The sequence below is a fragment of the Aeromonas sp. 601039 genome (assembly GCF_049174415.1).
In the GTDB taxonomy this organism is placed as follows: Bacteria; Pseudomonadota; Gammaproteobacteria; order Enterobacterales; family Aeromonadaceae; genus Aeromonas; species Aeromonas veronii_A.
This window is the reverse complement of record NZ_JAAKTL010000007.1, coordinates 57,672-115,342: the sequence shown is the minus strand read 5'-3', so window position 1 is coordinate 115,342 and position 57,671 is coordinate 57,672. Positions and strand designations below refer to the sequence as shown.

The following is a 57,671-nucleotide window of genomic DNA, read 5'->3' as shown; positions in this document are numbered from 1 at the left end:
GGGTGGGCCTCGGCAAACAGGATGGCCATGGCATCGTCGATACCCGGGTCGGTATCCAGAATGATTTTATGGGTCATGAGAAATTCCTACGGTGACAAACCCTTCGGCAAAAGGGAGAGTCTACCCGGCTGACGGTCTCGTATCCCGGCATGGGATCACAGACCGGGCCTTTGCTCCCGGCAGCGGGGGCGTTGCTGGCGACAATCTGCATAAAAAAGCGCGGCCCTGTTGCCAGCGCCGCGCCCTTTATCGTTGTTCGTTATCTGCTGTCTGGCACAGATCTGCCTGACTACGACCCTCAGTGCTTGCGATGCCAGCGCGGTGAGGTCGCCTTCTCCCCCCAGGGGGTGATGCAGGGGAGCAGAGCCCCTTCAATCACCATCTCGCTACCCGCCAGCGCCTCGGCGATCTTCTGGTGCAACACCCGCAGTACTTTGCCCTCGTGCTCGGCCAGAGAGTGGCCCGCGGCAAAGAACTCCGGCTGATATTGCAGTGCCAGCTTCTGGGCGAATTCGTAGGTGTTGAAGCAATCCGGCATCCGCTCAACCACATCTTCAAGCCGGGCCAACAAGCTGTTCAGTTCCCTGGTCATAGTGATCTCTCCGTGTAGGTTAATAGCCAAAAACTACCCCTTATTAGATAAGCCACCAACGAGCAAACCACAAAAGTGTGGGGAGACACACAGTTCTCTCTTGCGTCTGGCTTGTGGTGAACGGCAGACAGCTTGCCAGCTTTACATTCCGGTAACAAACAGCTAGATTTAGACCGACTAATCAGTCGGTCATTTTTCATGCGGAGAACAACATGGGTGCGGCGCAGCTTCAACACACTCCTGAGGATATCCTCGCCATCAAATTGTCCCTGCCAGATCAGCTGGCGCGGCTCAAACGGGCGAGTCTGGCTCACCCCATGCCTACCCTGGCCGAGCGCCGGGCGCAGCTGACCAAACTCAAACAGGCGTTGCTCGCCCACAAGGGGCAGCTGTGCAAGGCGCTGGCAGCAGATTATGGCCAGCGCAGCCACTACGACAGCCTGATCGCTGATGTGCTGCCCTGCATCATGCAGATCAACTACACCCAGAAGCGGCTCAAGCGCTGGATGCAGCCTCACCGCCGTCACACCGGCCTGCTGCTGGCCCCCGCCAAAGTAGAGGTGCACTTCCAGCCGCTCGGGGTGGTCGGCATTATCGTGCCGTGGAACTTTCCGGTGATGCTGAGCCTTGGCCCCCTCATCACCGCCATCGCGGCGGGCAACCGGGCGATGCTGAAACTCTCCGAGTTCACCCCTCATACCAACGCCGTGCTGCGCACCATGCTCACCAGCGTGTTTGACGAAAACGAGATCGCCATCATCGAAGGGGATGCCCAGATGGCGGCGGCGTTCAGCTCACTGCCGTTCGATCACCTGCTCTTTACCGGCTCCACCATGGTGGGCAAGCTGGTGATGGCCGCCGCCGCGCCCCAGCTCACCCCCCTCACCCTTGAGCTGGGTGGCAAGAGCCCCTGTCTCATCGCCCCCGACATGCCGGTCGCCACCGCGGTCGAGCGGATGATCTTCGGCAAGAGCCTCAACGCCGGGCAGATCTGCGTCGCCCCCGACTATGTGCTGCTGCCCCGTAGCGAGGTGGATAACTTTATCGCCGCCTATCGCCGCCACTTCAGCAAGCTCTACCCGCAGGGGCTCAACAGTGCGGACTACGGCGCCATCATCAACGACCGCCAGTATCAGCGCCTAGTCAGCTGGCTGGATGAAGCCGAACAGGCGGGAGCCCAGCTCCACCCCTGTGGCAGCCCGGCCCGCGATGATCAGCGTCGCCTGCTGGTGCCCCACCTGCTGACCGGGGTACCAAGTCAGTGTCAGGTGATGCAGCAGGAGATCTTCGGGCCGCTGCTGCCGCTCATCCCCTACGACACCCTGGAGGAGGCGCTCGCTTATGTGGCCGAGCGGCCGCGCCCGCTGGCCCTCTATCTGATGAGCTTCGACCCCGAGCTGCAGGCGCGAGTGACCCGGGAGACCCACTCCGGCGGCATGGCGATCAACGAGAGCCTGTTTCAGGTGGCGGCCGACGATGTGCCGTTTGGCGGCATCGGCGCCTCCGGCATGGGCCACTACCACGGCCACGAGGGGTTTCTTACCTTTTCCAAGGCGAAAACCGTGCTGACCCGCGGCAAGTTCACCACCGGCTCCCTGATCCATCCCCCCTACCACAGCTGGATCCAGAAGCTGATGATGGCCTTCTTCCTGCGCTGATGGAGATGACCATGAACCAGGCTATCCCGCAGCCACAAAACATGACCGACAAGCGCCGCCAGATCCTGGATGCCGCCCTCGCCCTCTGCGCCGAAGATGGCCTGCAGGGGGCCGCCACCGCTCGTATCGCCAAGGCGGCCGGGGTGGCCAACGGCACTCTGTTCCACCACTTTCCGAGCAAGGAGGCGCTGATCCTCGCCCTCTATCAGGATGTAAAGACCCGAATGGGGAGCGCCATCCATGAAGCAGATCCCACCCTGCCGCTGTACGACCAGACCCGCCACTACTGGCAGCTGGCGATGGGGTGGATGCTCGCGCATCCCAATGAGCTCAAATTCGTGCTGGGCTTCTTTCACTCTCCGCTGCTGGCCAGACCGGCCCGCAGCCAGATCCTGAACGATGCCCTGCGCTTTCTGCCTGCCCTGCTGGCAAAGGGGCAGGCCAGCGGCGAGCTGATGCAGGCTCCCGCACCACTGTTGCTGGAGGTGTGTCAGGGCCAGTTCCTCGCCTGCGCATCACTGTTTGTCGATCAACCGGAGCTGGGAGAGGACGACTACTGGCAAGCCAGTGCGTTCGCCCTCTTCTGGTCAGCCATCTCAGGAGCCAATCCCCATGCGCCTTTCCATACCAATATGGACGTTTGAATCTGCGGCAGCCCTTGGCCGCCGCCTCTGGATCACCACTCTGCTCTGGGTGGTGGGTCGTACCCTCTGCCGCGCCGCCCGCACCGATGAGGCGGTACGCCGCGAATTGGCGCCGTTGCCGGACGGGTTGGCAATCCGCCTCGAAGTGGGCGGCATCGGCTACGCCATGAACATGCACAAGCAGGGTGGGCGCTGGTATCCCGGTGCGCCAGCCGCCCCTCATGCCACCATCCATCCGCTGCGGGTACGCTTCAAACACCCCAATATCGCCTTTCGCGCCCTGAGTTTTCGGCTCGGGGTCAATCAGGCATTTGGCGAAAACCGGCTGCTGGTGGAGGGGGATCTGACCGTTGCCATGCATCTGGTGCGGGGGCTTGAGCAGTTGCAGTCCCTGATCCTGCCCGCCTTTATCGCGCGGCCGCTGCTGCGCCACTATCCCGCCCCGACCAACAAACTTGGCCGGGCCTGCAACATCTATCTGGGTCTGGTGACCGGCTAACGCGCAAGGAGCCTTGAAATGAGCCGCTATTACGATTTTTTCTGCCCGGTCAAACTGCTGGCCGGTGAACAGGCGCTGGAGCAACTGGCCAGCGAGCTGGCCAGCCTGGGTGCCCGTCGCCCGCTGCTGCTGACCGACAAGGGGGTCAATGCCACCGGCCTTGCCACCCTGCTGGCCAATGTGCTGGCCGAGGGGGAACTGCCGGTCGCCGCCATCTGGGACGATATCCCGGCCGACTCTTCCACCGCCGTGGTGGAGCGGATCGCCAAACGCTATCGCGAGCTCGACTGCGACAGTCTGGTGGCGCTGGGGGGCGGCTCGGTCATCGACACCGCCAAGGCAGTCAACATTCTCACTTCCATGGGGGGGGAGCATCTGCTCGACTACTCGGGCGCCGGTTGCCTGACCCGTCCCCTCAAGCCGCTGGCGGTGGTGCCCACCACGGCGGGCACAGGATCAGAAGTGACATTGGTTGCAGTAATCAAGGATGAGGCGAGCGGGCGCAAGGTGCCCTTCACCTCCCCCTTCCTGCTGCCCCAGCTGGCGGTGTTAGACCCGCGCCTGACCCAGGGGCTGCCTCTCAATATCACCGCCGCCACTGCCATGGACGCCATGACCCACGCCATCGAGGCCTTTATCGGTACCGCCAAGAACCCGGTGAGCGATGCACTGGCCCTGATGGCAGTGGAGAAGATCGCCAGCGCCCTGCCGCAAATCATCCACGACCCGCAAAACAAACAGCTGCGACTGCAACTGGCGGAAGGCTCAACGCTGGCTGGCATGGCTTTTTCCAACTCCATGGTGGGGCTGGTGCACGCCCTCGGCCACAGTCTGGGAGCCCGCTGCCATCTGCCCCACGGGCTGTGCATGAACCTCTTTTTGCCGACCGTGCTCGACTACAACCGCCCCGAGGTGGATAGCGAGTTGGCCCGGCTGCTGTTGCCGCTGGTGGGGGCAGAGCGCTTTGCTGCCACCCCGGCCCATCAGCGGGCGGAGGCGACCATCACAGCCATTCGCACCCTGCGCGACACCTTGTGGCAAGCGGTCAAGCTGCCGCGCACCATGAGCGAGGCTGGGGTAAGCGATCGCTCGCTACTGACCGAGATCCGCGATCTGGCGGTCAACGACGGTGCCCTGCTGTTCAATCGCAAGGACGCCGACCGTGAGCAGTTACTCACCCTGCTGGAGCGAGCCTGGGTCTGATCCCCCCCCTTTGCCAACACTCTTGTGCTGACACTAACGCGGTGCCCGACTCACCATCGGGCACCTTGATCTACATCGCGATATCGATGCGCCCTCTGTCAAAGGGGGATGATATTGACCACGGGCTCTCATTATCTGTTCTATACCTTGGCTAACAGTTATGTTGTGCCGAGAGACCCAACTTTATGCCAGAGGTGCCCACCATGAGCGACATCATCCATCAGGCCAACCAGCAGCAGTTCATCTGTATGGTGGAGGGTAAAGAGTCGAGACTGCGCTACCGGCGGCTCGATGCCAAGACCATCGACGCCTACAGCACCTTCGTGCCCCCCGAGCTGCGGGTGCAGGGGATTGCCGATCAGCTGGCGCGTGCCTTCTTCAACTGGACTCAGGCGGAGGGGCTCACTATAGTGCCGAGCTGCCGCTACATTGATGTCTGGTTACGCCGCAATGCCAACAACTGAACCTCTGAACTCCACCCTCGAACAGCAATTCCAAGCCAAAACAGAAGCCCTGCTGCGGGCCGATCCGCAGCGGATGGCCTGCCTGCAAGCCGCGGCCGAGCTCAATCTGCCCGACTGGGCGCTGGGAGCAGGCTTTATCCGCAACCTCATCTGGGATCACCTTCACCACAAGGCGGAGCCCACCCCGCTCAACGATATCGACCTTATCTATCTCGACAAAACCGATCCGCAAGGGCTGGCCGAGACGGCGCATGAAGCCTGGCTGGCAAAGCGGCTGCCGGATCAGCAGTGGGAAGTGCGCAATCAGGCCCGCATGCACACGCGGCAGCTGGTAACGCCGTTTGCCAGCAGCCTTGAGGCGCTGAGCCACTGGGTCGAAGTGCCCACCTGCATCGGCGTGCGCCTCACCCGAGATGGCGAGTTCGAGTGGCTTGCCCCCTACGGCTTTACCATCAACTGGTCGCTGCAAGTGAGTGCCAACCCCAGATGTCGTCAGGACAAACAGATTTTTACCCAACGCATCAAGGAGAAACGCTGGCAGGCTATCTGGCCTGACCTTCAGGTAAACTGGCCATAACCTGATTGCAATCTTTCGATAACCTTGGGCACACTAGGGGAAAAGCTGGTTGTAACTCAATGGGTTAAATAATGCGCGACTTCTTCTCTCTCGAACGCTGGCTACCGGGCCTCGCCGCCCTGCTGCATTACCAGCGCGCCTGGTTGATGCCAGATCTTCGCGCCGGACTCTCGGTGGCGGCAGTGGCGCTGCCCGTCGCCATCGCCTATGCCGAGCTTGCCGGGGTAGGTGCCATCGTCGGTCTCTACTCCTGCATCCTGCCCATGCTGGTCTACGCCCTGTTTGGTACCTCCCGCCAGCTGATTGTCGGCCCCGATGCCGCCACCTGTGCGGTCATCGCCGCCGTGGTGACGCCGCTGGCCGCAGGCGACCCAACCCGTCACTGGCAACTGGTGATGACCATGACCGCCATGACCGGCTTCTGGTGCCTGATTGCCAGCCGCTTCAAGCTGGGAGTGCTGGCGGACTTTCTCTCCCGCCCCATCCTGATGGGGCTGCTCAATGGTGTGGCTATCACCATCATGGTGGGCCAGCTCTCCAAGATCTTCGGCTTCACCTTCAGCGAACGTTACCTCATCGAGCGGATCGCCAGCGGGGCTACCTATATTACCCAAACCCATCTGCCGACCCTGGCCATGAGTCTGGTGGCTCTGCTCACCCTGCTGCTGGCCAAGCGCTACAAACCGGCATGGCCCTCCTCCATGGTGGCCATGGTGGTGACCGCTGCGCTGGTGTGGGGCTTTAATCTCGGCCAATTTGATATCGCCACCCTGGGGACGGTGGGCTCCGGCCTGCCCGCGTTCCAGATGCCGGAATTTCCTCCCGGTCTGATGCGGGAGCTGGTACTGCCTGCGCTTAACCTGGCCATGGTGAGCTTCGTCTCCATGATGCTGACCGCTCGCAGCTTTGCAGCCAAAAACGGTTACGAAATCGACGCAGACAAAGAGTTTCGGGCCCTCGGTATGGCGAACCTCGCCTCCGCCGTCTCCCAGGGTTTTGCCATCAGCGGCGCGGATTCACGCACCGCGGTCAACGACGCCAACGGCGGCAAGAGCCAGCTGGTCTCCATCATCGCCGCGGCGGTGATCGCCCTCATCACCTTCTATCTGACGGCGCCGCTCAAATATATTCCCACCGCCGCCCTCGGGGTGGTGCTGGTGATGGCCTCCCTGTCACTCACCGATTTTCGCGGTCTCTGGGCCCTGCGCCACTCCGATCGATCCGCCTTCTGGCTGGCGCTGGTCACCTTTATCAGCGTGCTTACCATGGGGGTAATCCCCGGGATCACCCTCGCCGTGTTGCTGGGCTTATTCCAGTTCCTGCGCAATGTGATGCGCCCCACCGACCAGCTGCTCGGCATGGATGACGAGGGGGTAGTACGTACCCTGGGGGACAACGAACAGGCCAAGGCGATCCCGGGTATTCTGGTCTATCGCTTCAACTCGCCGCTGACCTACTTCAACGCCCCCTATTTCAAGCGCCGGGTAATGGCCCTGCTGGTACAGGATCCCCGAGCCCCCAAGTGTCTGGTGATCGATGCGGTCGCCTGCTTCACCCATCAGGACATCAGCGTGATGAGCATGGTGGGAGAGCTGCACAAAGAGCTGAAACGGCGCGGCATCCATATGGTGATGGCGGGTCGCCACGGCCAGATGACCCACTGGCTAAAGCAGGCGGGCGTGCGGGTGGGCGATGAAGGGATCATCCTCTGCCCCGACATGTATCAGGCGCTGCGCCTGACCCGCTGCTACCGCGAGCCGGTGTTCAAGGATGATGCGGTGGTGGAGAGCACCACTGATGCCATCCGCTCCAACTGGCCGCAGGATGATGCCCTGCCCGACTCGGCGCGCCTCACCCTGCCAAGCGAACAGGAGGCGGGCGCCACGCCTGCCTGATCCCTTGGCCTGCTCCCCTGGCCGGTGCAATCCTGCACAAGGATTGCACCGGCCTTGGCCTTGGTGTTAAATGCGCCCCCAGAGGGCACTCCCCCGTGCCCTCCCAGCTGTTGGACATGCCATGCAATCTCAATCCCACGCAGGCCCGGGCACCCTCTTTGCGCTGACCTGGCCGCTCTTTATCGATCTCGCCCTGCACTTTCTGACCGGTGCCCTCAATACCTTCATGGTAGGTCACGTCTCCTATCAGGGAGTGGCCGCGCTGGCGGTCGGCAATCAGGTGTTCGATCTCGCCATCACATTGTTCAGCTTCGTCAGCATCGGCACCAGCGTGGTGATCACCCAGTATCTGGGGGCCGGCGATCGGGAGAAGAGTCGGGTGGTGATCCACACCGCTATCGGCTTCAACCTGCTGATCGGTCTGGTGGCCGCCATCGGCGTGATGGCGGGGGCCAGCACCATGCTGGCGCTGATGAACCTGCCTGCCAATCTGATGAGCGACGGGACGCTTTACTTGCAGATCATCGGTCTCTGCCTGTTACCGGAAGCGGCAGCCCTCTGTCTGGCGGCGACCCTGCGCGCTCACGGCCACACCCGTCAGGCGATGTATGTGACCCTGATCGTCAACCTCATCACCTTCGTCGGCAACCTGCTGCTGCTCTACGGCTGGTTCGGCCTGCCCCAGCTTGGCGTCGCCGGTGTCGCCATCAGCACAGTTGCCGGGCGTCTGGTGGGCGTGGTGCTGCTGGTGTGGCTGGTAGCCCGCAAAACCGGCATTCGCCTGGTGGTGCGCGATATCGTCCACCCCAGCCGGGAGATGCTGGGCAAGGTGCTCCATATCGGCCTGCCTGCTGCAGGGGAGAATCTCTCCTGGATGCTGCAGTTTATGGTGGTGACAGCCTTTGTCGGACTGCTGGGTGACAAGGCGCTGGCGACCCAATCCTACTTCTTCCAGATCTGCCTGTTTATCCTGCTGTTTGGCCTCTCCATCGGCCTTGGCAACGAGATCATCATCGGCCATCTGGCGGGGGCCAGACAGTTCGATCGCGCCTATCAGCAGCTGCTCAAGAGCCTCAAGCTGGGGCTGGCGGTCACCTGCGTCATCGCCGTGGCGGCGGCCCTCAACGGCCGCACCATCATCAGCCTCTTTACCGATGATGCCGACATCATCACCCAGGTGGCGCAACTGTTTCTTATCAGCCTTATCCTCGAGCCCGGCCGCACCTTCAATCTGGTGGTGATCAACGCCCTGCGGGCCACCGGGGATGCCCGTTTTCCCCTCTACATGGCGTTGCTCTCCATGTGGGGAATTGCCGTGCCACTCTCCTATTTCCTCGGTATCATGCAGGGTTATGGACTGGTCGGTATCTGGCTGGCGCTGGCCTGCGACGAGTGGGTGCGCGGTCTGGCCATGTTCTGGCGCTGGCGCAGTCGTCGCTGGCAAAACAAAATTCTTGTTGAAACAAAAGCGGAATCACAATGAAGAAGATAGGACTCTTGCTGGCTGCCATCCTGCTCAGCCCCCTGGCCATGGCGCAAACTGCCCCTGCCGCTCCCAAGGCTCAAGCCACCCAGACCTGGTATGTGGCCCCCATCGCCATCGATGAAACCAGCGACGCCCAGAAGGCGCTGACCAAGGACTTCATGGCCCAGATGATCAAGACCATCAAGATCAACGAGTACCAGACCGGCAAGGCGGTGGGCAACACCAAAAAGCCCAAGTGGCTGATCCGCACCAAGCTGATCCCCGCCAGCAACGAGCCGCTGGTCGGCAAGAAGCACCCGCAGGGTCTCACCTACGGCAAGGGCAATCCGACCCAGGAGATCGTCGGCGAGCTGTTGATGAACGGCACCCTGGTGGCCCACATCGGCCAGGGCTGGCGCGAGCCTATTGTCCCGGGCACGCCGGTGGCTGACAAACTCTCCATCGCCAACTATCGCTACGCCATCGGTGATCAGGCCAAGTCGGCGGATCTGGAGGAGCTGGCGGCCCAGATTGGCTTTGAGGCGGGCAAGGTGATCCACCGCGATGGCAAGCCGCTGCCCGAGAAGAAAAAGAAAAAAGAGCAGGCGGACGAAGAGAAAGAGTAACGTTGCCTGCATCCATAAGGAGGGGCCAGTCGGCCCCTTTTTGATCCTGCACCCTCACGCCAACACTGCCCCTGTTGTGACTTGTCGCACAGTTTGGCTCACCATTCAGATTGATAAATCACTTATCTTGTTTTGATTCAACAAGTTATAAATATCCCGCCGAATACTCCAAATCATTGCCCCCAAATCCGATCAGGATCACATTTATCCCCGGCACTAAGGGGTAGCTTTGGTCTTACAGGCACAATCAAACGAAACCAAGGAGGCTCCATTACATGTTCCCAGAGTACAGAGAACTTATCTCGAAACTGAAGAGCAGTGATGTCCATTTCCAGAAGAAGTTTGACTTGCACAACGACCTGGATGCGGAGATTAGAAAGTTGGAAAAGCATCACGCCAGCGACTATAGCGCCGAGGTGAGGGATCTGAAAAAACAGAAACTCAAACTGAAAGAGGAGATATACGACATCCTCAAGCAACATCCACAATAGATGCCTCGAAGATAATCCGGATAAGCAATTTATCCCTCAGCCCGGCCCAAGCGCCGGGCTTTTTGTCTCTTAACTCAATTAGTTGATCCACCACACTACCGACAGGAGCGGTTGTTTGTTACATTTTTCATTTCTGATCCAAGGTACAGATGTGATGGTAACATGACCATAGATCGCGTTTTTTATCATCTTTTGCTGCTTTGCATCTTCTCTGGCATTCAGCCACTGCGGGCCCAGGAGCCTGAACTGGAGCTGTGGCACTCCCAGCAAGCCGGTTACGTGATCGACGACGTGATCGCCCGCTTCAATCAGGAGGGGAACCACAGAGTACGGGTCACCCAGATTGAGCCGGGCAAGATCAAGTCGGATCTCCTGCTGGCAGCTCAGGCCAGGGGGCTGCCCGACCTGATGCTAATCCCCTCCGATTTTATCGGCCTCTATCGCCAGATGACCCTCGCTCCCCTCCCGGCCGAGTGGTTTTCCCCCTCATTGATGGCCAGTGCCTTGCGTTATGTCACCCTGGATAGGCAACGCTGGGGCATGCCCATGATGCAGGGCAACCATCTGATGCTGTTTTACAACAAGGCGCTGATCTCGACTCCGGTGACCCAATGGCAGCAACTGACTGCTATCACCCCGGCCCTCAAGGCCAAGGGGGTCTACCCCGTCAGCTGGCCCTATCACGACATGTACTACTTCGCAGCCTTTTTACACACCTTTGGCGGCTCGCCGGTGACCGAAGGGCGCATCACCCTCGACAGCCCGGCCATGGTGCAGGCACTGGAGGCCTACCGCACCGTCGCCAGCGAACAGTGGGTCGATCCCGAGTGCGACTATGACACCGCCCTCGCCCGCTTCAATGAGGGCAAAAGCGCCTACCTCATCAATGGGGACTGGGCCTTCAATGATCTGGTGAAGAATATGGGGGATAAGCTGGGTGTCGCCCTGCTGCCCCGCTGGCAAAGCCATTCCATGCACTCCATGAGCGGCGCCTACGTGATGGGAGCCTCCCGCTGGGCGATGGATGATGAGGATCGGCAACCCGTTATCAAGGCACTGATGGCCTTTATCCAGCGTCAGGATATTCAGCAGTTCATCTATCATCAGGGGGCGTTGCTGCCGGTCAATCAGCAGGCTTTTACCGCCATCAGCCGCCGTCCCACGCCTCAGGAAAAAGTGCTGCTGGAACAGTTCACCCTCAGTACCCCCATGCCCTCCGACAGCGCCATGTCCATCGCCTGGCAAGCGATGGAGAAAGGGTTCGAGCGCTTCAAAGAGGGGATCAGTGCCGCCGACACCGCCCGCTATATGCAGCAGCTGGCCGATCAGCAGTACCGGCAGGTCAAAACACCATGAAACATCGCACCTTTCGGCTCGGCCCGACCCTCATCATCATCCTGTTCACCGTCGCCTTGCTGCCGGCACTGCTGGCCAGCACTGTGCTGCTGATCCGCCAGCACCAGATCATCGCCCAGAGCGAGCAGTCACAGCTGGAGCGGGCCCTCACCAGCATGACCCGCGAGGCCCGCTTTCGCAGCGAGCTGATCGGCACCCAGCTCAATCAGCTCAGCCAGGATCGGGTGCTCCATCAGGCCCTAGACAACTTTCTCTTCTCCAGCCATGCCCGGCTGGCGCTGGCCACCTTTGTCAAATCCAACAGCCTGCTCACCTCGGCCTACCTCATCGATGACAAGGGGTTGGTGGTGGAGTACATCAATGGCCAGGCCTCCCACCTCGAGTCGAGCGACCTGATGCCGCAGGTGATGGCCTGGGGCAAGACCCGCGAGGCGAAACAGGGCAAGCATCTGCTGCTGCCCGTCGATGATCCCGTGCTAGTCGACGACATGGAGCAAAACCGCAGCGGCGGGCTGGCGCTGGTGGCCCCCATCTATCGCAACCACCAGCGCGCTGGGGTGATGCAGACCCCTTCCGGCTTCGTGATGGCCATTCTCCCCTGGCGACAGATGGCCCAGTTGCTGGAGCCCTATCTCAAGGGGAGCGAATATCTGGTGATCTCCCAGGGCGAGAACCGTCTCTACGAAGGGGCTCACCAGAGCGCCAACGCGATGGATGACAGGGAGCCAAGCAAGATGGCGCAGCCCCTGGCTATTGGCTGGCCCCAGCTGGAGCAGGAGATCACCCCCACCATCACCCTCTACAGCTACAGTAATGACAGGGTCAGCGAGCTCAACAAATCCCAACAGCTGCTGACCGTCAGCATCGCCATCATGTTGCTGCTGGTGGCCATCGGCTGCGTCTGGCTCACCCGCTGGCTCACCCGCCCGCTGCGATCGCTGGCCGCGCTGGTGCGCAGCTATGGCAAGGGCAATTACCAGCAACGGCAGGCGCCGCTGCGCTTTGTGGAGTACGACGAGGTGCGCCAGTTGCTGCAGGAGATGGCCAGCACCATCTCGGATCAGGTGCGGGCGCTCTATCAGCAAAATGAACAGCTGCAGCAGGCCAATAGCGAGAAAGAGGCCTTCAACCAGCGGCTGCTCGGCTTCAACGATGAACTGGAGCAAGAGGTTGCCTCGCAAACGACCGCCCTGCGCTCGGCCCTGAGCCGGGAGGAGCGCAGCCGCCATATCCTGCAATCCTGGTTGCAGTTCGGTCTGCATCAGCAGCTGGATATCGATATTGCCGAGCTGGCCAGCTCCGCCCTGCTGCAGCTCTCGCAGCTCTATCCTGGCCACCGCTGGGGACTGGTGATCCGCCGCGATGGCCAGCCTCACTACTCCCTGACCCAGGGGGTCGATGCCCCCTTGCGGGATGCCTTGCAGGAGAAACTGGCTCAACTGATGGATGAGGAGGTCAAACACTCCGAATGCCAGTGGGATGACGCTCTCTGGAAGATCATGACCCTGCCCGGTAGCCAAAGCGGCGTGCTGTTTGGTTATCTGATGGTGAGCGCAGAAGGGCTGGAGTCCGAAGACAGGGCCATCTTGCGGCTGTTTGCCAAGCAGTTGGCGGTGGGCATCGAGGGGCGTCTCTTCACCGACGAGCTGGCGCGGGTCGCCCGCACCGACAACCTCACCGGGCTGCCCAACCGGCAGGCGTTCGAAGAGGCCTTCCATCACTATCAGGCGGTGCTGGCGCGCCATCCCGAACGTCACCTCGCCCTCTTCATGCTCGATCTCAACGGCCTCAAGCGTATCAACGACCAGTATGGGCACGAGGCTGGCGACGCCCTGCTGATCCAGATGGCTCGCCAGCTACGCACCCTCTGCCGTCAGGATGAGAAGATTTTCCGCATCGGCGGCGACGAGTTCGTTCTGCTGGCGGAGGCGGATCACCTCGCCAGCCAGCAGCTGGCAGGCAGGTTGGAGGCAAGCCAGCAGCACGCCATTGTGCAGCATGGGGAGCACAGCTTCCCGCTGCGTTTTGCCATCGGCTGGAGCAGCAGCGACCAGACCCCGCTGGCGGAGCTGAGCCGGGTGGCTGACGACGCCATGTATGCCAATAAGGCGCGCTTCTATCAGGGGCAGCGATAAAAAGCAGAGGCCTCTGGCGTTGGCGAGCCTTTCGCCAACGCCCTGATCAGCTCGCAAAAATGGCGCGCAACGCTAGACGCGGCGCGGACCATGACTAAGATAGGGGCTCTTGATGTCTCGATTTGGAAGGGAGTAGGAAATGGAGTTAGTACTTGGCCCACTGGAAGCCCGCGTCATCGGCTGTCTGATTGAAAAAGAGATCTGCACCCCGGATCAATATCCCCTCTCCCTTAATGCACTGGTCAACGCTTGCAACCAGAAGAGCAACCGCGAGCCGGTGCTGGAGCTCTCCGAGCTCGATATCCGCGCCGTGGTGGACGAGCTGATCCGCAAGCGGCTGGTGGTCAACACTGCAGGCTTCAACGCCCGGGTGCCCCGCTATCAGCACAGATTCTGTAACACCGAATTTGGCGAGCTGAAATTCAGTGCCCAGGAGCTTGGCATCGTCTGCGAACTGCTGCTGCGCGGCCCGCAAACCCCGGGGGAGCTGCGCTCCCGTACCAACCGCCTCTGCAGCTTCGATGATGTCACCGAGGTGGATGCGGTGCTGACCCAGCTCATCGAGCGTGGCCCCTACGTGGTCAAGCTGCCGCGCGAGCCAGGCAAGCGCGAATCCCGCTACGCCCACCTGTTCAGCGGCGAAGTGGATATTCAGGCGATGATGGATGCAGCCCCCGCCACGGCCTATGCCTCCCCTGCCGCCGACCGCCTGAGCGAGCTGGAGCTGGAGGTGAACGAGCTCAAGAGCCGTCTCGCCGCCATGGAAGCGCGGCTGGCTGCGCTGGATGGTCAGGGCTGATCGCCTTTACCATCGCCAATCTCTATCAGGGAGCCGGGGCTGATGTCCCCGGCTCCCTGCGTTTTTTTATCGTGAGGAAGTGCCCGTGATCACCCTGATTAAAGAGTCTGACCACCAGAAGATGCCCTGGAAAAACCAGCAGGGCACTACCAGCCAGATCCTCATCTCCCCCAAGGGGAGCAGCCTTGCCAAACTCGACTTTGACTATCGACTGAGCTCGGCCCCCATCAAGAGCGCGGGCCCCTTCTCCCCCTTTCCTGGCTATCAGCGCATTTTGCTGCCGGTGAGCGGGGCTGGCTTTGTGCTCAACGGCCACCCCTACGCCACCTTCGAGGCGGCGCACTTTAGCGGCGATGAGGAGACCCACTGCGAGTTGCTGAAAAAAGAGGTGACCGATCTGGGGCTTATCTACAATCCGGATCGCATCAGCGCCAACGTGCGGGTACTGAACCTCCCCTTCCCGCTGACCCTTACCCTCGAGCCAGAGAAGACCTACCTCTGTCACCTGCTGAGCGGCCAGCTGGCCGTGCAGGGCAAAGAGGTGGCCATCAACGAGACGCTGGTGGTGGCCGGGGAAGAGAGCATTCACTTCGAATGCCAGAAGAAGACCGCCATCGCCTTCTTTACCCTGCAGGCCAAATAGCGCAAAAGTCGTCGGTGTGCAGTCATGCCACGCCACACACAAACAGCAGAGATGAAAAAGCCGGGAAATCCCGGCTTTTCTATTGAGGCAACCGGCTCGATGCCGGTCAGCGCCTTAGTTGACCTTGAAGGAGCCCTTCATCATGGCGAAGTGGCCGGGGAAGGAGCAGAAGAAGGTGAGATCCTTGCCCGCCAGACCGTCGGTCTTGAAGGTGACGCTGCTGCTCTCGCCACCGCCGATCAGCTTGGTATGCGCCAGCACGCGGGGATCATCCTTGGGCAGATAGCCGTTCTCGGCCCCGGCGCTCATCCCCGCCGTCGCCACAGTCTGATAGTCTGCGGTGCTGGACAGCACCCAGTTATGGCCCATGGCGGTCACAGGCAGCTTGCCGGTATGGTTCAGAGTGACCGTCACCTCTTTGCAGGTGGCCGGAACGCTCATCTCTTTGAGGTTGTACTGCATGGCATCATTGCCTTCGATGACCAGTGCACACTCATCCGCCAGAACCGGGGCAGCCAGAGTACTCAGAAACAGCAGGGTAATCGCCTTTTTCATCATCTTCTCCTTTGATTGGCAATGGATGGCAACGACTTGGCGGATGCGGTGAACGCTTCGCAAAGATGCCGTCTAAATCGACCTTCATTTTACTCAATTGTTTTCAATCGGCGATGGGTTTTGGCCAAAGCTGCGGGCTAGGTCACCAGACGGTGCTCTACTCGCCACTATCTCCCTCACGGATGGACGATACGACCCGCTCCAGCCACAGGTTCAAAAATGTTTAATTTTTTCTGCCCTTTTCCCTCCGATTGCCCCCATCAGGGCTCGCCCGGCGGGCGCCCCTTGGCTAAGCTAGCGCCCCGATATGAACCTTCTCCAGATGAGAGCGCCGGATGATTGCGATAACCCCCGTGGCGGCCCTGCGCGGCCTGCTGCTGACCCTGCTGCTGGCGCTGGCCGGCTGCCAGCCCACCCCGCCTGCCCAGACCCGTATTCAGGGCAAGACCATGGGTACCTACTATGTGGTGACCCTGAGCGATAGCTACCCCGGAGGGGAGCCCGCCCTCAAAAGCGACGTAGAGAGCCTGCTGGCCCGGATGAACAAGGAGATCTCCACCTACGATCCGGGCTCGCTCATCTCCCGTTTCAATCAGGGGCCCGCCAATACCCCGTTTGCCATCCCGCCCGCCATGGCCATCATAGTCCAGCAGGGGATTGATGCCGGTAAGCTGACCAACGGCAAGCTGGATGTGACCGTGGGGCCTCTGGTCAATCTGTGGGGCTTTGGCCCGGACAAACGGCCGGTCAAGCGGCCCGATGAGGCAGCCATCGCCGCCGCCCGCCACAAGGTGGGCATCGACAAGCTGACCCTGACCCCGCAAGGGGATCACTTCCTGCTCGAAAAAACGATCCCGGATCTCTATCTCGACCTCTCCACTCTCGGCGAAGGGGCGGCATCGGATGAAATAGCCACCCTGCTCGAGGGCAAGGGGGTACACAACTACCTGATCGAAGTGGCCGGTGCGGTGCGCAGCAAGGGCAACAACAGCAAGGGCTCGCCATGGAAAGTGGCCATCGTCGAACCCTCCGATCAGCCGGGGGCGTTTTCCGATATCGTCATCCCCAACGGTATGGCGCTCAGCACCGCAGGCAGCTATCGCAACTACTACGAGCTGGATGGCCAGCGTTACTCCCATATCATCGATCCTGCCACCGGCCAGCCGGTCACCCACAAGCTGGTCTCCGCCAGCGTGATCACCCCGACCGCGCTTGAGGCTGACGCCCTCGATACCGCGCTGATGGTGATGGGGCCCGAAGCGGGTATGGCATTTGCCAAACAGCACAAGCTGGCGGTCTATCTCATCATCAAGACCGAACAGGGGTTCAAGGCCAAGTACACGCCCCAATTCGCCCACTATCTGGCGAAGCAACCGACAGAAAAGCACTGATAAACAGAAGGCCCCGATAACGGGGCCTTCTCATTACGGTTGATGATGAACTTGTCACGGGCTATTCGATGGTCACCCGGTGAGGGGCTGGCGTTTCCACCTGCTTGGGCAGTTGCAACGTGAGGATACCGTTCTCGAACCTGGCGCTGACCTTGTCCAGCGCCACCTCGACCGGCAACTCCAGAGTGCGTGAAACACTGCCAAAATAGCGTTCACTGCGCAGTGTTCGCTCATCCTTGTTCTGGCTGTCAAACTGGCGGATCTCCGCTTTCAGCGTCACCTGTTTACCATGGATATCCACATGGATGTCCTCTTTGGCAACCCCCGGCAACTCGGCTTGCAGCACATAGTTGCCATCACTCTCCTTCAAATCCAGCCTGATCTGGCTCGGCAAGGGGTCCCCGTGCAAGGGGCGAATATAGAAGCCGGACGCCATATCGCGAAACAGGTCATCGAACAGACTGGTACGGCTTGGTAGCAAACTCATCTCTGATCCCTCCGTGATTCATGGACTGACAGAGGCAGGCCCTGATACCTGCCTGATGGGGCCTATATGTGACCGGGGCTTGTCGTTGCCCCCTCTATCAGTCTAAAAAGTGTGCCGCGTGCTGCCACCCCATCTGAGCTTTATTTGATATGGATCAACCACATCGCCCTGGCCACCAGGCACAGAGCGTGACATGGAAACTGGAAGTTGCGTGACAAAAGCACATTGATTGCCACTTGACACGCTTTGGTGGCACACTTTCTCCCATCAACCCGTAGCGCCTCGACCCAGAACAATGCAGACACCGGAAAACGCGTCAGAAAAGAAGAGCCCTGCCAAGCCACAACGCATTCTGATGGTCAATGAGCAGCGCTCGTTTCAGGTGATGATGAAGGCGATGCTGATCAATCTGGGTATCAGCAACATCACCTACTCCAATACCGCCGAGGATGCACGGCGTCGCTGCCAGAAGGGCAGCTTCGACATCTATCTCATTGATTACGATCTGGGGGTCGGCGAAAATGGCCGCCAGTTGCTGGAGAGTCTGCGCGACCAGAGCCTGATCCCGCCCCAGAGCGTGGTGATCATGGTGAGCAGCGACAGCTCCCGCGCCATGGTACTGAGCGCACTGGAAGCCGAGCCCGACGAATACCTGATGAAGCCCTTCTCTCAGGAGCAGTTCTCGTTTCGCTTGAAGCGTGCCCTCGCCCGGCGCAACGCCCTGGCCAGCGTCTTTACCGCGCTGGCTGATGACAATCTGGCAGCGCTCATTACCGCCTGTGCCGAGCGGGCCGATGCGGTGCCCCGTTTTGCCAACTACTGCCGCTGCCTGCAGGCCGATACCCACCTCAAACTGGGTCAGGCGCAAGAGGCACGCGCCCTGATGCGCCAGCTGCTGGCCGGGCAGGAGAACAGCTGGGCCCGCCTGACGCTGGGCAAGGCGTGCAACACCCTGGGGCTCCACGAAGAGGCGGTCAGCCATCTGCAGGCGACCCTCAAAAATACCCCGCTGATGGTGGAGGCTCACCTCTGGCTGGCAGAATCCCTGCTGGCCCTTGGCAATGACGAGCAGGCGCAGCAGGAGCTCAGACGGGCGGTGGATATTTCCCCCCAGTCGGTGCAACTCTCCCGTCGGCTGGCGGAGGTGTGCCTGCAGCGTCACGACTACGCCCAGGCCAAGGATGTGCTGATGTCGCTGATCGACCTGTCGCGCAACTCCATCCACCGCACGCCCCATTATCTGGGGGCCTATATCCAGACCCTGACCCTCTACGCCCTCAACAGCAACGACAGCTACCACATCGCCAACCTGCAAAAGCTGGTCAATTCTGCCCTGTCGCGCATCCGCGATTCGCTGATGATGTCGGAGTTCAACTACCCGGTGTTCGAGCAGATCTGTCAGGCCCGGGTGCAGATTGCGCTGGGGGAGCTGCTCAAGGGCAAGAAGATGCTCTATCGCGCCAATCAGAACTGGCTCGATGAACCGGCCACCATGCCCCCCGCCCTGCTTGGTGAGACCATCCTCGCCCTCTATCAGCTCGGCGAGTTCGAATATGCCGAAAGCCTGCAAGGGCTGCTGGCGGAGGACGAAGATCGGCTGCTCACCACCTGCATTCAGGCAACCCGGGATGACAAGACGGTGCTGGAGCGGCGTCAGCGCTACCAGCAGCTCAACGATCTGGGGATCAAGGCCTATCAGAGCGGCGAGCTGGAGCAGGCTCTCGGCCATTTTCGCGAGGCCCTGCGCCGCGCCCCCGCCAATACCGGTGCCGCTCTCAACAAGATCCAGGTGCTGCTGCAACTGATGCAGAAAAACCGCAAGAGCCCGGAGTTTGGTGCCGAGTGCAAAGACACCCTGGACGTGCTCGACGGCATCCCCCTCAACCCGGCCCAGCAGGAGCGTTTTCGCAAGCTGCGTCAGGAGTTCAACCAGTTCAGCTAAGACGCCGCCACGCCCCCTTTTCCCCGCCTATGCTGAAACCAGTTCGGCAATGCGAGGGAAACGAAGATGGCGATGTGTCGTTATCTGGTGGCCGATGGCCGCCACTGCAGTGAAGAGGCTGGCGAGCACGATCTCTGCCACTGGCATGATCCCCACCATACCCATCAGGAAGCCCACACCGCCGAGGCGCTTGAACAGTACGTTCGCGCAGGCGGACTCTGCCACGGCCTGCAGCTGTCACGGGCCAATCTGGCGGGCCTCAATCTGGTCAACAAGGAGTCCGATCAGGGATTTTTGCTGGAGCAGTGCAACCTCTATCGCGCCAACCTGCGCGGTGGTCACCTCTACGGCCTGCGCATGAAGGGCGGCAGCCTGATGAAAGCCGATCTCAGTGATGCCAACCTCCAGTGCGCCACCCTCGATGACGTCAACCTGCTCGGCATCCGCTGGCACAACACCCGGCTCGACAACATGCAGACCGGCAAACGGGTGATGCAGGATCGCAAGGGGCGCCGCGAACGGGATCCCAAACAGGCGCGCATCTGGTTCAAGGAGGCGGAAGAGACCTACCGGGATCTGCGCAAAGCCTCCGAGGCACAGGGGATCTTCACCATGTCCGGCAACTATATCCAGCAGGAGCTCACCATGCGCCGCCTGCAACTGCCGTTCTGGTCGACCCAGCGTTTTACCTCCTGGGTGGTCGATCTCTTCTGCGGCTATGGCGAGGCCCCGATGCGGGTGGTGCTCTTCTCGTTGCTACTCATCTTTATCTGCAGCATTTTTTACTTCTTCTGCGGACTGCATTTTCAGGGCGAGCACCTCATCTACCAACCCGGTGCCCCGCTCGAGCAAAATGCCATCTTCCTGCTCGAATGCCTCTACTACAGCGTGGTCACCTTCACCACGTTGGGGTACGGTGACTTCACTCCGGTCGGCCTCTCCAGGATCTTCGCCGCCTTTGAAGCCTTTACCGGCAGCTTTACGCTGGCGCTGTTTGTGGTGGTATTCGTCAAAAAGATGACCCGCTGACACCTCTGCCCACCCCGCGGTGCCTGCCACTGATGCAGGCCCGCGGCCAAACTTGCATCCACCGCCGATTCCTAGTCCAATAGCCACTTATAAAAATGACATGAGCATCCCGGACATGAAGATCATCTCTTTCAATATCAACGGCCTGCGCGCCCGTCTGCACCAGCTGCAAGCCATCATCGACAAGCACCAGCCCGATGTGATCGGCCTGCAGGAGATCAAGGTGCACGATGAAGCCTTCCCGCTGGCCGATGTGGAGGCCATGGGCTATCACGTGGAGTTTCATGGCCAGAAGGCCCACTACGGGGTCGCCATCATGAGCAAGCAGAAGCCGGTCAAGGTGGAGAAAGGCTTCCCCACCGACGATGAAGAGGCCCAGCGCAGGATGATCATGACCACCTTCGAGCGCGAAGACGGATCTCTCATCAAGGTGATGAACGGCTACTTCCCGCAGGGTGAAAGTCAGGATCACGAGACCAAGTTCCCGGCCAAGCAGAAGTTCTACGAGGATCTGCAGCACTACCTCGAGACCAACCACACCCCGGACGACCAGCTGGTGCTGATCGGGGATATGAATATCTCCCCCACCGATCTCGACATCGGTATCGGCGAAGCGAACCGCAAGCGCTGGCTGCGGGATGGCAAGTGCTCCTTCCTGCCCATCGAGCGCGAATGGATGGAGCGGCTGAAAGGGTTCGGTCTCACCGACACCTTCCGCGCCGCCAACCCTACCGAGTGCGAGCGTTTCTCCTGGTTTGACTACCGATCCAAGGGCTTTGACGAGAATCGCGGCCTGCGCATCGACCTCATCATGGCCTCCGACGCCCTCAAGGACAGCGTGACCGAGACAGGTATCGACTATGAACTGCGCGGCATCGAGAAACCCTCCGACCACGCTCCCATCTGGGCCTGCTTCGCCTGATTGAGTGCGGGCGAGGGCTCCTCTCGCCCGCTACAATTATCCCCCTTTTTCCTCCTGACTATTGTCATCGCACGCACTATCCTGTCGGCAATCTAGTTCTCATATGATACTCTTTACTCCATTTTCCAGCAGCAGAACGGCTTCTGTTGTGAAGAACAGAGAGAACTTTTTCGATCAAGCAGCTTGGGTTCAATGTTCATGCTCTATGATTGAAAAACTTCAATAATCCAATGAGTTAATTTGTAATCATGAAGTTAATCACGTCAGCCGAAAAAAAAGGTGTGCATGATGGCCGCAATCTGGCCAACAGGAGTGAAATGATGATGGAGCCAAACACCAGAGCAGGATTATTCAAACAGGGGATGCTCGCTCTGACGCTGGCCGGTGCACTGGCCGGCTGTGGCGGGGAAACAAACCAGACGGTGCAAACCATGCCGGCCGTGCCCGTGGTAGTCAACGAGGCGACCCTGACCGATGTGCCGCTCACCACCGAGATGGTGGGCGAAACCGCCGGTTTTCGCGAGATCGATGTCCGCTCCCGGGTCAGTGGCATCCTGCTCAAGCGCACTTATGTAGAAGGCCAACCGGTTACCGCCGGCCAGCAACTGTTCCTGATCGACCCCGAGCCCTACAAGGTGGCGCTGGAGCAGGCCAAAGGCACCCTGGCCCAGGAGCAGGCCAGACTCAACAAGGCTCGCGCCGATCGGGATCGCATCATTCCCCTCTTCAAGCGCCAGGTGGTAAGCCGCAAGGACTATGACGACACCATCGCCAACTATGAAGCGGCCATCGCCAGCCATCAGGCCGCTCAGGCCAAGGTGAAGGAGGCCGAGCTCAACCTCAGCTATACCAAGGTCACTGCCCCCATCAACGGCATGGCGAGCAAGAGCTCCCAGTCCGAGGGGAGCCTTATCTCCACCAGTGGCGACAACGGCCTGCTCACTACCATCACCCAGTTTGATCCGCTCTACGTCAACTTCTCCTACTCGGAGCAGGATCGCCTAGATTTCGAGAACTCGGTCAAGAGAGGGACCATTGAAGCCAAGGACGCCACCAACTGGCGCACCCATATCCGCCTGGCCGATGGTTCTGTCTACCCACAAGCGGGCAAGCTCAACTTCTCCGACAACCGGGTCGATCCCCAGACCGGCACCATCCGTGCCCGCGCCATCTTCGATAACAAGGACGGCGTGCTGCTGCCCGGCCAGTTTGTCCGTATGACCATCGATCTGGGCACCCGCAAGAATGCCATAGTGGTGCCGCCCCGCGCTATCGTCCAGTCCCAGGCTGACCGCATGGTGATGGTGGTCGATGCCGACAACAAGGTGATCCCCCGTCCGGTCAAACTGGGCCCGGTGGTCTCCGAGGGGGTGCTGATCGACAGCGGCCTCAATGCCGGTGACCGTTACATCGTCGAAGGCTTGATGAAGGCTCGCCCCGGCAGCGTGGTGAAACCTGTCTCTGCCGACGAGATGAAAGCCATCACCGCCAAGATGGTCAGCCACTCAGCGGCCAAGTAAGGAGCTCGTATGTTTTCCAGGTTTTTTATCGAGCGTCCCATCTTCGCCAGCGTGATTTCCATCATTATCGTGCTGGGCGGATTGGCGGCAATGCGCTCGCTTCCCATCGAGCAGTACCCCCAGATCACCCCGCCGGTGGTCTCGGTGACCGCTTTCTATCCGGGGGCCACTCCGGAGGTGATCTCCCAGACTGTCGCCGCACCGCTCGAGCAGCAGATCAACGGCGTCGAGCGGATGATCTATATGCAATCGGGTTCGGCCTCCAACGGCCAGATGAACCTCAACGTCTACTTCGAGATCGGCACAGATCCGGATCAGGCCACCATCAACGTCAACAACCGGGTATCGGCCGCCATGGCCCAGCTGCCGGAAGAGGTGAAAAAGCAGGGGGTAACGGTCAAGAAGAAATCGACCTCCATCCTGCAGGTGGTCACCCTCCAGTCGCCGAACGGCTCGTTTGATACCACCTATCTGTCAAACTATGCCCTGCTCAACATCATCGACGAGCTCAAGCGGATTCCCGGCATCGGTGATACCACTCTGTTTGGCGGTACCGACTATGCGATGCGCATCTGGTTGCGGCCGGATCGACTGGCCCAGCTCGAACTCACCCCGAGTGATGTGATTAGCGCCATCCGCGAGCAGAACACCCAGTTTGCGGCAGGCAAGATCGGCGCTCAGCCCACCTCGACCCCCATCGACTTCACCTACACGGTGCAGACCAAGGGTCGCCTTGAAGATGTGAAAGAGTTCCAGAACATCATAGTTCGCTCCATGCCCGATGGCTCCAAGATCCGGGTCCGCGATGTCGCCCGGGTCGAGCTGGGGGGCAAGGATTATGATCTGGTGGCCCGCGCCAACGGCAAACCGGCCATCGGTATCGCTACCTATCTGCAGCCCGGTGCCAACGCCGTAGCAGTCGCCGATGCGGTGCACACCACCATGGAGCGGCTCAAGGAGCGCTTTCCGCAGGATATCGAGTACCAGATCCCCTACGACACCACAGAGTTTGTGAAGATCTCCATCGAAGAGGTGGTACACACCCTGTTCGAGGCGATCGTGCTGGTGTTCGTGGTAGTCTACCTGTTCCTGCAGAACTTCCGCGCCACCCTGATCCCCTGTATCGCAGTGCCAGTGTCGCTCATCGGGACCTTCGCCGGCATGCTGGTGCTCGGTTTCTCCATCAACCTGCTGACCCTGTTCGGCATGGTGCTCGCCATCGGTATCGTGGTGGATGACGCCATCGTGGTGCTCGAGAACGTCGAGCGGATCATGAGCGAGAAGAAATGTTCGCCCAAAGAGGCTGCCATCCTCGCCATGCAGGAGGTCTCAGGTCCGGTGGTCGCCATCGTGCTGGTGCTTTGCGCCGTGTTCCTGCCGGTCGCCTTTATGGGTGGCATGACTGGGGTGATGTACAAGCAGTTCGCCATCACGGTCGCGGTCTCGGTGGCCATCTCCGGTCTGGTGGCTCTGACTCTCTCTCCGGCCTTGTGCGCCGTGTTGCTGAAAGAGGGACATCACAAACCGGCCCGTTTCTTCGTCTGGTTCAACGATAAATTTGACCAGCTGACCCGCGGCTATGTACGGGGTGTGGCCTTCCTGAACCGTCGGGTGGGGGTCGCTTTTGCCATCATCGCCGTACTGCTGCTCTCCATCTACGGTCTCTTCCTGAAAGTGCCGGGCGAGCTGGTACCGAACGAAGATCAGGGCTACCTCATCTCCGCCGTCATGCTGCCGGATGCCGCCGCCATGAGCCGGACACAGGCAGTGGCGGATCAGTTCGACAAGCTCGCCATGGCCAATCCCAATGTGAAGGATGTGATCACTTTCTCGGGCTTCGACATCCTCTCCAACGCCATCATCAGCAACAGCGGTCTCACCTTCATTACCCTGAAGGACTGGAGCGAGCGCAAGGGGACAGGCCAGGACTCCTTCGAGCTGGCCAAAACTCTGCAGGGGATGAGCCTGATGGGGCTGGCTGACGGCTTTGTTGCCTCCTTCAACCCGCCCCCCATCCAGGGAATGTCCACCACCGGCGGACTGGAAGGCTACCTGCAAAACCGGGGTTCCGGCAGTGCCCAGGAGTTTTCGGGCGAAGTACAGCGCTTCCTCGCCGCCGCCAAGGAGCGCCCCGAGTTTGCCAGTGTCACAACCACATTCCGTGCCAATGTGCCGCAGGTCTATCTCGACCTGGATCGCGAGAAAGCCAAGGCGCTGGGGCTGCCGATCAATGCGGTGTTCGACACCATGCAGGCCACCTTCGGTCAGGTCTATGTCAACGACTTCAACCAGTTTGGCCGAACCTACCGGGTACAGTTGCAGTCCGAAGCGGACTACCGCGCCAAGAAGAGCGATATCCGCAACGTCTACGTGCGCTCCAACACCGGCGAGATGATCCCGCTCAGCAGCCTGGTGACGGTCCGTGATGCCACTGGCCCCGAGCTGGTAGAGCGTTTCAACATCTTCCAGGCCGCCAAGATCATGGCACAGCCGGCACCCGGCTACAGTTCGGGTCAAGCCATCGCCGCACTGGAAGAGGTGGCCAACAGTACCCTTGGCAACGATGCCAAGCTGGAGTGGACCGGTTCCGCCTATCAGGAGAAGGCCTCTGCCGGTAGCGCAGGCATGGCGTTCGGCTTCGGTATTGTGATGATCTTCCTCATCCTGGCAGCCCAGTACGAACGCTGGAGCCTGCCGTTTGCGGTGATCACAGCCGTACCGTTCGCCCTGTTCGGCGCCCTGCTGGCCACCTGGCTGGTAGGACTCACCAACAACGTCTACTTCCAGATCGGGCTGGTGACCCTGGTGGGTCTTGCCGCCAAGAACGCCATACTGATTGTGGAGTTCGCGGTGATGAAGCACGAAGAGGGGATGAGCCTCATCGAGTCGGCACTGGAGGCGGCGCGCCTGCGTTTCCGTCCCATCGTGATGACCTCGCTGGCCTTCATCCTCGGCTGTGTGCCGCTGGTCACCTCCAGCGGCGCTGGTGCCGCAAGCCGTCACGCTCTCGGCTGGCCGGTGATCGGCGGCATGCTGGCGGCCACCTTTATCGCCATCTTCTTTATCCCGCTCTTCTTCCGCCTCATCATGAAAGGGTCGGAAAAGCGCGCCAAGCCGTAACGCTCTCCACGGGCGTTCCACCGATAACAAACTACCCCCGCCCGTGCGGGGGTATTTTTTTGTCTGCGGTGTGCTTCAATGACACACATCGAGACTTTTTTGCACAGGATCCGGATATGCTGGCTCAGCTCTGGCTCGCGACGACCTTGACGACCACTACCCTCTCCGCCTGTGGTCATCACGATTATCCCCCCTGGAACTGGCTGAGCGATGGCAAGATCATCGGCGTTTGTGCCGAAGTAGTCAGTACCCTCTATCAACGGTTGGGTTTCAATGTGGATCTCTCCTATGTGGGCCCCTGGGCCCGCTGTCAGCAGAAAGTGGCGAAAGGAGAGGTCGACATCAATATCTGTGCGCTGCGCAACGAAGAGAGAGCACACTACTCCCGCTTTACCCGAACGCCCATGGCCATCAATGACATGGCGGTGTTCGTGCGCCAACCCGGCAGCCGCTTGCTGCAGCGACGGGAGGATCTGACCGGACTGCGGGGAGCCATGATGATAGGCGTCAGCCTTGGCAGCGAAATGGATGATTTTTTGCAAGCAAATACCCGCATCTACAGGGTCAACTCCCTCAAGCAGGTATTTGGCCTGCTGGCCAGTGACCGGGTCGACTTCGTTCCCTATGGCCGCTCTTCCGGTCGCCTGTTTTTGAGCGAAAATTACCCGAGCAGCGGAATGGTTGATCTGCAGTGGCCACTGCAGCGCGGTGAGCTCTATATTTCTGTTTCACTACAATCTCCCCATCTTGGCACCCTCGAACAGCTGGAACCCATGCTGCAAGCGCCGGGCATGAGGCAGTGGATAGATCAGCTGCTGGAGAAATACAGCGACATCTATCTGCAACAACAGCGCCAGCCCTCGCCTTGACCTTCTCCCAGAAGCAAGGTTTAGAGTCTGGATACCAGATCCTGAAGGATGACCGGATTGTCACTCACCCAGCTTGCGACAAGATTGCCCTCTGCCCTGCTAGCCCGGCTATTGCTGGCGCTGCTGCTCGTGTGCAATCTGACTCTCTGCATCAGCTGGCATGGTTCTCCCCTCTCCTCCAAGCCGACCCCAAACAACACTCAGTCGATGGTGATGTTCGATTCATCCATGGCGATGGCGGATGGCGAGAGCTCTCATGCGATGCCCGCAATGTCTCACCCGAGCGATACCATGGCCCTCTCCTGCCATCAGGGAGACGAGGGGTCGGCCATGGGCGATGAGTGCCAGATGCAGACCGGCGTCAATGCCCTCTCCTTCGGCGCGATAGCTCTGCTGGGTGTATTGGTCGCCCTGCTGATCTTCCCCCTGCTACTTGGCAGTAACTTCGCAACTGCACTGCTTGATAACTGGTTGCGGGATCCCTTCCTGCGATCACGCGGTACCCATCCCCCCTCCTGGCCGCGCCGACACCTGATGTTGTCGGTGCTGCGACACTAGAAAGATCTTCTCTTGCGGCAGCGGCAAGCCTCGGCTTGCCCGTCTCCTGCCGCCTTGCCTGACCCTGTGCCCCGGCCAAACCGGCCCGCTCACTGGGAGCCGTGCGCGCTGATACAGCTGCGCCCCGTTTGCCGCCAATCCCTTAGGTGATGCCTTGTCCATCTCCGATCCGGCGGCCTGCACAAGAGAAGAGATATGATGTCACTTGTCCCTGTTACCGGCCTTATCGCCGCCAAGAACTTTGCCACCCTGCCACTAAGTGGGGGTGTGCGATGAGCCAGAAACTGCTGGTATCAGCCCTGCTGCTGGCCCTCGGCGCCGGTGGCGGCTACTGGGCTGCCAAACAGACCACTGCTAGCACAGTGGCCAAGGAGAAGACGCCGCTCTACTGGGTCAACCCCATGGATCCGCGCGACAAGCGCAATGCCCCGGCCAAGGACAACATGGGGATGGACTTTATCCCCGTCTATGAGGAAAAACAGGGCGGCTCACCGGGCACTGTCACCATCAGCCCCGAGATCCAGCAGAACCTGGGGGTGCGGCTTGCCAAGGTGGAGAAGCTCCCTATCCACCAGCAGATCGAGACGGTGGGCTACGTCGGCTATGACGAGGACAAGCTGGAGGCGGTCAACGCCCGCATGGCGGGCTGGATCCGCACCCTCGCCATCAAGAGCGAAGGGCAGCAGGTGAGCAAGGGGAGCCTTATTTACGAGCTCTACGCCCCGGATCTGGTCAACGCCCAGCACGAATACCTGCTGGCCCTCAACACTGCCAACCCGCTGCTGCTGCGCGCCGCCGAAGGCAAGCTCAAGTCCCTGCAGGTACCGGCAGATCAGATAGCGGCCCTCAAGCGCACCCGTCAGGTGCAGGAGACGGTGCGTTTCTATGCCCCCAGCAGCGGTTATGTCTCCGAGCTGAAGGTGCGAGAAGGCCAGTATGTGGAGCCTGCCGCGGCCCTCTTTAACATCAGCACCCTCAAGCAGGTGTGGGTGAGTGCAGAGGTGTTCGAGCGCCAGGCCGCCCAGCTGAAGGTGGGGGATCCGGTCACCATGACCCTCGACTATGCCCCCGGCCGCAGTTGGCAAGGTAAGGTGGATTACCTCTACCCGACTCTGGATGCCACCACCCGTACCCTCAAGGTACGGCTGCGCTTCGCCAACCCGGACGAGTTTTTGAAACCCAATATGTTCGCCAAGGTGACCATTCAGGCGGGCAAGGGAGAGCCGCAATTGGTGGTGCCGAGCGAAGCGGTGATCCGCACCGGCAGTCAGGACCGGCTGGTGCTGGCGCTGGGGGATGGCAGCTTCAAGTCGGTGGCCGTCACTCTGGGCCCCCAGTTTGGCGACAAGGTGGCCATCAAGGCTGGGGTAGAGGCGGGGGATAACATCGTCAGCTCTGCCCAGTTCCTGCTCGACTCCGAGTCGGCCATCGATTCGGACTTCCAGCGCATGACGGCGGTGCGCCCTGCCCAGGTGTGGACTCAGGGCGAGGTTGAAAGCATCGATCTGGCCAAACGTACCCTGATGGTCTCCCACCAGCCCATCCCCGAGTGGCAGTGGCCCGCCATGGAGATGGAGTTCACCGTCGCCGACGGGGTCGATATCAGCAAGCTGGTCGAGGGGCAGACCCTGCACCTGCAGGTAATGCAGGAGGGGGATGAGTACCGCATCACCAACATCCATCAGCAGCAAACGCCGGCAAGCGGTGACACCGCCAAGCCTGCGGCAGATGAGATGGAGAAGATGGAAGACATGGACCATAGCCAGCATCAGATGGCGATGCCCGAGGTGGAGAAGAAATCATGATCCCTTCCATCATTCGCTGCCTGACAGGCAACCGCTCTCCGCTCTCTGCACCCAATGAGCAAGGAGCCCAACCATGATCCCCTCGATTATTCGCTGGTCCGTGGGCAACCGCTTTCTGGTGCTGCTATTGACCCTCATGCTCACCGCCTGGGGGCTCTGGTCGGTCAAACAGACCCCGGTGGACGCCCTGCCGGATCTCTCCGACGTGCAGGTGATCATCAAGACCTCCTATCCGGGCCAGGCGCCTCAAGTGGTGGAGGATCAGGTGACCTACCCGCTCACCACCGCCATGCTGGCGGTGCCGGGGGCCACCACGGTGCGCGGCTACTCCTTCTTCGGCGACTCCTTCGTCTATGTGCTGTTTGACGACAACACCGACCTCTACTGGGCCCGTGCCCGGGTGCTGGAGTATTTGAGTCAGGTCGCCCCCAACCTGCCCGCCTCCGCTCGACCCCAGCTCGGCCCAGATGCCACCGGGGTGGGCTGGGTCTATCAGTACGCACTGGTGGACAGAACCGGCAAGCATGACCTCAGCCAGCTCACCTCGCTGCAGAACTGGTTCCTCAAGTACGAGTTGCAGACGGTGGACGGGGTCTCCGAGGTCGCCACCGTCGGCGGCATGGTGCGCCAGTATCAGGTGCGGGTCGATCCGGACAAGCTGCGCGCCTACGGCATCCCGCTCTCCCTTATCGAGACAGCCATCAAGCAGGGCAATCAGGAGACCGGCGCCTCCGTCATCGAGATGGCAGAAGCGGAGTACATGGTGCGATCCAACGGCTATCTGAAAAGCGTGGAGGATCTGAAGCAGATCCCGCTCGGTACCAATGTGCGCGGCGCCCCGCTGCTGCTGGGCGATGTGGCTGATGTGGTCACCGGGCCCCAGAGCCGGCGCGGCCTGGCCGAGCTCAATGGCGAAGGGGAAGTGGTGGGCGGCATTATCGTCATGCGCTATGGCGAGAATGCCCAGCACACCATCGACGGGGTCAAGGCGCGGCTCGCCCAGCTCAAAAGCAGCCTGCCGGAAGGAGTAGAGATCGTCACCGTCTACGATCGCTCCGACCTTATCCAGCGCGCCATCGACAACCTCTCCGGCAAGCTGGTAGAGGAGTTCGCGGTGGTGGTGCTGGTCTGCCTCGCCTTCCTGTTCCACCTGCGCTCGTCGCTGGTGGTGGTCATCTCCTTGCCCATCGCCATCCTGACCGCCTTTATCGTGATGCACCTGCAGGGGATCAACGCCAACATCATGTCGTTGGGGGGCATCGCCATCGCCATCGGCGCCATGGTGGATGGCGCCATCGTGATGATCGAGAACGTCCACAAACACATGGAGCGGGAGGCGCTCACCGATAAGAACCGCTGGCGCATCATCACCGAGGCAAGCATAGAGGTGGGGCCCGCCATCTTCTTCTCCCTGCTCATCATCACCATCAGCTTCCTGCCGGTGTTCGCGCTGGAGGCGCAGGAGGGGCGGATGTTCCACCCGCTCGCCTACACCAAGACCTATGCCATGGCGGCGGCGGCCGGGCTCGCCATCACGCTCGTGCCGGTGATCATGGGCTACTTTATCCGTGGCAAGGTGCTGGCGGAGCAGGCCAACCCGCTCAACCGCTGGCTGAGCCTGGGCTATGTGCCACTGCTCAAAGCCGTCTTGGCTCGTCCGAAAACCACCCTGGCCATCGCCGCCGTGGTGACGGTGGCGGGCTTCTGGCCGCTCAAGTACCTGGGCTCCGAGTTCATTCCGCCGCTGGACGAGGGGGACATCATGTATATGCCCACCACCGCAGCCAATATCTCGGTGGGCAAGGCGCGGGAGATTTTGCAGCAGACCGACAAGCTCATTCGTACCGTACCCGAGGTGCAGAACGTGTTCGGCAAGGCGGGGCGCGCCGAAACCGCCACCGACCCTGCCGATCTGGTGATGATGGAGACCAGCATCCAGCTCAAGCCCCGGGATCAGTGGCGCCCCGGCATGACCCCGGAGAAGCTGAAAGAGGAGCTCGACTCCCTCATCCGCTTCCCCGGCCTCACCAACGCCTGGGTGCCCCCCATCAAGACCCGCATCGACATGCTTGCCACCGGTATCAAGACCCCGGTCGGCATCAAGATAGCGGGGCCGGATCTCAAGGTGATCCAGCAACTCGGCCAACAGCTCGAACAGATCGTTGGCAAGGTGGAGGGCGCCTCATCGGTCTACGCCGAGCGGGTGGCGGGTGGCCGCTACGTCAAGGTGGATATCGACCGGCTCAAAGCGGCCCGCTATGGCCTCAACATCGCCGATGTACAGGCGGTGCTCGCCACCGCAGTGGGCGGCATGGAGGTGGGCCAAACCATCGAGGGGCGCGAACGCTATCCCATCAACCTGCGCTACCCCCAGAGCTATCGCGATTCTGTAGCCAGCTTGGAGCTGCTGCCGGTGGTCACTCCAAGTGGCGCTCGCATCGCGCTGGCGGATGTAGCCCGGGTCTACATCAGCGATGAAGCCCCCATGCTGCGCAGTGAAAACGCGCGGCTCAACGGCTGGGTCTACGTCGATATTCGCGGCCGCGATATCGGCTCCTTCGTCGATGAGGCCAAAGCCGAGGTGGGCAAGCAGCTGGTGCTGCCGGCGGGCTACGCCCTCACCTGGTCTGGCCAATACGAGTACATGGAACGGGCCAAGGCGCGCCTCGCCTACGTGGTGCCGCTGACGGTCGCCATTATCGTGCTGCTGCTCTATCTGGCGTTTCGCCGCGTTCAGGAGGTGCTGCTCATTCTCACCACCTTGCCGCTGGCGGTGGTGGGGGGGATCTGGACCCTCTGGCTGCTCGACTTCAACCTCTCGGTGGCGGTCGGGGTGGGCTTTATCGCTCTGGCGGGGGTGGCGGTAGAGACCGGCGTCTTGATGCTGGTCTACCTCAACCATGCCTGGGATGACCTGGTGGCCAGTGGCAAGCCGGACAAGGCGGGTCTGCACCGGGCGGTGATCCACGGCGCCGCCCTGCGCCTACGCCCCAAGATGATGACGGTGGTCACCATCATCGCTGGCCTCTTGCCCATCATGTGGAGCCACGGCACCGGATCCGAGGTGATGCAGCGCATCGCCGCCCCCATGATCGGCGGCATGGTGAGCGCGCTGGTGCTGACCCTCTTGGTGCTGCCCGCCGCCTACTACCTGTGGCGCAGTCGCAGCCTTGGCAAGAGCGCGTACCCGCAATCCGAATAACCCGATTTCACGATCCATATTGACTGAACGATAAGGAAACCATCATGAACTACAAAACGCTGACCCTGCTGCTTGGCCTTGCCACCCAGACCAACCTGCAAGCCGAAGAGATGATGCACCATGAAGGGCACGATATGAGTCAGACGGGTGAGATGAGCGAACAGGCCGCAATGGTGATGACCAAGGGGGTCATTACCCGCCTCGATGAGGGGCGCGGCAAAGTCGGCATCAAGCACGAGGCGATCGAGAACCTCAAGATGCCCCCCATGACCATGGTCTTTCGAGTAGCTAACCCGGCCCAGCTCCAGGATCTGAAGGTGGGGGATGCGGTGCGTTTTCACGCCGAGAACCCGGACGGCAAGCTAACCGTAACCGCTATCCAGAAACAGTAATCAGAGTCATTTCAAAAAAAAACGGCGGGATCATCCCGCCGTTTTCTGTTATTGCACCATCCGCCGAGCGGTCTCCTCAGCCGTTCGGATAGGCTTGGGCTATGTTGGCCTGCGCCACCCCCATCAACTGAACCGAGATATCCTGCAGCACATAGAGGTCGCGGCGACGGGTCCAGGGTTGATCGGATTGCTCGTCGTACCAGACGGGCAGTTCGATCCCCTCCGGGGCATGGCTCGCCACCTTGCGGGCACGGCAGGTGATGATGCAGCGCTTGACGTGGTCGCGGTGACCGATAACGGCCGCCGTGCCAAGGGCGGCGGCATCTCCGCCGGCATAATCCCTGACAATGGCCTCCACCACGCCGTCCGTGCTGAGGTAGACCAGCTTGCCTTCATTATCCCAGTAAGGCTCGATGGAGATGACATCCCGGGCTGGAATGTCCGGATAGCGGGCCGAGTCGAGGAAGCGGGCAATCTCCCATTGCACGTACATGGGCACCGGCTTTTGCCGATAGAGGGCCGCACAGCAGGCAGCCAGAGCCTCGTTCATGGGGCCGGGCTCGGCCAGTTCATCCGGGTTGCCCGAGGCGTTGGGGCGGTTGCCGAAGGCAAAGGCGATGACGCAGTGGGCCTGGTCGATGGCGACCCGGGACGGGGTCATGTTGAAGCAGGCCTCCTCGATGAAGGGGGCCAGCTGGCGGGCCGTCTGCTCGTCATGCAGCTCGGCGCTCAGCCGGTCGGTCAGGGTGGTGCGAAAATCCGCCGCACTCCCCTGGCTGTCATTGCTGCTGTTGCAGCCGGTGAGGGTGGCGACCAGGGGGGTACTCAACAGCCCCAGGGTGACTCTACGTCGACTCTCGTTCATTTAGATTCCTCTTTGGTAGCAAGCACTTAACGGGAACAAGCAGCAATTAACCCTTGACCCAATAAACGCTCATACCATACGGAAAAACGGGGGCGACAAAAGCCATACCGCGAGGCTCGTACCCAGAACGTGCAGCAATTCACACATTAATCAATAAACGAAAGCACTCTTTTGCGAATGAGCCAATAAAAGAAATTAACATCCACATTAATGAACCACTGATAGATAGATACTCTATCTGTGGTTCATTCGCACAGATTTCATCCCTCAGATAACGCGCTCGTTCAGCTGCGGGTTGCCAGCAACTGCTCCACATCCTCGATCACCTTAAGGGCCGCCTGCGGGCCGCCGCTGGAGGTCCAGAGCGACCCGTCCACGGCGCCAAAGCGCTTGGCCTTGATCACCGGCAGCTGCTGGAACGCCGGGGTCTGCTCCGCCTGACGCATGGCATCCACCGCATCACCGCTGGCGCTCAGGGTACCGACCACCAGCCAGTCAGCATCCAGCAGGTTGAGGGACTCCAGACTCAGCGCCGGTGAGTGGGGCGCGCCAGTACCCTGCTGCTTGCTTGGGCGTACCAGCCCCATCGACTCCACTACGCTGCTGGCAAAGGTGCCCTGATACATAAAGCTCGGCCCCTTGGGGTTCCAGCGCACTATGCTGATGCTCTCCCCCTGATGCTTGGCCAGCTTGCTGCGGGCCTGAGTCAGCCGCTCGGCATACTGCAGCAAGAAAGTATCCCCTTGCTGGTCGCGGTTGAGGGTGTGGGCGGTGCGGCGGAAGCTATCCTGCCACGGCTCACCCCACTTGCTGGTCACCACGGTCGGCGCGATCTCCCCCAGCAAGGTCAGCAGCTCGGGACGGGTCTGGCCGGTCAGGATAAGGTCGGGCTCCAGCGCAATCAGCGACTCCAGATTGGGGCTGTCGAGATCGCCGATCACCTGGATCCCCATGCCCGCCTTGTTCAGCAAATAGCGGGGCAAGGTGGGTTGACCACGGCCATTGACGGCGCCGATGGGGGTCAGCCCCAGAGTCAGGGTGCTGTCGAGTTCGAGCTCGCTCAGCACCACCACCCGCGTTGGCTGGACTGGCACCTGCACCTTCTGGCCAAACGCATCAGTCACTTCACGCATCTCCTGCGCCTGAACCAGCGGCGCGGCCAGCATCAGGATGGCTGCTGCCAGGGCGGCAAAACGCTTCATCATCTCACTCCTTCTCGTTGCACGGCCCGGATAATCGGCCGCGTGAATATACTCGGCGGGCCCACAGAGCAGGCCCATATGACTCAACTCGCCGAACGCAGGGTGCGGCCATGTTCGTGGCGACGGGGCACGATAATGGGCGCCCCGTCGCCGGGGGCATGCAGAATGTCGACACTGGTCTGGTAGAGCTGATCGATCAGGGATTTGGTCACCACCTCCCGGGCTGGGCCCATGGCGGCAATGGTCCCCTCGCCGATGGCGATCAGCTCGTCACAGTAGCGGGCCGCCATCGCCAGATCGTGGATCACCAGCAGCACGGTTTTGCCCTCGGCGGTGATGCGATGGATCGCCTCCATCACCTCGGTCTGGTGACCGATATCGAGGGCACTGGTGGGCTCGTCGAGCAACACCATGTCGCTGTCCTGCGCCAGGATCATCGCCAGCCACGCCCGCTGTGCCTGCCCGCCGGAGAGGGACGCTGCGCTCTGCTGCCAGATGCTTTCAAGCTGCATCCGCTCGCAGGCAATACGCACCATGCGGGCATCCTCCTCACCCCACTGATTGAACCAGCCCTGATGAGGGTGGCGGCCATACTGCACCAGCTGCTCCACCAGAATGCCGGCAGGCAGGGTCGGCCGCTGGGGCAGATAGGCGAGCTCCCGCGCCAGCCCCTTCATGGGGTAGCTGGCAAGCGGTTTGCCTTTGAGCAGGATCTCGCCTCGTTGGGCTTTCATCTGGCCGGATAGCAGCTTGAGCAGGGTCGATTTGCCGCAGCCGTTGGGGCCGACGATCCCCACCAGTTTGCCCCTCGGCACGCTGAAGGAGATGTCCCGCAAAATGGGGGTCTGCTGATAGGCGAAATGGAGGCGATTTACGGTGAGCGTCATCAGTCAGCCCTCTGGCGATCGTTAACGAGAAGAAACAGCAGCAACAAGCCGCCGAGAATGCGGGTCATGATGCCGGTCGCCACCTCGTGGGGGCTGGCCAGCACCCGGACCAGGGTATCGCTGGCAAGCAGCAACAGGGCGCCGCTGAGTGCAGCCAGCCAGAGCGGCACCACCCGGTCTTTTACCAGCCAGGAGGCAAGAATGGGGGCCGCCATGGCGATAAAGACCACGGGGCCGCCGATGGCGGTGCCGAGCGCCGCCACCAGAATGGCCTGGGCCAGAATGCCCAATTGCACCCGATCGCCGTTGACGCCAAGCCCTCTGGCCATCTCGGGGCCAAAGCGCAGCACCGCCAGCGAGCGGGAGAGATAGACGATCCACGGGCAGAGCAGCAGCAACAGGATGGCGATGGGGGTGATGGTGCTGTAACCCACGGCGATAAAGCTGCCCATATTCCACAAATAGAGGGAGCTCAGGTGCAGCAGGGCCTGAGTGGACATCACAAACTGGCCGAGCGCCTCGAACAGCTCGGAGAGGCCGATACCGATCACCACGAACAGATAGCCCTGCTCACCCGGTTTGCGGCAGAGGGCATAGAGCACCAGCGCCGCGAAGATGGCGCCGATGGGGGCCGCCCACCAGGGCCAGCTGCCCACGGTCAGATAGAGGGAGAAGATGATGATGGCCAGAGAGGCGCCGTTGTTGACCCCCACCATGTCGGGTGTGGCCAGCCGGTTGCGCACCAGCGTCTGCACCAGACAGCCTGAGAGCCCCATTGCAGCCCCCGCCACCACCACCCCAAGGATGCGCGGCAGCCGGATCTTGAACAGGGTGAGCTGCTCAAGCCGCGTCCCCTCCCCCATCAGGGTGTTGACCACCCCGGCAAAGCCGAGCTTGCCGCCGCCAACGCTCAGGGCCAGCAGAGCCAGGGCCAGCAACGCCACGGCCAGCAGAGCCAGCCCGCGCCAGCTTGGCAGATGGAGCAGCAAAGAGCGGTTGCCGGCCCGCAGGCAGAGCATATCGGTAGGTGTACGCATCAACCCCTCACTTGACGGTCAGCAGGGTACGAAAGCCCCCGCGATGAACAATGGCGATCAGCACAGGTGCGCCAATCAGGGCCAGAATAACCCCGTTGGGCAGCTCGAACGGCTGGATCAGCCAGCGCGCCAGAATGTCTGCCAACAGCAGAAACAGCATGCCGAACAGGGCGGAGAAACAGACCTGCACCGACAGCTTCACCGGCTCCACCAATCGGCCACAGTAGGCGGCCAGAAAGCCGACAAAGCCGATAGGGCCGGCGATGGCGATGGCACTGGCGGTAAACAGGGTGGCGGCCAGCAGCACGCCAATCCGCACCCGGTTGGGGCGGATCCCCAGCGCCTGGGCCTGACTGTCCCCCATCTGCATCAGGGTTAGCTGGCGACAGAGCAGCAGGGTGATGACAAACGCCGCCAACACGAAGGGCAGCACGGCAATGATGGCATCGAGATTGGCCGCCGACAGGGAGCCGAGGTTCCAGAAGCGGTACTGTTCCAGCACCATCTTGTTGGAGAGCAGCAGAAAGCTGGAGAGACCGCCGAAGGTGGCGGAGAGCGCCACCCCGACCAGAATGAGCTTCAGCGGGTTGGAGCGGCCAATCATCATGCCAAGCCCCAGCACAATCACGTTGCCGAGCAGCGCACCGAGTCCGGCCCAGAGCAGATAGCCGTAGGCGGACTCCACCCCGAACCAGGTGAGCCCCACCACCAGCGCAAAGACGGCCCCGGCGTTGACGCCGAGCAGGCCGGGCTCCGCCAGCGGATTGCGGGTCGCGCTCTGCAACAAGGAGGCAGCCAGAGATAAAGAGGCGCCGACCACCATGGCACAGAGGGTGCGCGGCAGTCGCAAGGTATTGAGCACCATGGCGAGCTTCTGGTCGCCAGCCCAGCGGGCATCCCCCATCAGGTAGCCGAGCACCTCGCGAGCACCATAGACACCCGCACCGGTGGCGAGCGAAAGAGAAAGCAGTACGAACAGGAGGAACAATCCCAGCCAGAACAGCGAGGTCTGGTCTCTAAACACCCTTTAACTCCTTATGATTGCAATGCCATCTTGTTGACACAAAAGCCGTCATCCGAGGTGATACCGTGGCAACAACGGAAGCCCGCCAGGGCGGGCTCCCGCTCAGCCATTACAGCTTGTAGGCCACACCGGCATAGACAGTGCGCCCGTCGAGGATCTGATCGGCCTCGGTGGCAACCCAGTCACGCTTGGTATTGGTCAGGTTGTTGAGCCCGAACTTCAGATCCAGTGCCCGAGTGGCGTTCCAGACTGCCCCGATATCCAGGGTGTGGAATCCGGCGGTGGTCTCATAGGTGGTGCCGCTCATGCGCGGAACCGGAAGGATCTGGCTGCCGGTGTAGTTCCAGCCGAGCTGGGTACTCAGGCTCTCGATGACCTGCCACTCCAGCTTGGCGTTGACGGTATGCTCCGGCGTCCGATAGAGATCCTTGCCGCTGGTCTTGTCCTCCCCGTCGATCAGGGTGACGTTGCTGGAGAGGGTCAGGGCATCGGTGATATCAAACCAGCCGCTCAGCTCCACCCCCTTGATGCGGGCCTTGCTGACGTTCTGATAGGTCATCACCGCCGGACGCCAGGTGGAGGTCCATGCCTCGCTCTGGATCTTGTCCTTGATATCGTTGTGGAAGACGGTAACCCCGGCGCCCCAGAACGAACCATCATAGGCGGTGCCCAGCTCGTAGCTGACGGCGGTTTCCGGCTTCAGATCCGGGTTGCCCACCACGGCGCAGCGACCGCGACAGGCGGCTACGGCATAATCCGGGTTGGACTGGGCAATGGTCGGCGCCTTGAATGCCTTGCCAATGCCGCCCTTGACCACCCAGTTGTCAGTCAGGCTGTAGAGGGCATAACCGCGGGGGCTGAACTCGGTGCCATAGGTCTCGTGGTGATCGACTCGGCCACTCAGGGTCAACGCCAGATCGCCAAAGCCAAACTCATCCTGCAGATAGAGCGCGCTCTGGTTGACGCTGACATCGCCCCCCTTGAGGTTGACATTATGCTTGAGTTCGGTGATGCGGTACTCGGCACCGCTGGTCAGCAGGTGGCTGCCCAGATTGCCGCTCAGCTGGCCATCAAAGGTGTGGTTGGTCTGGCTCACATCGCCGCTGGTCTTGCTCAGCGCCGTCATCAGTTCGGAGTCATCAAAGAGATCAACCTGCTCGAAGGCATAGCCGACCCGGCTGTCGAACTGATCCCAACGGCCGACATGGGTGGCATTGAGCCCCAGTCGCTCCATCTGCTGGATATTGCGCGGCGTCTGGCCGTAGTTGTTCCAGTGGGCCTCCCGATCGTCTTTGGCGTAGTTCATCCCCACATCCAGATCCTGACGATCGTCGATCAGCCATTTGACGTTGGAGAGGATCCCCAGCTTTTCACGCTGCTCGATGGCATCGGCCTTGGGGTTGATGCTCTGCTCGCTCTGCCAGGCGTCCCGGTGGTTCCCTTCTACCACCAGGTTGGCCAGCAGCTTGTTGTCGATCAGTGCCCCGCCCACATAGGCACTCGCCTTGTTGATATCCCCGCCGTGACCGTCGGTGGGGTCGCTGAAGGTATAGGTGGCCGCCGCTTCGGTCTTCTCCCCGGGTTGGCGCAAGATGACATTGACCACCCCACCCAGCGCATCTGCGCCGTAGAGGGAGGAGATGGGGCCACGGATCACTTCGATACGCTCGATGGCCGCCATGGGGATGGCGGAGAGATCGAAATCATTGCCATAACCGGAGGTAAGAGCATCGCGGGAGCTGATACGCCGCCCATTGACCAGCAACAGGGTGTAATCCCCCTCCAGCCCGCGCAACTTGATCTCGCTGCGGCCGTAGCTGGTCGCAGGGCTGATATTGACCCCCGGCAACTGTTTCAGAGCGCCGGTGAGGTCATTGACATTGAGCTTGTCGAGCTCGGCCCGAGTCACCACAGAGACGCTGGCCGGGGCGGTCAGCTCGCTGTGCCGGGTTTTACTCGCCGTCACCACCATAGTTTCATGAACGGTGACAGGCGCAGTCCCTTGGGCCAGAACTGGCAGGGCAAAAAGGGACAACACCAGCGGATGCACTGCAAATCGTCGGGATGATGTACGCATCATCAACACTCCACATAAAACAACCAAGGCCAACACCACCGACATCCCTGTCTGACCTCGCCAGACCCGGTGCAAAGTGATGGAGTTCATTGGCATGAACAGTCGTCCATGCCCCATCACCCCGAACATCAGTGCATTACGGCAGGCCCTGCGTTGTGCTATGCCACTCGCAGCCATCAATAACAAAAGCGCCGTACCGACTGACATCGGGACGGCGCAATACTAAATGCAAATCATTTTTATTTGCAAGAGTGAATCAGGTATTCTTTCGCATCCGCTTAATTATCCATCACATCGTGGCGAGTCTGGTGATAGGCCTCTTCACTCTTGCCCCGGCGCCAGTACGGCACGGCGTAGAGCGACTGGCGATCCACCTCGAGCACAGACCGAAAATGGCGGCGCAGCGGCAGCACCAGCGCCTCTTCCCCACCCAGCCAGAAGAAGCCACCATCGCGCACCAGCGGCAGAGCAATCACATGCTCCAGCAGGCCGCTGGACTCGGGCTCGCCGACAAACCAGTGACAGCGCACCCCGACCGGCAGCGTCAAAGGCTGAGCATCGGCCTGATCCGGCACCAGAATCGCAATTTCCCCTCTGGCATCGGCAGGCATCACCTCGCACATCGCCATGATGGCGGGCAAGGCGGTGAGATCCCCTACCAGACAGTAGTGATCGGCCGGTTGCAGCATAGGGTTGGGACCACCCGGCCCGGAGAGGATTACCTTCTCTCCCGGCTTGGCATGGGTAGCAAAGGCGCTGGCGGGCCCGCCGTCACCGTGCAGCACGAAGTCGATATCAATTTCCTGCTCATCACGGCGAAACGCGCGGATGGTGTAGGTGCGGATCACCGGCTTGTCAGCCGGGTCACTCCAGCGCGGGCCGCTCGGGGTCATTGCAGGCAGCACCGGCTCTACCTGATGGGGCTGGGCCAGCATCACCTTGATATGGGCCCCACCGCAGGTGAAGGGATAGTCAGCCAGTTCGCTGCCACCAAAGGTGATACGACACAAATGGGGGGTGATCTGGGTAATGGCTTTGACAGTCAGCAGACGGGGACGATTGGGAGGCAGAGATGGGGACACAATGAGGCTCCTCGTTGAGTGTGTTGCCTATGCTACACACAAATGGGAATCACTATCAAATGCGATTATTTCTCGTCTATCCGGCTCAAACATCACTAATCACTACCATCAGCCCCCGAACAGAGAAACGGGCTTATGCACGCTAGTCCCATGATTGGACGAAGAAAGCAGCCGGACAACAACACTGTCACGCAGGGTTCCATTTGCCTATTTCGACCATAGTTTTTCGAGATCAAATTTTATTTCTCAATAAGTTTCCTATCCTTAGTGAAGCAGTTAATGTAAGCACAGGATGCCAAACAGGATTGTATGATGGATGACCAGATCCTGATTATTGATGATGACGAGCTCTCCCTCCCCGACGCGCAGCAAGCAGGCTGGAGGGTGATGATTGTTGACGATGAACCGGAAGTGCATCGCATCACCAAGATCACTTTAAACAAATTCGAGTTTGACAATCGTCCCATCGAGTTTCTGCATGCCTATTCGGCAGCAGAGGCAAAAAAATTGCTGGCCACCACCCCGGATGTTGCACTGCTGCTGCTGGACGTGGTGATGGAGGTCGATCACGCCGGTCTTGATGTCGTCAAATATGTCCGTGAAGAGCTGCAAAACAAGATGGTACGAATCGTGCTGCGTACCGGCCAACCCGGCCAAGCGCCGGAAGATGACGTGGTGACCAACTACGACATCAACGACTACAAGGATAAAACCGAGCTCACCTCCCAGAAGCTGCGCACCCTGCTGCGTGCCAGCCTGCGCTCCTATCGGGATATCCGCACCCTGGAAAGCAACCGGCAAGGGCTGGAAAAAGTCATCGAAGCCTCCAAGGGGATCTTTGAGAAACGGGCGCTGCGTCAGTTTGTCGAAGGCGCCCAAGAGCAGCTGAGCGCCCTGCTCCATCTGGGAGAGACCCAGATTTACGATGTAAAACAATATGCCTACGAAGTGAAGGATCAACTGCTGGAGCCCCTGCTGCCAGGTCATCCCCCGGTGCGGTTGACAGAGGCACCCGAGATACTGCGTCAGGCCATGACCCGGGGCTGCAATATCTACAACACCAACCAGATGGTGCTCTACTGCCAAAACCCGCGCCACCACCTGTTGTTTCATATCGAGACCACTCGCCAGCTCAGTCAGATCGATACCAGCCTGCTGACCCTGTTTACCGAAAACATCATAGTGGCACTTGAAAATATCCGGCTCAACGAGGTGATCGCCGACAACCAGCGGGAGATCATCTATCGCATCGGCGAACTGGTCGAAACCCGCTCCAAGGAGTCAGGGTTACACGTCAAACGGGTCGCGCTCTACACCGAGCTTTTCTGCCATCTGCTGGGGATGAGCGAAGAGCAGAGCGAGCTGGTTAAACGGGCCTCACCACTGCACGACATTGGCAAGGTGGGTATTCCCGATGCCATTTTGCACAAACCTGGCAAGCTGACCCCGGAAGAGTGGGAGATCATGAAAACTCATGCCCAACTCGGTCAGGATATGCTCTCCGGCAGCGATCTGGCGTTGTTCCAGATTGGCGCCACCATAGCAGGCAATCACCATGAGAAGTGGAATGGCAGCGGTTATCCCCGCGGTTTGAAGGGGGCCGATATCCCACTGGAAGGACGGATCGTGGCACTGGCCGATGTGTTCGATGCCTTGGGTTCGGATCGCTGCTACAAGAAAGCGTGGCCGCTGGACAAGGTGCTGGCCCTGATTGAAGAGGAGAAGGGGCAGCATTTCGACCCCCAGCTGGTCGAGCTGATGATGGCCAATCTGGACAAGTTCCTCGAAATCCGCGAGCAGAACAAGGATGTCTATATTGGCGATCACTGATTGCTGCCAATCCCTTATCCTAAGGGTTCGAGCTAAAAAACCGCCCTGCTTATCGAGGGCGGTTTCTTCTCTCTGGTGTATCGTTTTTCCCGAGTCTGGGCTACTGCTCTGGCAAATTGAGATCCAGCTTGGCTGCCGGTTGGCCGTTTTGTTGATTTTCAGCCTGAGCTGCTGCTAGCGCACGTTTAAAAGCACGCCGTTTTTGCATCACCACAAAACCTGCGCCTCCCAGCAACACCAGTAGTACCCCACCCCCAACCAGAACCCAAAGTAGCCACCCCATTCCCTCTTCAGGCTGCTCTTCGGTAGACTCGGCGCTGGAGGCCTGAGCGGCTGCTGATGCCACCTCTGCGGGAGGCGGAGGGGGCGGAAAGATATTGAAGGTTTTCACTGGCAACTCGATCTTCAGCTCGCGCCCCAGACGAGTGGTGCCATAAAGGGTCGCTTTCACCTCATGCTGACCGACCTCCTTGATGGCAGAGAGATCGATATCAAGCTTGGGCTCACTGGCCGTCTCGCTAAACTCGTAGAGGCCACCCACATTGCTGGTGACACTCCCCTTGATCGCGACAGAGGCCGGATCCAGTTCATCACGATCGATCAGCAGCGACAATTTGGCGCCCAGCTCTTCCGAAGGGGGTGTCAGGTTATAGCTGAACGGATAAGGATAGAGCAGCACATCCTGATAGCGGGCTCGGACAAACACCTGATTACCTGTGCTGAACATGGCGCGGTATTTGCCGGCGGGAATATCCTGTAGTGTCACTTCCGCCGTCATGATGCCGTCACCCGGCACTTCGTCCAGCCCCTTGCCATCATCGCGATAGTGGCCAAGTACTTGATCCAGCACGACCTCTTTCTTATCGGCATCGCTGAACGATTGCAGCTTGACGGTCATGCCAAGGTCAGAGAGATAGTATTTATCTTTCGGCGGCTGACCATTGATCAGCAACCACGCCTTGAGCTTGACCACCTCCCCCTGATAGAGCTGCATCGGCAGGGCGGCGATATCGAGCCGGATATCGGAGAGAATGCGCACCCGGTTGTCGGGATCTACCTCGCCAATCGCCTGCCAGGGGCCCGGCATGGGATTGCGCAGGGTAATGAGATCGTGCTCCGGCAGCGCCAGCCAACCCACATCTGCGGGTTTGACCTTGCCTACGTAAAGCTTGCTGCCATCGGGGCGAACCAGGATCACGGACGGGGTACCCGGCTTGCGCTTGATGATGAAGGTTATCTCCTTAACCCCATAATCGATGCGAAAGCGGTTATCCAGCAGCGGAATATCGGAAGGGGCAAATACCTCGGTCGCCGTCGCCCCCAGCGAGAGCAATAGCAGCAGACCTGCACACCACTTGCTCATTGCCGCCACAGACAACTTCCTCCCTTTTTCTGTACCAGATCCAGTCTCGCTTCGTGCAGGGCCTGAACCTCGGCAGTGGCACGCACCACCTTGAGGGCGGGTCGGTTGCTCTCCAACCGGCGAATGCTGGTGTCCTGATTGCTTTCGTTTTCGTTGCTCTCGGTAGCCAGATTGAGTTTGGTCTGGCCGCCGGTCATCAGCAGGTAGACGTCCGCCAGGATCTCCGCATCGAGCAGAGCCCCGTGCAGGGTACGGTGGGAGTTGTCGATACCGTAACGATCGCACAGCACATCCAGGTTGTTGCGCTTGCCGGGGAAGAGATCCCGCGCCATCGCCAGGGTATCTGTGATGGTGCAGATATCCGCCGTCTTGAAGTTGAGTCCGAGCTTGCTGAACTCGTAGTCCATGAAGCTCACGTCAAACGGCGCGTTGTGAGCGATCAGTTCGGCGCCGCGGATGAACTCGAGGAATTCGTCGGCAATCTGGCTGAACGACGGTTTGTCACGCAGAAACTCGTCGGTGATACCGTGCACCTGGATCGCTTCCGGGTCGACCAGACGATCAGGCTTGATATAGACGTGATAGTGGTTACCGGTCAGCTTGCGGTTGATCACCTCCACACAGCCGATTTCGATAATGCGGTGCCCCAGATAGACAGGGCCGCCCGCCGTATTCATACCTGTGGTTTCAGTATCCAGAATGATCTGGCGATTCAGTTGGGGTGTGTTCATGATCCAATCTATGTCAAACTTCGGCTTTACTTACTCGCTAGTTTACCCCAAGCCTCATGTTAAAACAGATTGATTGCTCATGTTAAAACAGATTGATGTCTATACCGACGGCTCCTGCCTCGGCAATCCGGGCCCGGGTGGTTACGGGGCCGTGATGGTCTACGGCAAGCACCGCAAAGAGATTTCCGCCGGATTCAAGTTGACCACCAATAACCGGATGGAGCTGATGGCCGCCATCATGGGGCTGCGCACCCTCAACGAACCGTGCAAGGTGCGCCTCACCACCGACAGCCAGTATGTCCGTCAGGGGATCACCCAGTGGATCATCGGCTGGAAGAAGAAAGGGTGGATGACCGCCAACCGGCAACCGGTCAAGAACGTCGATCTCTGGAAGGAGCTGGATGCGGAAGTGGGTCGCCACCAGATTGAGTGGCTCTGGGTGAAGGGTCACTCCGGCCACCCGGAGAACGAACGGTGCGACGAGCTGGCCAGAGAGGCCGCCTGCGGCAAGGAGCTGGCCGAAGATACCGGCTACCAGCCCTGACGGGCCATTCCCGGTGTGGCGAGGGACTTTGGCAGTTGCCAGCGCCGCCGCACCGGGATCAGTGGAAAGCGCCGTTTACGGGCCGCAATCACGTATACCGATGCAAATGCCCTGCAATAATCCCGCCCGATACTCTCTCGCCACCAACTGTGCCAACTCTGTTTTCCCATAAACGAATAACCAAAGCGCTCGTCGAACATCACCTCGCATCCCAATAGATGCAACCAGTCCGTCACCCGCCCCGGGGTGAACATCCGTGCCGACCAGGGCATTCTGCGCCGCAAGAACGGCACACAGTGACCGATCCCGACCAGACTCATGGGGTTATAGCCACTGATGATCAGCCAGCCATCGTCGGTCAACACTCTTTCGGCTTCGCGCAACACTTGGTGGGGATCGGCGGAGAAATCGAGGCAGTGAGCCAGTAGGCAGGCATCGACGCTACCGGTCCGCACCGGCAGATCGAGGGGATCGCCATACATGTCGAGCAACCGCCCGCCGGGGGCGACTCCGATCTGGTGACGAATGGAAGAGCGTTTGCAGGAGAGTTCCGCGCTCAGGGCGCCAATTTTCAGCAGATGATACCCAAACAGATTGGGACACCAGTTGTCGAGCCGATCCTGGATCTCGGCCGCCACCCAGTCCCCCATAGGCAATGCAGACCAGCTGGTCGGGATCTCGATTTGTTGTTCGGTACGTGCCACCTGCATAATAGGGCTCAACTCGGGGTTTCGAACGCCATCCTGTTATATAAGATACCCTCCCTAAAGAGAAGCAGACTCATGTATCCAGTGATCACAGTTCCAGCCTTTAATGACAACTACATCTGGTTGATCCGCCACGAAAATCACTGCCTGGTGGTCGATCCGGGCGATGCCGCACCCGTGCTGGAGCGGCTCGAGGCATTGGGGCTGGTGCTCGATGCCATCCTGCTGACCCATCACCATCACGACCATGTCGGGGGTGTCACCGACCTGCTTGCCCACTTCCCCCACGCCCGGCTCTATGGCCCCAAACTTGACCCGATGCCGGATCACCACGGTCAGTGGCTGGAAGATGGCGATCAGATCAACTGGCACGGCCTCGCCCTCGAAGTGATCCATGTGCCCGGGCACACTCGCGGCCACATCGCCTACCACGGCAACGGCATGCTCTTTTGTGGCGATACCCTCTTCTCGGCCGGTTGTGGCCGCCTGTTTGAAGGGACGCCGGAGCAGATGTACCACTCGCTGCAACGACTCGCCGCCCTGCCCGATGAGACACTCATTTATTGTGCCCACGAGTACACCCTCTCCAACCTGCGTTTTGCCTATGCGGTCGAGCCGGACAACCCGGCGATCCGCCGCCAGATCGGGCTGATCAGCAAACTGCGGCAACAAGGGCTGCCAAGCCTGCCAACCCGGCTGGGTGACGAACGCACTTTCAACATTTTTCTGCGATGCGAACAGGATTCAGTGAAATTTTCTGCTGAAAAACATGGGCTAAAATGCGTGGAAAATCCGGTAGATACCTTCACCATCTTGCGTCAGTGGAAGGACGTTTTTTGAACAAACCTTGATCAGGGGGCCATTGCCCCTTATGATGCGGGCTGTTTTTCCCAAAAATGACCGGAACGAGATGAAGGTACGAACGGCCTTATTGGCAGCGCTGTTGCTCAGCGGCTGCCAAAACCTGAGCCATCAGGATGACCGGGCGCTAACGGCAATCGAGCCGATCAAGTCCCCCCAGGTCAAGAAAAAAGCGCATAAAAAACACTCTTCCCATTTCCTGTTTGGCGATGAACAACTGGATGAAATGGAAGAGACGGACAATCTGTGGGTGCGTATCAGCGATGATATGCAACTGGAAACTCCGGACAACCCGCGCATCCGCCAGCAACGTGAGTGGCTGTTGCGCAATGATAAGCATCTGGCGACCATTGCCAGCCGGGCTGAACCCTACCTCTATCTGATGGTAGAGGAGATTGAACGGCGTGAGCTGCCAATGGAGCTTATTACTGTCCCGATGATCGAGAGCATGTTTGATCCTCATGCCCGATCCCGCAGCAATGCCGTCGGACTCTGGCAGTTTGTGCCAGCGACAGGCAGAAACTTCGGTCTGCGCCACGACAACTGGTATGATGGACGGCGCGATGTGCTGGCCTCCACCAATGCGGCGCTCGACTATCTGGAGTACCTGAACCGCTTCTTTGACGGTGACTGGCTGCAAACGCTGGCCGCCTACAATGCCGGTGAAGGCCGGGTGCGCAACGCCATCCAGCGTAATCAGCGCGCAGGCAAGCCGACCGACTACTGGTCGCTCGATCTGCCCCGGGAAACCCGGATGTATGTGCCCAAGATCCTCGCCATGGCTGACATGATCAGCAATGCGGACAAGTACAATATCCAGTTGCCGGTGCTCGCCAACGAGCCGAAGCTGCGTGTGGTTGAGACTGGCAGCCAGATCGATCTGAATGTGGCCGCCCAACTGGCCGGTCTGCGCACGTCACAGCTCAAGGAGGTCAATCCGGCCCTGAGCCGTGGCGTGATGTCGCCCCGTGGCCCTTACCGCCTGCTGGTACCGGTGGAGTATGCCGATACCCTGGAGCTGGCACTAGCTGATCTGCCCAAGAGCGAGCGTATTCGTACCCGCTCCTATCAGGTCACCAGTGGCGATACTCTGTCGCGCATCGCCCAGAATCACGGCGTCAGCGTGAGCGAGCTGAAACTGGCCAACAATCTGCGCAGCAACAACCTGCGTCGCGGTCAACAACTGGTGATCCCGACCCATGGTCAGGTCAGCAGCAAGGCCAGCTCCGCCAGCAAACCGCAGCAGCTGGCAAGCCGTGGCAGCAGCCAGAAGGCCAAGGTCAGTTACAAGGTGCGCTCGGGTGACAACCTGTGGAGCATCAGCCAGGCGCACGGTGTCTCCCACGAAGAGCTCGCCAAGTGGAATGGTCTGAATGCCAAGTCGGCGCTCAAGCCAGGCATGAAGCTGGTGGTCTATCCCAAGCAAGGGAAGAAGAGCGACAAATCGATGGTGTATCAGGTTCGTCGTGGCGACTCCATCTCCTCCATCGCGGCTCGCTTCCAGGTGGCCATCAACGATGTGATGCGCTGGAACCAGCTGGATAAAGGGGATTACCTCAAGCCCGGTCAGGAGCTGACTCTGTTTGTGAAGAACAACACCTAAGCCTCACCGCTTGAACCCGATAAAAAACGGGGCTAGTCATCTGACTGGCCCCGTTTTTTATTACTGCGGCTAACCGCTGCTGTGTCTGAGCCGCCGACTAAAACAATGGCTTGGCGCCACCTGCGGATGCATCACCGCTCTGCAGGCAAAACTATCACCGCTATTCCCAGAGCCTTGTCGGCACCACCATCAGCACGGTGCGCTGACCGATCGCCACGTTGGCATTGGGGAAGACCACCGCCTCACGCGGCTTCTCGACCGTGTAGCGCAGCTCACCATCCTCGGCCAACACGAACCCTTGCGGAAATTCGGTGAAGTTGTCCACATCGCTGGCGAATAGAAAGCGAAACTGCTCCGATTTTTTGGTGATCACCCGATCGATGGCAAACAGGGTGAAATCGTCCGCCCGCCACGGCTCCAGTGCCACTTCATCCTGAGTGACCAGCTCCTGCAGTGCCTGCCGGGTTTCGATAAAGCGGGTCATATCGTTCTCACCAAATGGCCGTACCTTGCCCAGCTCCACCGTAAAGGCATGGGCCCCATGCTGGCGGGAGCTGTAGTAGCTGAAGGTCGTGGTCGGGCTGGCGGAGAGCAGAATGGTGCGCACCCCGCAGGCGCCGAGGAACTGCACCTGCTCGCGGCAGTGGGGCCGCTCGTGGGGAAAGGGGTAGACGGCAAACTTCTCGTGGCGCGAACCGCGAATGGCGGTGTGCAGATCGTAGTGGTAACGGGGACGAGCCGGATCGGCAAAGAAGCGGCTAACATACTGCTCGAGGCGCATGGCACGGATCCGCTCCCGATTGCAGAGCCCCTCCCCCTTGCTGTGGGCGCCAGAGAAGAGCCGGTTCATGTTCTCCTCCACTTCTCGCAGCCCCAGATTCATCGCCGCCGGATTGCCAAACAGGAACAGCACCCGATGGCGGGCGCTCAGCTCGCCTGAGAGCAGACGGCTCAGCAGCTGGTTGCAGATCTCGATGGGGGCAGTCTCGTTGCCGTGGATACCGCAGGAGAGGACGATATCCTTGCGTCCTCCCGGCTGATCGCCCGCGCCACGGGCAGGCTCCAGACAGAGCACGCCCGTATCCCAGACGCTGACCCGCGCACCATCGGGCAGGGCAAATTCAAAGGGCTCAAGCTGCCACTCATGGCTGCGGGTCAAGGCCAAAAAATCGTGCTGGGGAATCATCCGTCTCACCCTCTCGCTCTGGAATACTATGGCCGGATTATACGCAAGGCATCGTGGCTTAAAATCATTTTTTAAACAAATTCAAACATTAACGATACAAATGTGATAACAATCGAACGATGACAGCAATGACAGTAGCGATGTGGAATAAAGAGGAGAGGAAAAAGGATCAACAAATAACAGGGGGAAAACGGGGGGAGATAAAACAGACAATAACAGACCTGGCAGTTGGTCCCCACAGGGGCAGAACAGCAAACGACTCAGCAGAAAAACAAGGCATCCATGCCCGGTAGATCAACCACGCCAGAACGGCTTGGTGGTCTCTTGATAACGGTCAGCTTCGTTCAGGCCGATGTCTTTGAGCAGGTACTCGGGCAGCTCGGAGAGCTGGCGACGGCTGCGGCTGCGCTCCAGCCAGGTCAGAACGGTCATTTTAACGCGAGCAACCAGATTCAATTGGCTGGAATGCTGGTAACCGGTTTCGGTATAAGCCATGTTGGCCATGATGTGGCTCCTCTGAATATTTGTTTACGCACTGGGCTTTATTTGATGCGCAAAGCTTAGTCAGGGAACAGGGCCGACTCAATTGACGAATTTTGATACGTTACATTAGTAAATCTAATGTCTAAAAACGGCAGGATTTAATTTTAACGCTTTGATTTTAAACAAATAATTATTTTAACAGTTGGCCAGCAGAGTCGCACAGCATATTGTGCTGCATGGCACCCATCTATATATGCATTTTACTGCTTTACATATGCAGGGATGGACAAGGTGTGAACAGCTGGCAACAGCGGAGCTACACGTGATTGTTAATTTAATGATCTTGTGGTGATCTTTATTTAACACTCTGAAACATAAATAAAACCATTACCACATCCCCATTCAGAGGCGCACATTGCCCCCTCCTCAAAGTGCCTCTTGGCACTCCAACCGCATGCTGGTATGTTTATTTATACAGTAGTTTTGCTACCCGCAGCAATGTCATACCTGATGTCGTCAACAGCGGGTCAGACCACAGGATCATCGATGGATACCTTTACCCCTACCGCCGCCCTGCGTCAACAGATGGCCGCCATTGAAACCTCTCTCAACCAGCTGGCCGATCTGCTTGGCCAGCTCGAGCTGCAGGAGGCCCATGTCTATCCCCTCCCCCCGGTGGCGCAGGGGGAAGAGCACGACCCGATCGAGCAAATTGAGGTGGGCTATCTCAACGGTGAAGCCGCACTGGCGGCCACCCTCGCCGCTTATCGGGACCACAGCGCCCGCCCCGGCTGCTCCACCAAGGCGACTCACCGGCTGCCCGGCTGGTTGCGCTTTCCTGCCGCCGCCGCCCCGCAGCTCCAGCCGCTGGTTGAGGAGATCAACCAGCGCAAGCTTGATTTCAAGGGGCTGGTGCAACAGGCGGGGGGACGGGATGAGAAGTTCGAGCTGGTACATACCGCCCTGCCCGGCGTGATCACCCTGCAGGTCTACCGCAAGCTGACCCTGTTGGCGGGGGATCTGCAATCCCTCGGCTTTACCTGGGCTGACAAGCAGACCATCAATCGCCTCACCCGCGAACAGGTGCTGGAGATGCTGGAGCGCAGCCGCCGCTACATACCGGCCCTCTCCAACAACGAGGAGTGGAGCAAGATGGTGGATCAGGAGGTGTACGACATTCGCCGCCTACCTGCCGATGCCGAGCTGCGGATCCGCCGCCCGGTCAAGACCCACCCGATGATCAATCTGCTCTGGCTGGAGCGCACCCCGCGCAAGCAGCAGATCAAGGCGAGCCTGCCGCTCTTGCTCTGCTCGGATACCCCGCCTGCGGTCAGCCATCTGGGCAACTATCCCCCCAAGAGCCGGCAGGCGCGGCGGGATCGCAAGATTGGCGGTGAGCCCATCATCGAGCGGCTGCACCTCTATCTCTATCAGGGGTGACTGGATCAGGGATAGCTGGATCTGGGATAACCGGGCCGCCTTTCCGCGATAAACGAGTATCCCGCATCTGCATCCCAAATAAGAAAAGGGAGAACATCTCTGGATGTTCTCCCTTTTCTGTATCGATAGGCGGTATGAAAGGTAGCGTCGTCAATCAGCCCATCAGCAGGGCCCGCAGGCTCTCCACATCCAGCCCGCGCACCTCGGACTGGCCGCTCAGCAGGCCATCGGCCAACGCCCGCTTCTCGTCGTGCAGGGCGACGATCTTCTCCTCCACCGTCTGCTCACACACCAGCCGGTACACGGTCACCGGCTGGGTCTGGCCCATCCGGTGCGCCCGATCGCTCGCCTGATCTTCCACCGCCGGGTTCCACCAGGGATCGAGGTGCAGCACGGTATCGGCCTGGGTGAGGTTGAGGCCGGTCCCCCCTGCCTTGAGGCTGATGAGGAACAGCGGCACTTCCTCATGACGAAAACGCAGGATGGAGTCCTGACGGGACTTGGCAGAGCAGCCGCCATCCAGATAGCAGTAATCCCAGGATTTCTGCTCGATGCGGGCCCGCAACAGACTCAGCAGATCGACGAACTGGCTGAACACCAGCACCCGATGACCGCCGTCGATCGCCTCTTCCAGCAGGGCCATCGCCTCGTCCAACTTGCTGCTGGTTTGCGACCACTCTGGCATCACCAGCTCCGGCGAGCAGCAGAGGCGGCGCAGCCGGGTCAGGCCACTCAGCACATGCATCAGGGCGCGGCCATCGGCGCTTTGCACCTGCTGCACCACTTCCCGCCGAGTCGCCTCGTAGAGCTGGCGCTCTTCGGGGGAGAGGCTGATGTGGTGAATGATCTCGGTCTTGTCCGGCAGCTCGGTCAGCACCTGCTGCTTGAGGCGGCGCAGGATAAAGGGGCTGATCACCGCCCGCAGCAGCGCCATGTGCTGGGGATCCTTGACCGCCTTGCCAAAGCGACGCTTGAACTCGCCAAGGCTGCCGAGCAGCCCCGGGTTGATAAAGGTGAAGAGGCTCCACAACTCCCCCAGATGGTTCTCGATGGGGGTGCCGGAGAGGGCGAGGCGAAAATCCCCTTCCAGCTGGAACAACAACTTGGCGCGCTGGGTACCGGCGTTTTTGATCTGCTGCGCCTCATCAAGCACCATGCTGGACCATCGGCGGGACTTGAGCGCCTCCGCCAGACTGCCGAGCATACCGTAGTTGATGATGATCACCTGCCCCGCTTTGGCATCGCGAATAATGCGCTCGCGCTCGGCGGGATTGTCAAAGATCACCACCTCCAGCTCGGGGGCGAAACGGGCCACCTCCTCCTGCCAGTTGGTGACTACCGACTTGGGCACCACTACCAGCGCAGGGCCAAGGTGCTGGCGCATACGCAGCACGATAAGCGCCTGCAGCGTCTTGCCAAGACCCATGTCATCGGCCAGACAGGCGCCAAAACCGTGATGGGCCAGGGTCGCCATCCAGCGCACCCCCTCCTTCTGGTAATCCCGCAGCGCGGTGAGCAGCTCCGGCGGGCAGGATACCTCCTGCTGCCACTCCTGCTGCAGAGATTGCCATGCCGCATCCCCCTCGGTGGTGATGACCGAGAGCAGACGGGTCAGCGGATAGGCCAGCTTGTGGTTGATCCGCTGCTCGTCGTCGAGCATGGCCCCCAGCATGGTGAGCCGCTCCACCAGCTTGTCGCTCAGCATCAGGCTGGTCTTCTCGTCGAGCTGGACGGTGCGCTGACCCGGGGTCAGCTGACGCAGGATCAGGCGCAAATCGAGGATCTGGTGCTCATCGAGGGCCAGCGCCCCTTCGACCTGGAACCAGTCCTGCCGCCGCTCAATGCGCAGGCTTAGTGCCGCTTCATCAAGGCTCTTGAGGCGGGCGCTGTCCTGATGCCAGTGAATGACCACACCGGCATCCACCAGCTCCGGCAGGGCATTGACCAATGCCAGTGCCTGCTCTCCTTCAAGGCGCCACTCGCTGCCGGGCAGATCGATGGGAAGCTGATTGCGCAGCAGTTGGGCCTGCCCCTTCTCGGCGGCGAGATCGCGCTGCCAATAGTGGTTACCCTTGATCCCTTGACGGATGATGCTCTCCCCCTTGCCCAGAGGCTGGGGAGGCAACTCGTCAAAACGAGTCACCAGCTTGACCGCCAGCTGGCCATCCTGCCAATCGATCTGCACCGAAGGAATGCCCGGCCAGGGGGCCAGTTCGGCATTGCCGTGCAATCCCTCAACCTGGCTGTGCCAAGGCAGATCGGCGATCCCGTCCAGAGTGCGCTGCAACTCGCTCATCCCCTCGGCGGGCAGCAGCGGGATGGATTCGAGCGCTGGCAAGCGGTCGAGCAGCGGCTGCGGGGTGAGGATGAGCTGCCACAGATCCTGCGCCAGCGGCATGATATGGGCCCCGCGGGCGGCTGCATCTGGGATCAGCAAGGCACTCATCCCCTCTTCGGTCGCGATAATCTGCAGCAGCGGCGCCGTGATGGCGAGCTGCAGCTTCTGCCCCTTGGCGTTGAACAGGCGGGGGTGATCGGCCAGCGGCGCCCAGACATCCCGGGGCAAGCGTCCCATCACCCGCGGCAGGGTGCGCACCACTGCCCAGTCGTGCTCATCGAGCAGTGCCGCATACTGGGTGGAGAGCAGGGTGGGATCGACCCGGCGGCCCGCCGTCCACTCCCCCTTGGTGCTGAGTTTCTGGATCTTGCACTCCAGCTCGGGGCCATCGGCGTGAAGCAGCCACACCAGCCGCTCCTGCGGCTTGCGCACACCGCTGGCACGTCCCAGCCCCTGCAGCCAGTTGAGCCAGCTGGCGGAGGCTGCCCCCTTCTCCTCGCCGCCTTCCTCTTCTGACTCTTCGTCTTCGGCCTCGCTGTTGCGCAGCTGGCAGAGTGGCGCCCCTTTGGCCCCCTCTCCCAGCAGCAGGCGCAGCAGATCCTGACAAAACGCCATCAGCCGATGATGGGGTTCGGCGTCAAGCAGGTGGGAGAGATCCCACTTGTGCAGCATGGCCACCTGCGCGCTCTGGGCGCCGTGACGGGCCAGCGCGCAGAGATCGAGCCAGAGATAGCCCCAGTGCAGCTCCTCCACCGGCAGTTGCAGGGTATCGAACAGCCCGACCGCCTGCCCATGCCGCTCACCGGCCCACTGGCTGAGCAGATCGGCCAGCAGCGGAAATTGTCCGCCAAGGCTGCGCTGCCACTTCTTGCGCTGCTCGCTGGCAATGACGGGGTCTGCCTGCTGCAACCAGCCAAGCCAGAGCAAAGCACTGAAGGCACGCGGCCACTGCCCCTCATGACCCTCGGCCTGCCACTGGCCCAGTGCGGTGAGCAACCGCTCACCCAGCGGGCCACACTCCCCCTGCGAGGCAACCGCCTGCAGGGCAGGCCACAACAGGCTGGAATCGGTGCTTTCGCCATCCCCACAGAGCCAGCGCCACTCCGCCTCAAACGCCTTACCTTGCGCCTGCACCTCGGGGGCACAGCGCACTAGCGCATTGGCCAGCGGCCAGCGCTCTTCATAAGGGGCATCGAGCAGCAGCTGCAGCGAGAAGTGCTCCAGCAACAGTTGCTGCCAGGCGGGGCTGGAACCCGCCAGCAGCAGATGGGCATCTGCGGTATCGAGCAGTGTGAGCAGATCACCGGGAGAGAAGAAAGCCGGGATCTCGCCCGCCTTGCCCCTGCAAAGCTCGCGCACCAGCCCGTGAACCAGATCCTGGCCGGTCACCGAGGAGACCCGGCCCCAGTCAGGGGCAGCACAAAGCCCAGCCCGCACCCCCAGGATCAGCGCCAGCGTCCCCTCTGCAGTCAGGCTCCACTGCTGCTCCCCGCGCAATCTGACAAGGCCGGCGTCATGGAGCCGGGTCAGGTGGCTGGCGAGCTCATGGCCCGCCCCCAGCGTATCTTGTAACAGACGGGTACTGGCGACACGCTGCAGTTGCAAGGCACTGAGCAGCAGATAACTATCCGAGGAGAGGGTGGAGGCAGACATCAAGACTCACGGGCAGATGCAAAAGCGGAATTTTAACGGGAAAGCGTCAGCCACTCGACCCTTTACCGTGAAATAACTCAAAAAAAAAACGGCCATCCGTGATGACCGTCGAAAGTAACGAAGGAAATAGCCGGATCATCCGGTTACCTCCCACAGCGGGAAAATCGGGAGCGCTAGCCCCTAATTCGTGGAGCCAATGCTAGAGGTTGGCGCCCGAAAAAGCTTTGAAGCGGATCACAGTTGAAAAGGATTTCTGAAAACGGTTTCAATTTTTGACGACCTAAAGAGATGATCTTGCACCAAATGAACCATCTCCAACCCGGCCTTCCTCGTCGCGGCATGGATCCCATATACCCATTTCCATTCAGGGCTCGAGGGGGCTGTTGGCCCTGACCGCCGGAATGCGCGGGGCATTATCGGCGATTGGCAGCTGAACGACTCCCCCCTTGTCCGGAGCATTGGCAGACTGATCTGGCCAGCACGCTCGGTACTCGGCCAGCTACGAGGGCAAACGTGGCGACTCACCGGTTGCAAGAAACGGGGCTTCATCCGACCGGCTTGCCCGGGCTGTCATTGATCGATAGGATGTGCCCCATTCCAAGAGGGCAGGAGCAACATGATTTTGCGACAACGCGTGGCGACAAGACTCCTGCTGCTGGTCTGCATTCTGCTGCTCAATTGTGCACTCCAGCCGCTGACCAGGCTGGCTCAGCTGGAGATAGCCGCTGGCTGCCATATGCTGACCGTCCCATCCTCCGCCATCGATGTCGATGTCGATGAGGATGGCCGCGCAGCAACGCCGCAACCCGGCAGTTGCCAGCTCAACGGCAAGTGGCTCAGTGCCGCCAGCGTGCAATGCGCCGAACAGCTCTTCTTTGCCATCGCATTCCTGATCGCCCTGCTGGCACCACTGTCCCGTTGCTCGCCCCCCCTCCCCCCACCCAGAAATATCTCTCCGCCAGAACGGCGGCTTCATCTCACCCTTTGTGTCTGGCGAGAATGAGTCAGTCGCGGCTTAAACCACCCTGACTTTCATTTTCAAGAGACAACACCATGTCAAACATCTTCAAGACTGCCCTCTTGCTGGGCAGCCTGCTGTGGCAATCCATCGGATTGGCCAGCGATACCGGCTGGCTCACCAGCCCCCGCAACGATCACGCACAAATCCGGCTGCAAGCAGATAGCCGGGATCCGGCACAGCCCCGGGTGCTGCTCAGTCTGACACTCGAGTCCGGCTGGAAAACCTATTGGCAAAACCCGGGTGAAGGGGGAATTGCCCCTGAAATTCTCTGGGATGACCCCAAACTCACTCAACAATGGCACTGGCCAGTGCCAGAGCGATTCGCGGTCAGCGGCATGTCGACCCAGGGGTATCAGCAGGCCGTAACCTTTCCCATAAGCCTTGGCCATGGCAACCGCAAGGCGCTGACCGGCACGTTACGCCTTTCAACCTGCAGTAACGTCTGCATCCTGACCGACTACCCTTTTGCCCTTGCTCTGGATGGTACGGCACCGGACGGATTCGACCTTGCCTATGCACAGGCGATGAGCAAGCTGCCACAAGCCATGCCCAAGAGCGCCAACCTCCAGGCTGGCTACCAGCAAAACCGGCTACAGCTGAGCGCTAAGCAGCAAGAGGGGTGGCGGGCTCCGCAGATTTTCCTCCAGCAGCTGGAGGGGATCGAGTTTGGCGAGCCCAGCCTAGAGGTGCAGGGCAATACCCTGATTGCCCGCATTCCGGTCAGCGATGGCTGGCAAGGGGATGCACCAGATATCCGTCATCAGCAACTGGGCGTGGTACTGGTCAACGGTGACGAAGCCTGGCAGAGCCAGGTCACCATAGGTGATCCCCTGCCACTACCCGCTGGTGGCCACTCGCTGCGCTGGATCCTGGGGGCTGCACTGCTTGGGGGGCTTAT

49 protein-coding genes (2 of these 49 cut by a window edge) are annotated in these 57,671 nt (G+C 60.3%); 32 read left to right on the top strand and 17 right to left on the bottom strand.

What is annotated here, in order from left to right:
- Both G5195_RS08415 and G5195_RS08410 read right to left on the bottom strand, forming a co-directional pair.
- A protein-coding gene (locus tag G5195_RS08415; protein WP_421208688.1) for a nucleoside hydrolase crosses the window boundary here: on the bottom strand, positions 1 to 77 show its beginning. 892 nt of this gene lie to the left of the window's left edge; only the first 77 of its 969 coding nucleotides appear in the window; it begins with the start codon at positions 75 to 77; its stop codon lies beyond the left edge, outside the window.
- A 221-nt stretch (positions 78 to 298) separates the two neighbouring features.
- Entirely contained in the window at positions 299 to 592 is a 294-nt protein-coding gene (locus G5195_RS08410; protein WP_069555456.1) for a hypothetical protein, read from the bottom strand.
- Positions 593 to 804: 212 nt separating this feature from the next.
- Here G5195_RS08410 and G5195_RS08405 point away from each other — a divergent pair, with 212 nt between their 5' ends.
- The 14 genes from G5195_RS08405 to G5195_RS08340 all read left to right on the top strand — a co-directional run bounded on the left by G5195_RS08405 (position 805) and on the right by G5195_RS08340 (position 15,047).
- Positions 805 to 2,250, top strand: coding sequence for a coniferyl aldehyde dehydrogenase (locus G5195_RS08405; protein ID WP_042056461.1), 1,446 nt, complete (start codon positions 805 to 807; stop codon positions 2,248 to 2,250).
- 11 nt (positions 2,251 to 2,261) lie between these two features.
- A complete protein-coding gene (locus tag G5195_RS08400) occupies positions 2,262 to 2,894 on the top strand; it encodes a TetR/AcrR family transcriptional regulator (protein WP_236292405.1) in 633 nt (210 codons plus the stop codon).
- Positions 2,863 to 3,393, top strand: a complete 531-nt coding sequence (locus G5195_RS08395; protein WP_421236025.1) for a hypothetical protein — start codon at positions 2,863 to 2,865, stop codon at positions 3,391 to 3,393. The genes G5195_RS08400 and G5195_RS08395 overlap by 32 nt, the downstream gene beginning before the upstream one ends.
- A gap of 18 nt (positions 3,394 to 3,411) precedes the next feature.
- Complete coding sequence (locus G5195_RS08390) at positions 3,412 to 4,596, top strand: iron-containing alcohol dehydrogenase (protein WP_421236024.1); 1,185 nt, start codon at positions 3,412 to 3,414, stop codon at positions 4,594 to 4,596.
- Positions 4,597 to 4,799: 203 nt separating this feature from the next.
- On the top strand, positions 4,800 to 5,060 hold the full coding sequence (locus G5195_RS08385; RefSeq protein ID WP_005337747.1) for a GNAT family N-acetyltransferase: 261 nt from the start codon (positions 4,800 to 4,802) through the stop codon (positions 5,058 to 5,060).
- Complete coding sequence (locus tag G5195_RS08380) at positions 5,047 to 5,637, top strand: nucleotidyltransferase family protein (RefSeq protein WP_204419265.1); 591 nt, start codon at positions 5,047 to 5,049, stop codon at positions 5,635 to 5,637. The genes G5195_RS08385 and G5195_RS08380 overlap by 14 nt, the downstream gene beginning before the upstream one ends.
- A 71-nt stretch (positions 5,638 to 5,708) precedes the next feature.
- Positions 5,709 to 7,532, top strand: a complete 1,824-nt coding sequence (locus G5195_RS08375; protein WP_204419266.1) for a SulP family inorganic anion transporter — start codon at positions 5,709 to 5,711, stop codon at positions 7,530 to 7,532.
- 121 nt (positions 7,533 to 7,653) lie between these two features.
- Positions 7,654 to 9,015: an MATE family efflux transporter gene (locus G5195_RS08370; protein ID WP_005361670.1), complete on the top strand. Its 1,362-nt coding sequence runs from the start codon at positions 7,654 to 7,656 to the stop codon at positions 9,013 to 9,015.
- A complete protein-coding gene (locus G5195_RS08365) occupies positions 9,012 to 9,623 on the top strand; it encodes a hypothetical protein (protein WP_005337761.1) in 612 nt (203 codons plus the stop codon). Before G5195_RS08370 ends, G5195_RS08365 begins: the two co-directional genes overlap by 4 nt.
- 275 nt (positions 9,624 to 9,898) lie before the next feature.
- On the top strand, positions 9,899 to 10,114 hold the full coding sequence (locus G5195_RS08360) for a YdcH family protein (protein WP_005337763.1): 216 nt from the start codon (positions 9,899 to 9,901) through the stop codon (positions 10,112 to 10,114).
- Between the two features lie 162 nt (positions 10,115 to 10,276).
- Positions 10,277 to 11,470, top strand: a complete 1,194-nt coding sequence (locus tag G5195_RS08355; protein WP_421236023.1) for a sugar ABC transporter substrate-binding protein — start codon at positions 10,277 to 10,279, stop codon at positions 11,468 to 11,470.
- Positions 11,467 to 13,605, top strand: a complete 2,139-nt coding sequence (locus G5195_RS08350; RefSeq protein ID WP_421236022.1) for a diguanylate cyclase domain-containing protein — start codon at positions 11,467 to 11,469, stop codon at positions 13,603 to 13,605. The genes G5195_RS08355 and G5195_RS08350 overlap by 4 nt, the downstream gene beginning before the upstream one ends.
- Before the next feature lie 139 nt (positions 13,606 to 13,744).
- Complete coding sequence (locus G5195_RS08345) at positions 13,745 to 14,404, top strand: YceH family protein (RefSeq protein WP_040067914.1); 660 nt, start codon at positions 13,745 to 13,747, stop codon at positions 14,402 to 14,404.
- Between the two features lie 85 nt (positions 14,405 to 14,489).
- On the top strand, positions 14,490 to 15,047 hold the full coding sequence (locus G5195_RS08340) for a HutD family protein (protein WP_204477431.1): 558 nt from the start codon (positions 14,490 to 14,492) through the stop codon (positions 15,045 to 15,047).
- 114 nt (positions 15,048 to 15,161) lie between these two features.
- Here G5195_RS08340 and azu read toward each other — a convergent pair whose 3' ends face one another.
- On the bottom strand, positions 15,162 to 15,602 hold the full coding sequence (gene azu, locus G5195_RS08335) for an azurin (RefSeq protein ID WP_227343020.1): 441 nt from the start codon (positions 15,600 to 15,602) through the stop codon (positions 15,162 to 15,164).
- A gap of 335 nt (positions 15,603 to 15,937) precedes the next feature.
- On the opposite strand from azu, the gene G5195_RS08330 reads away from it, so the two are divergent.
- Positions 15,938 to 16,993 carry an FAD:protein FMN transferase gene (locus G5195_RS08330; protein WP_227342336.1) on the top strand — a complete coding sequence of 352 codons (1,056 nt, stop codon included), beginning with the start codon at positions 15,938 to 15,940 and terminating at the stop codon, positions 16,991 to 16,993.
- A gap of 61 nt (positions 16,994 to 17,054) precedes the next feature.
- Here the strand turns inward: G5195_RS08330 and G5195_RS08325 are convergent, their stop codons facing one another.
- Positions 17,055 to 17,480: an Hsp20/alpha crystallin family protein gene (locus G5195_RS08325; protein WP_103250619.1), complete on the bottom strand. Its 426-nt coding sequence runs from the start codon at positions 17,478 to 17,480 to the stop codon at positions 17,055 to 17,057.
- 295 nt (positions 17,481 to 17,775) lie between these two features.
- On the opposite strand from G5195_RS08325, the gene G5195_RS08320 reads away from it, so the two are divergent.
- The 10 genes from G5195_RS08320 (at position 17,776) to G5195_RS08275 (ending at position 32,839) form a co-directional block, all read left to right on the top strand.
- Positions 17,776 to 19,422: a tetratricopeptide repeat protein gene (locus G5195_RS08320; RefSeq protein WP_421236021.1), complete on the top strand. Its 1,647-nt coding sequence runs from the start codon at positions 17,776 to 17,778 to the stop codon at positions 19,420 to 19,422.
- A gap of 66 nt (positions 19,423 to 19,488) precedes the next feature.
- Positions 19,489 to 20,451: an ion channel gene (locus tag G5195_RS08315; protein ID WP_005353221.1), complete on the top strand. Its 963-nt coding sequence runs from the start codon at positions 19,489 to 19,491 to the stop codon at positions 20,449 to 20,451.
- A gap of 115 nt (positions 20,452 to 20,566) precedes the next feature.
- The gene (gene xthA / locus G5195_RS08310) at positions 20,567 to 21,373 is read left to right on the top strand and encodes an exodeoxyribonuclease III (protein ID WP_421221404.1); all 807 of its coding nucleotides are present in this window, start codon (positions 20,567 to 20,569) and stop codon (positions 21,371 to 21,373) included.
- Positions 21,374 to 21,735: 362 nt separating this feature from the next.
- A complete protein-coding gene (locus G5195_RS08305) occupies positions 21,736 to 22,893 on the top strand; it encodes an efflux RND transporter periplasmic adaptor subunit (RefSeq protein WP_421221426.1) in 1,158 nt (385 codons plus the stop codon).
- Between the two features lie 9 nt (positions 22,894 to 22,902).
- The gene (locus G5195_RS08300) at positions 22,903 to 26,013 is read left to right on the top strand and encodes an efflux RND transporter permease subunit (protein WP_421171806.1); all 3,111 of its coding nucleotides are present in this window, start codon (positions 22,903 to 22,905) and stop codon (positions 26,011 to 26,013) included.
- Between the two features lie 116 nt (positions 26,014 to 26,129).
- Positions 26,130 to 26,882 (top strand): substrate-binding periplasmic protein, encoded by a 753-nt coding sequence (locus G5195_RS08295; RefSeq protein WP_058055876.1) that lies wholly within the window; start codon positions 26,130 to 26,132, stop codon positions 26,880 to 26,882.
- A gap of 57 nt (positions 26,883 to 26,939) precedes the next feature.
- Entirely contained in the window at positions 26,940 to 27,440 is a 501-nt protein-coding gene (locus G5195_RS08290; RefSeq protein ID WP_421171804.1) for a hypothetical protein, read from the top strand.
- A gap of 272 nt (positions 27,441 to 27,712) precedes the next feature.
- Positions 27,713 to 29,245: an efflux RND transporter periplasmic adaptor subunit gene (locus G5195_RS08285; RefSeq protein ID WP_421221403.1), complete on the top strand. Its 1,533-nt coding sequence runs from the start codon at positions 27,713 to 27,715 to the stop codon at positions 29,243 to 29,245.
- Between the two features lie 73 nt (positions 29,246 to 29,318).
- Positions 29,319 to 32,447, top strand: coding sequence for an efflux RND transporter permease subunit (locus G5195_RS08280; RefSeq protein ID WP_421221402.1), 3,129 nt, complete (start codon positions 29,319 to 29,321; stop codon positions 32,445 to 32,447).
- Between the two features lie 44 nt (positions 32,448 to 32,491).
- The gene (locus tag G5195_RS08275) at positions 32,492 to 32,839 is read left to right on the top strand and encodes a copper-binding protein (protein ID WP_421221401.1); all 348 of its coding nucleotides are present in this window, start codon (positions 32,492 to 32,494) and stop codon (positions 32,837 to 32,839) included.
- Between the two features lie 76 nt (positions 32,840 to 32,915).
- On the opposite strand, the gene G5195_RS08270 is transcribed toward G5195_RS08275, so the two are convergent.
- The 7 genes from G5195_RS08270 to G5195_RS08240 form a co-directional block, all read right to left on the bottom strand.
- Positions 32,916 to 33,704, bottom strand: a complete 789-nt coding sequence (locus G5195_RS08270) for a hypothetical protein (protein WP_227342325.1) — start codon at positions 33,702 to 33,704, stop codon at positions 32,916 to 32,918.
- 284 nt (positions 33,705 to 33,988) lie between these two features.
- Complete coding sequence (locus tag G5195_RS08265) at positions 33,989 to 34,906, bottom strand: iron-siderophore ABC transporter substrate-binding protein (RefSeq protein ID WP_058058834.1); 918 nt, start codon at positions 34,904 to 34,906, stop codon at positions 33,989 to 33,991.
- An 83-nt stretch (positions 34,907 to 34,989) separates the two neighbouring features.
- Complete coding sequence (locus tag G5195_RS08260; protein WP_064341870.1) at positions 34,990 to 35,793, bottom strand: ABC transporter ATP-binding protein; 804 nt, start codon at positions 35,791 to 35,793, stop codon at positions 34,990 to 34,992.
- Positions 35,793 to 36,830: a FecCD family ABC transporter permease gene (locus tag G5195_RS08255; protein WP_421221400.1), complete on the bottom strand. Its 1,038-nt coding sequence runs from the start codon at positions 36,828 to 36,830 to the stop codon at positions 35,793 to 35,795. Before G5195_RS08255 ends, G5195_RS08260 begins: the two co-directional genes overlap by 1 nt.
- A 7-nt stretch (positions 36,831 to 36,837) precedes the next feature.
- Positions 36,838 to 37,854, bottom strand: a complete 1,017-nt coding sequence (locus G5195_RS08250) for a FecCD family ABC transporter permease (RefSeq protein ID WP_421221399.1) — start codon at positions 37,852 to 37,854, stop codon at positions 36,838 to 36,840.
- Between the two features lie 109 nt (positions 37,855 to 37,963).
- Positions 37,964 to 39,931, bottom strand: coding sequence for a TonB-dependent receptor domain-containing protein (locus G5195_RS08245; protein WP_216954330.1), 1,968 nt, complete (start codon positions 39,929 to 39,931; stop codon positions 37,964 to 37,966).
- Between the two features lie 278 nt (positions 39,932 to 40,209).
- Positions 40,210 to 41,013: a siderophore-interacting protein gene (locus tag G5195_RS08240; RefSeq protein WP_064341868.1), complete on the bottom strand. Its 804-nt coding sequence runs from the start codon at positions 41,011 to 41,013 to the stop codon at positions 40,210 to 40,212.
- A 312-nt stretch (positions 41,014 to 41,325) separates the two neighbouring features.
- On the opposite strand from G5195_RS08240, the gene G5195_RS08235 reads away from it, so the two are divergent.
- Complete coding sequence (locus tag G5195_RS08235) at positions 41,326 to 42,843, top strand: HD domain-containing phosphohydrolase (RefSeq protein WP_216954328.1); 1,518 nt, start codon at positions 41,326 to 41,328, stop codon at positions 42,841 to 42,843.
- Positions 42,844 to 42,943: 100 nt separating this feature from the next.
- Here G5195_RS08235 and G5195_RS08230 read toward each other — a convergent pair whose 3' ends face one another.
- Both G5195_RS08230 and dnaQ read right to left on the bottom strand, forming a co-directional pair.
- Positions 42,944 to 44,206: a TIGR03503 family protein gene (locus tag G5195_RS08230; RefSeq protein WP_227342321.1), complete on the bottom strand. Its 1,263-nt coding sequence runs from the start codon at positions 44,204 to 44,206 to the stop codon at positions 42,944 to 42,946.
- Entirely contained in the window at positions 44,203 to 44,937 is a 735-nt protein-coding gene (gene dnaQ, locus G5195_RS08225) for a DNA polymerase III subunit epsilon (protein WP_088869726.1), read from the bottom strand. Before dnaQ ends, G5195_RS08230 begins: the two co-directional genes overlap by 4 nt.
- Before the next feature lie 79 nt (positions 44,938 to 45,016).
- On the opposite strand from dnaQ, the gene rnhA reads away from it, so the two are divergent.
- On the top strand, positions 45,017 to 45,481 hold the full coding sequence (gene rnhA / locus G5195_RS08220) for a ribonuclease HI (protein ID WP_193859965.1): 465 nt from the start codon (positions 45,017 to 45,019) through the stop codon (positions 45,479 to 45,481).
- Here rnhA and G5195_RS08215 read toward each other — a convergent pair.
- On the bottom strand, positions 45,469 to 46,191 hold the full coding sequence (locus tag G5195_RS08215; RefSeq protein WP_005361718.1) for a methyltransferase domain-containing protein: 723 nt from the start codon (positions 46,189 to 46,191) through the stop codon (positions 45,469 to 45,471). The two genes, rnhA and G5195_RS08215, sit on opposite strands and share 13 nt — an antisense overlap.
- A 72-nt stretch (positions 46,192 to 46,263) precedes the next feature.
- Between G5195_RS08215 and gloB the strand changes: the two genes are divergently transcribed.
- Both gloB and G5195_RS08205 read left to right on the top strand, forming a co-directional pair.
- Positions 46,264 to 47,028: a hydroxyacylglutathione hydrolase gene (gene gloB, locus G5195_RS08210; RefSeq protein ID WP_005337817.1), complete on the top strand. Its 765-nt coding sequence runs from the start codon at positions 46,264 to 46,266 to the stop codon at positions 47,026 to 47,028.
- 70 nt (positions 47,029 to 47,098) lie between these two features.
- Positions 47,099 to 48,652 (top strand): lytic transglycosylase, encoded by a 1,554-nt coding sequence (locus G5195_RS08205; RefSeq protein ID WP_216953219.1) that lies wholly within the window; start codon positions 47,099 to 47,101, stop codon positions 48,650 to 48,652.
- 160 nt (positions 48,653 to 48,812) lie between these two features.
- Here the strand turns inward: G5195_RS08205 and astE are convergent, their stop codons facing one another.
- Together astE and G5195_RS08195 are read right to left on the bottom strand one after the other, a co-directional pair.
- On the bottom strand, positions 48,813 to 49,838 hold the full coding sequence (gene astE, locus G5195_RS08200; RefSeq protein WP_158112368.1) for a succinylglutamate desuccinylase: 1,026 nt from the start codon (positions 49,836 to 49,838) through the stop codon (positions 48,813 to 48,815).
- Positions 49,839 to 50,132: 294 nt separating this feature from the next.
- Positions 50,133 to 50,342, bottom strand: a complete 210-nt coding sequence (locus tag G5195_RS08195; RefSeq protein WP_158112369.1) for a DUF1127 domain-containing protein — start codon at positions 50,340 to 50,342, stop codon at positions 50,133 to 50,135.
- 525 nt (positions 50,343 to 50,867) lie between these two features.
- On the opposite strand from G5195_RS08195, the gene G5195_RS08190 reads away from it, so the two are divergent.
- The gene (locus G5195_RS08190) at positions 50,868 to 51,761 is read left to right on the top strand and encodes a DNA replication terminus site-binding protein (protein WP_421236020.1); all 894 of its coding nucleotides are present in this window, start codon (positions 50,868 to 50,870) and stop codon (positions 51,759 to 51,761) included.
- Between the two features lie 154 nt (positions 51,762 to 51,915).
- Here the strand turns inward: G5195_RS08190 and G5195_RS08185 are convergent, their stop codons facing one another.
- Positions 51,916 to 55,752 (bottom strand): SNF2-related protein, encoded by a 3,837-nt coding sequence (locus G5195_RS08185; protein ID WP_421236019.1) that lies wholly within the window; start codon positions 55,750 to 55,752, stop codon positions 51,916 to 51,918.
- A gap of 616 nt (positions 55,753 to 56,368) precedes the next feature.
- Here G5195_RS08185 and G5195_RS08180 point away from each other — a divergent pair.
- Positions 56,369 to 56,755, top strand: coding sequence for a hypothetical protein (locus G5195_RS08180; RefSeq protein WP_216953215.1), 387 nt, complete (start codon positions 56,369 to 56,371; stop codon positions 56,753 to 56,755).
- Between the two features lie 50 nt (positions 56,756 to 56,805).
- Positions 56,806 to 57,671: the 5' portion of a protein-disulfide reductase DsbD family protein gene (locus tag G5195_RS08175; RefSeq protein WP_421236018.1), read on the top strand. Its footprint extends 1,177 nt past the window's final position; 866 of the gene's 2,043 nt are visible here — the first part of the coding sequence; it begins with the start codon at positions 56,806 to 56,808; its stop codon lies off the right edge, out of view.

Coding starts and splice junctions, on each gene's coding strand:
- G5195_RS08410 (WP_069555456.1), bottom strand. CDS start 592: ATGACCAGGGAACTGAACAGCTTGTTGGCCCGGCTTGAAGATGTGGTT.
- G5195_RS08405 (WP_042056461.1), top strand. CDS start 805: ATGGGTGCGGCGCAGCTTCAACACACTCCTGAGGATATCCTCGCCATC.
- G5195_RS08400 (WP_236292405.1), top strand. CDS start 2,262: ATGAACCAGGCTATCCCGCAGCCACAAAACATGACCGACAAGCGCCGC.
- G5195_RS08395 (WP_421236025.1), top strand. CDS start 2,863: ATGCGCCTTTCCATACCAATATGGACGTTTGAATCTGCGGCAGCCCTT.
- G5195_RS08390 (WP_421236024.1), top strand. CDS start 3,412: ATGAGCCGCTATTACGATTTTTTCTGCCCGGTCAAACTGCTGGCCGGT.
- G5195_RS08385 (WP_005337747.1), top strand. CDS start 4,800: ATGAGCGACATCATCCATCAGGCCAACCAGCAGCAGTTCATCTGTATG.
- G5195_RS08380 (WP_204419265.1), top strand. CDS start 5,047: ATGCCAACAACTGAACCTCTGAACTCCACCCTCGAACAGCAATTCCAA.
- G5195_RS08375 (WP_204419266.1), top strand. CDS start 5,709: ATGCGCGACTTCTTCTCTCTCGAACGCTGGCTACCGGGCCTCGCCGCC.
- G5195_RS08370 (WP_005361670.1), top strand. CDS start 7,654: ATGCAATCTCAATCCCACGCAGGCCCGGGCACCCTCTTTGCGCTGACC.
- G5195_RS08365 (WP_005337761.1), top strand. CDS start 9,012: ATGAAGAAGATAGGACTCTTGCTGGCTGCCATCCTGCTCAGCCCCCTG.
- G5195_RS08360 (WP_005337763.1), top strand. CDS start 9,899: ATGTTCCCAGAGTACAGAGAACTTATCTCGAAACTGAAGAGCAGTGAT.
- G5195_RS08355 (WP_421236023.1), top strand. CDS start 10,277: ATGACCATAGATCGCGTTTTTTATCATCTTTTGCTGCTTTGCATCTTC.
- G5195_RS08350 (WP_421236022.1), top strand. CDS start 11,467: ATGAAACATCGCACCTTTCGGCTCGGCCCGACCCTCATCATCATCCTG.
- G5195_RS08345 (WP_040067914.1), top strand. CDS start 13,745: ATGGAGTTAGTACTTGGCCCACTGGAAGCCCGCGTCATCGGCTGTCTG.
- azu (WP_227343020.1), bottom strand. CDS start 15,602: ATGAAAAAGGCGATTACCCTGCTGTTTCTGAGTACTCTGGCTGCCCCG.
- G5195_RS08330 (WP_227342336.1), top strand. CDS start 15,938: ATGATTGCGATAACCCCCGTGGCGGCCCTGCGCGGCCTGCTGCTGACC.
- G5195_RS08325 (WP_103250619.1), bottom strand. CDS start 17,480: ATGAGTTTGCTACCAAGCCGTACCAGTCTGTTCGATGACCTGTTTCGC.
- G5195_RS08320 (WP_421236021.1), top strand. CDS start 17,776: ATGCAGACACCGGAAAACGCGTCAGAAAAGAAGAGCCCTGCCAAGCCA.
- G5195_RS08315 (WP_005353221.1), top strand. CDS start 19,489: ATGGCGATGTGTCGTTATCTGGTGGCCGATGGCCGCCACTGCAGTGAA.
- xthA (WP_421221404.1), top strand. CDS start 20,567: ATGAAGATCATCTCTTTCAATATCAACGGCCTGCGCGCCCGTCTGCAC.
- G5195_RS08305 (WP_421221426.1), top strand. CDS start 21,736: ATGCTCGCTCTGACGCTGGCCGGTGCACTGGCCGGCTGTGGCGGGGAA.
- G5195_RS08300 (WP_421171806.1), top strand. CDS start 22,903: ATGTTTTCCAGGTTTTTTATCGAGCGTCCCATCTTCGCCAGCGTGATT.
- G5195_RS08295 (WP_058055876.1), top strand. CDS start 26,130: ATGCTGGCTCAGCTCTGGCTCGCGACGACCTTGACGACCACTACCCTC.
- G5195_RS08285 (WP_421221403.1), top strand. CDS start 27,713: ATGAGCCAGAAACTGCTGGTATCAGCCCTGCTGCTGGCCCTCGGCGCC.
- G5195_RS08280 (WP_421221402.1), top strand. CDS start 29,319: ATGATCCCCTCGATTATTCGCTGGTCCGTGGGCAACCGCTTTCTGGTG.
- G5195_RS08275 (WP_421221401.1), top strand. CDS start 32,492: ATGAACTACAAAACGCTGACCCTGCTGCTTGGCCTTGCCACCCAGACC.
- G5195_RS08270 (WP_227342325.1), bottom strand. CDS start 33,704: ATGAACGAGAGTCGACGTAGAGTCACCCTGGGGCTGTTGAGTACCCCC.
- G5195_RS08265 (WP_058058834.1), bottom strand. CDS start 34,906: ATGAAGCGTTTTGCCGCCCTGGCAGCAGCCATCCTGATGCTGGCCGCG.
- G5195_RS08260 (WP_064341870.1), bottom strand. CDS start 35,793: ATGACGCTCACCGTAAATCGCCTCCATTTCGCCTATCAGCAGACCCCC.
- G5195_RS08255 (WP_421221400.1), bottom strand. CDS start 36,830: ATGCGTACACCTACCGATATGCTCTGCCTGCGGGCCGGCAACCGCTCT.
- G5195_RS08245 (WP_216954330.1), bottom strand. CDS start 39,931: ATGCGTACATCATCCCGACGATTTGCAGTGCATCCGCTGGTGTTGTCC.
- G5195_RS08235 (WP_216954328.1), top strand. CDS start 41,326: ATGGATGACCAGATCCTGATTATTGATGATGACGAGCTCTCCCTCCCC.
- G5195_RS08230 (WP_227342321.1), bottom strand. CDS start 44,206: ATGAGCAAGTGGTGTGCAGGTCTGCTGCTATTGCTCTCGCTGGGGGCG.
- dnaQ (WP_088869726.1), bottom strand. CDS start 44,937: ATGAACACACCCCAACTGAATCGCCAGATCATTCTGGATACTGAAACC.
- rnhA (WP_193859965.1), top strand. CDS start 45,017: ATGTTAAAACAGATTGATGTCTATACCGACGGCTCCTGCCTCGGCAAT.
- G5195_RS08215 (WP_005361718.1), bottom strand. CDS start 46,191: ATGCAGGTGGCACGTACCGAACAACAAATCGAGATCCCGACCAGCTGG.
- gloB (WP_005337817.1), top strand. CDS start 46,264: ATGTATCCAGTGATCACAGTTCCAGCCTTTAATGACAACTACATCTGG.
- G5195_RS08205 (WP_216953219.1), top strand. CDS start 47,099: ATGAAGGTACGAACGGCCTTATTGGCAGCGCTGTTGCTCAGCGGCTGC.
- astE (WP_158112368.1), bottom strand. CDS start 49,838: ATGATTCCCCAGCACGATTTTTTGGCCTTGACCCGCAGCCATGAGTGG.
- G5195_RS08195 (WP_158112369.1), bottom strand. CDS start 50,342: ATGGCCAACATGGCTTATACCGAAACCGGTTACCAGCATTCCAGCCAA.
- G5195_RS08190 (WP_421236020.1), top strand. CDS start 50,868: ATGGATACCTTTACCCCTACCGCCGCCCTGCGTCAACAGATGGCCGCC.
- G5195_RS08185 (WP_421236019.1), bottom strand. CDS start 55,752: ATGTCTGCCTCCACCCTCTCCTCGGATAGTTATCTGCTGCTCAGTGCC.
- G5195_RS08180 (WP_216953215.1), top strand. CDS start 56,369: ATGATTTTGCGACAACGCGTGGCGACAAGACTCCTGCTGCTGGTCTGC.